Annotated in this window: 36 protein-coding genes and 1 riboswitch; of the genes, 14 read left to right on the plus strand and 22 right to left on the minus strand. The window is 57.2% G+C overall.

What is annotated here, in order from left to right; translation table 11 throughout:
* Nucleotides 1-142: 142 nt before the first annotated feature.
* Nucleotides 143-248, minus strand: a riboswitch (TPP riboswitch).
* 145 nt (nt 249-393) lie between these two features.
* From DC28_RS03810 to DC28_RS03820, 3 genes are all read left to right on the plus strand, one after another.
* Complete coding sequence (locus DC28_RS03810) at nt 394-669, plus strand: peptidylprolyl isomerase (RefSeq protein ID WP_037546111.1); 276 nt, start codon at nt 394-396, stop codon at nt 667-669.
* 85 nt (nt 670-754) lie between these two features.
* Nucleotides 755-1,108 carry a helix-turn-helix domain-containing protein gene (locus DC28_RS03815; protein WP_156104563.1) on the plus strand — a complete coding sequence of 118 codons (354 nt, stop codon included), beginning with the start codon at nt 755-757 and terminating at the stop codon, nt 1,106-1,108.
* Nucleotides 1,105-2,415, plus strand: a complete 1,311-nt coding sequence (locus DC28_RS03820) for a type II toxin-antitoxin system HipA family toxin (protein ID WP_037546115.1) — start codon at nt 1,105-1,107, stop codon at nt 2,413-2,415. Before DC28_RS03815 ends, DC28_RS03820 begins: the two co-directional genes overlap by 4 nt.
* A gap of 161 nt (nt 2,416-2,576) precedes the next feature.
* On the opposite strand, the gene DC28_RS03825 is transcribed toward DC28_RS03820, so the two are convergent.
* Entirely contained in the window at nt 2,577-4,043 is a 1,467-nt protein-coding gene (locus DC28_RS03825; protein WP_037546116.1) for a hypothetical protein, read from the minus strand.
* 1 nt (nt 4,044) lies between these two features.
* Complete coding sequence (locus DC28_RS03830) at nt 4,045-4,887, minus strand: RsmE family RNA methyltransferase (protein WP_037546118.1); 843 nt, start codon at nt 4,885-4,887, stop codon at nt 4,045-4,047.
* 14 nt (nt 4,888-4,901) lie between these two features.
* On the opposite strand from DC28_RS03830, the gene DC28_RS03835 reads away from it, so the two are divergent.
* Nucleotides 4,902-5,603, plus strand: coding sequence for a hypothetical protein (locus DC28_RS03835; RefSeq protein ID WP_037546119.1), 702 nt, complete (start codon nt 4,902-4,904; stop codon nt 5,601-5,603).
* A 136-nt stretch (nt 5,604-5,739) separates the two neighbouring features.
* On the opposite strand, the gene udk is transcribed toward DC28_RS03835, so the two are convergent.
* Nucleotides 5,740-6,348, minus strand: coding sequence for a uridine kinase (udk, locus tag DC28_RS03840; RefSeq protein WP_037546122.1), 609 nt, complete (start codon nt 6,346-6,348; stop codon nt 5,740-5,742).
* 29 nt (nt 6,349-6,377) lie between these two features.
* On the opposite strand from udk, the gene DC28_RS03845 reads away from it, so the two are divergent.
* Nucleotides 6,378-7,139, plus strand: coding sequence for an arginyltransferase (locus tag DC28_RS03845; protein WP_052078421.1), 762 nt, complete (start codon nt 6,378-6,380; stop codon nt 7,137-7,139).
* A 19-nt stretch (nt 7,140-7,158) separates the two neighbouring features.
* Here DC28_RS03845 and DC28_RS03850 read toward each other — a convergent pair whose 3' ends face one another.
* From DC28_RS03850 to DC28_RS03860, 3 genes are all read right to left on the minus strand, one after another.
* Complete coding sequence (locus DC28_RS03850; protein ID WP_238565759.1) at nt 7,159-8,478, minus strand: O-acetylhomoserine aminocarboxypropyltransferase/cysteine synthase family protein; 1,320 nt, start codon at nt 8,476-8,478, stop codon at nt 7,159-7,161.
* A gap of 50 nt (nt 8,479-8,528) precedes the next feature.
* Nucleotides 8,529-9,449, minus strand: a complete 921-nt coding sequence (cysK, locus tag DC28_RS03855; protein WP_037546124.1) for a cysteine synthase A — start codon at nt 9,447-9,449, stop codon at nt 8,529-8,531.
* Between the two features lie 67 nt (nt 9,450-9,516).
* Entirely contained in the window at nt 9,517-10,713 is a 1,197-nt protein-coding gene (locus DC28_RS03860) for an OmpA family protein (protein ID WP_037546126.1), read from the minus strand.
* A 646-nt stretch (nt 10,714-11,359) separates the two neighbouring features.
* Here DC28_RS03860 and DC28_RS03865 point away from each other — a divergent pair.
* Nucleotides 11,360-11,818 (plus strand): DbpA RNA binding domain-containing protein, encoded by a 459-nt coding sequence (locus tag DC28_RS03865; RefSeq protein WP_037546129.1) that lies wholly within the window; start codon nt 11,360-11,362, stop codon nt 11,816-11,818.
* A gap of 207 nt (nt 11,819-12,025) precedes the next feature.
* Here the strand turns inward: DC28_RS03865 and DC28_RS03870 are convergent, their stop codons facing one another.
* Nucleotides 12,026-13,246, minus strand: coding sequence for a hypothetical protein (locus DC28_RS03870; RefSeq protein WP_037546132.1), 1,221 nt, complete (start codon nt 13,244-13,246; stop codon nt 12,026-12,028).
* 70 nt (nt 13,247-13,316) lie between these two features.
* Here DC28_RS03870 and DC28_RS03875 point away from each other — a divergent pair, with 70 nt between their 5' ends.
* A complete protein-coding gene (locus tag DC28_RS03875) occupies nt 13,317-13,982 on the plus strand; it encodes an MBL fold metallo-hydrolase (protein ID WP_052078422.1) in 666 nt (221 codons plus the stop codon).
* A gap of 17 nt (nt 13,983-13,999) precedes the next feature.
* On the opposite strand, the gene DC28_RS15215 is transcribed toward DC28_RS03875, so the two are convergent.
* Together DC28_RS15215 and DC28_RS03885 are read right to left on the minus strand one after the other, a co-directional pair.
* Nucleotides 14,000-14,437 carry a hypothetical protein gene (locus tag DC28_RS15215; RefSeq protein ID WP_052078423.1) on the minus strand — a complete coding sequence of 146 codons (438 nt, stop codon included), beginning with the start codon at nt 14,435-14,437 and terminating at the stop codon, nt 14,000-14,002.
* A 187-nt stretch (nt 14,438-14,624) separates the two neighbouring features.
* Entirely contained in the window at nt 14,625-14,981 is a 357-nt protein-coding gene (locus tag DC28_RS03885; RefSeq protein ID WP_037546136.1) for a TraR/DksA family transcriptional regulator, read from the minus strand.
* Between the two features lie 157 nt (nt 14,982-15,138).
* On the opposite strand from DC28_RS03885, the gene infA reads away from it, so the two are divergent.
* Nucleotides 15,139-15,357, plus strand: coding sequence for a translation initiation factor IF-1 (infA, locus tag DC28_RS03890; protein ID WP_037546139.1), 219 nt, complete (start codon nt 15,139-15,141; stop codon nt 15,355-15,357).
* Nucleotides 15,358-15,436: 79 nt separating this feature from the next.
* Here infA and DC28_RS15220 read toward each other — a convergent pair whose 3' ends face one another.
* The 9 genes from DC28_RS15220 to DC28_RS03935 are packed head-to-tail and all read right to left on the minus strand — an operon-like array spanning nt 15,437 to nt 24,632.
* Complete coding sequence (locus DC28_RS15220; RefSeq protein ID WP_052078424.1) at nt 15,437-15,946, minus strand: Smr/MutS family protein; 510 nt, start codon at nt 15,944-15,946, stop codon at nt 15,437-15,439.
* Complete coding sequence (locus DC28_RS03900; RefSeq protein ID WP_081941907.1) at nt 15,947-17,989, minus strand: tetratricopeptide repeat protein; 2,043 nt, start codon at nt 17,987-17,989, stop codon at nt 15,947-15,949.
* The gene (locus DC28_RS15225) at nt 17,938-18,528 is read right to left on the minus strand and encodes a tetratricopeptide repeat protein (RefSeq protein ID WP_052078425.1); all 591 of its coding nucleotides are present in this window, start codon (nt 18,526-18,528) and stop codon (nt 17,938-17,940) included. The genes DC28_RS03900 and DC28_RS15225 overlap by 52 nt, the downstream gene beginning before the upstream one ends.
* Nucleotides 18,525-19,517, minus strand: a complete 993-nt coding sequence (locus DC28_RS03910) for a vWA domain-containing protein (RefSeq protein WP_037546143.1) — start codon at nt 19,515-19,517, stop codon at nt 18,525-18,527. Before DC28_RS03910 ends, DC28_RS15225 begins: the two co-directional genes overlap by 4 nt.
* Nucleotides 19,514-20,515, minus strand: a complete 1,002-nt coding sequence (locus DC28_RS03915; RefSeq protein ID WP_037546146.1) for a VWA domain-containing protein — start codon at nt 20,513-20,515, stop codon at nt 19,514-19,516. The genes DC28_RS03910 and DC28_RS03915 overlap by 4 nt, the downstream gene beginning before the upstream one ends.
* Nucleotides 20,512-21,468 (minus strand): hypothetical protein, encoded by a 957-nt coding sequence (locus tag DC28_RS03920; RefSeq protein WP_037546148.1) that lies wholly within the window; start codon nt 21,466-21,468, stop codon nt 20,512-20,514. Before DC28_RS03920 ends, DC28_RS03915 begins: the two co-directional genes overlap by 4 nt.
* A complete protein-coding gene (locus DC28_RS03925; RefSeq protein ID WP_037546149.1) occupies nt 21,465-22,340 on the minus strand; it encodes a DUF58 domain-containing protein in 876 nt (291 codons plus the stop codon). Before DC28_RS03925 ends, DC28_RS03920 begins: the two co-directional genes overlap by 4 nt.
* Entirely contained in the window at nt 22,341-23,336 is a 996-nt protein-coding gene (locus DC28_RS03930) for an AAA family ATPase (protein WP_037546151.1), read from the minus strand. It lies immediately after the preceding gene.
* A gap of 12 nt (nt 23,337-23,348) precedes the next feature.
* On the minus strand, nt 23,349-24,632 hold the full coding sequence (locus DC28_RS03935) for a bifunctional ornithine acetyltransferase/N-acetylglutamate synthase (protein ID WP_037546152.1): 1,284 nt from the start codon (nt 24,630-24,632) through the stop codon (nt 23,349-23,351).
* Nucleotides 24,633-24,726: 94 nt separating this feature from the next.
* On the opposite strand from DC28_RS03935, the gene DC28_RS03940 reads away from it, so the two are divergent.
* Complete coding sequence (locus tag DC28_RS03940; RefSeq protein WP_052078427.1) at nt 24,727-25,515, plus strand: uracil-DNA glycosylase family protein; 789 nt, start codon at nt 24,727-24,729, stop codon at nt 25,513-25,515.
* On the opposite strand, the gene DC28_RS03945 is transcribed toward DC28_RS03940, so the two are convergent.
* The 3 genes from DC28_RS03945 to DC28_RS15230 form a co-directional block, all read right to left on the minus strand.
* Nucleotides 25,479-26,501, minus strand: a complete 1,023-nt coding sequence (locus DC28_RS03945) for an endonuclease/exonuclease/phosphatase family protein (RefSeq protein ID WP_156104565.1) — start codon at nt 26,499-26,501, stop codon at nt 25,479-25,481. The two genes, DC28_RS03940 and DC28_RS03945, sit on opposite strands and share 37 nt — an antisense overlap.
* A gap of 354 nt (nt 26,502-26,855) precedes the next feature.
* Nucleotides 26,856-27,803, minus strand: a complete 948-nt coding sequence (locus tag DC28_RS03950) for a phosphoribosylaminoimidazolesuccinocarboxamide synthase (protein WP_037546156.1) — start codon at nt 27,801-27,803, stop codon at nt 26,856-26,858.
* A gap of 95 nt (nt 27,804-27,898) precedes the next feature.
* Complete coding sequence (locus DC28_RS15230) at nt 27,899-34,537, minus strand: Ig-like domain-containing protein (protein WP_052078428.1); 6,639 nt, start codon at nt 34,535-34,537, stop codon at nt 27,899-27,901.
* Between the two features lie 490 nt (nt 34,538-35,027).
* Between DC28_RS15230 and DC28_RS03960 the strand changes: the two genes are divergently transcribed.
* The 5 genes from DC28_RS03960 (at nt 35,028) to DC28_RS03980 (ending at nt 39,689) form a co-directional block, all read left to right on the plus strand.
* The gene (locus DC28_RS03960; RefSeq protein ID WP_037546157.1) at nt 35,028-36,431 is read left to right on the plus strand and encodes an extracellular solute-binding protein; all 1,404 of its coding nucleotides are present in this window, start codon (nt 35,028-35,030) and stop codon (nt 36,429-36,431) included.
* Nucleotides 36,424-37,719, plus strand: a complete 1,296-nt coding sequence (locus DC28_RS03965) for a hypothetical protein (RefSeq protein ID WP_037546159.1) — start codon at nt 36,424-36,426, stop codon at nt 37,717-37,719. Before DC28_RS03960 ends, DC28_RS03965 begins: the two co-directional genes overlap by 8 nt.
* 45 nt (nt 37,720-37,764) lie before the next feature.
* Nucleotides 37,765-38,655 carry a hypothetical protein gene (locus DC28_RS03970; protein WP_052078429.1) on the plus strand — a complete coding sequence of 297 codons (891 nt, stop codon included), beginning with the start codon at nt 37,765-37,767 and terminating at the stop codon, nt 38,653-38,655.
* Between the two features lie 390 nt (nt 38,656-39,045).
* A complete protein-coding gene (locus DC28_RS03975) occupies nt 39,046-39,282 on the plus strand; it encodes a type II toxin-antitoxin system Phd/YefM family antitoxin (protein WP_037546162.1) in 237 nt (78 codons plus the stop codon).
* Nucleotides 39,279-39,689, plus strand: a complete 411-nt coding sequence (locus tag DC28_RS03980; protein WP_037546165.1) for a type II toxin-antitoxin system VapC family toxin — start codon at nt 39,279-39,281, stop codon at nt 39,687-39,689. The genes DC28_RS03975 and DC28_RS03980 overlap by 4 nt, the downstream gene beginning before the upstream one ends.
* A 334-nt stretch (nt 39,690-40,023) precedes the next feature.
* Here the strand turns inward: DC28_RS03980 and DC28_RS03985 are convergent, their stop codons facing one another.
* Nucleotides 40,024-50,001, minus strand: coding sequence for a beta strand repeat-containing protein (locus DC28_RS03985; RefSeq protein WP_238565761.1), 9,978 nt, complete (start codon nt 49,999-50,001; stop codon nt 40,024-40,026).
* Nucleotides 50,002-50,094: the final 93 nt, after the last annotated feature.

Here is a 50,094-nt window from a genome sequence, read left to right on the forward strand (position 1 = left end):
TCTCGACTATTTAGGGTGATTTGAACGCGCGCCCCCGGAACAACTGGCTCCGGGGTTCAAAAAAACCCTATTCAGCCGATAACAGCTGCATAGGGTCCGGGATGTCTGCGGGATAGGGTTTGTTGTTTGAAAAACGGATCACGCCGCTTTTCAAAGCGCTTCCTACGCTGGCATTACCCAGATCAGGTCTAAGGGTCGAAGCACCACACTTCCTCTCAGCCGGCTTACCAGCTCCCCTATGCATTCTTTCCTGTACCCTATCCCCTGAACCCCCACATGTCAAGGGCAGAATGGGTGGAGGGCGTTCCTGGCACCTAGGCTGTTTATAAACACCCAGAATCACCACCCCAGCCGGACTTGATACGTAAAAAGCAAATCCGCTATAGTCAAATCATGGAATTTAGAGCAAGTCATATTCTCGTTAAGGACAAGGCCCTGGCGGAGCGCCTTTTAAAGCAGATCAAGGGCGGCGCCCGGCTGGAAGAACTGGCCAAGGATTTTTCCACCTGTCCGTCGAAGAGCAAGGGCGGCGATCTGGGATGGTTCGGTCCGGGAAAAATGGTCAAAGAGTTCGAGGCTGCCTGTGCCAAACTCAGTCCCGGACGGATAAGCCCGGTGGTACGGACCCAGTTCGGCTACCATATTATCAAGCTCACAGGCCGTAGATAACCCCGGGTTTAATGTAACGTTTTCATTATATTACATTGCAGATACACTCCTTTTGTAATACTATTGTTACATAAGGACCCTTTCTATGAAGTACAGCCTAATGAACGACCAGGATATCATGGAGGATCTGGCTCGGCGGATTGATTCCCTCAGGATCCAAAAACACCTAAAGGACAGTGATATCGAGTCACTAGGGGGCATTTCCCGCCAGCTTCTTTCAGATTTTCGCCGGGGAAAACGGGGCATCAGTCTGAAAAGCTTTATCCGGATTCTCCGGGGGTTGGGCGAGATAGATCGTCTGGACCGTATGCTGCCCCGGGAGCGGGAATTCCGCCCCCACCCGGACAGCCGGACCCTCCCAGTACGGGATGATCAGAGCAGACGGGTGCGGGATACTGGCCGCCCCCGGCGGGAGTTTACCTGGGGAGATGAAGAATGAGGGACTCGGTGCGGGTGAGCCTCTGGGGAACCACCATCGGCTACCTCGGCTACCCTCCCGGGGGAGGCCGGGTCGCAACCTTCGAGTACGACCCGGAGTTTATGAACTCCGGAATACAGGTTTCTCCCATCCACCTTCAGTATCCTCCGGGGCTGTTCCGGTTCCCGGACCTATCCGAACCTACCTTCAAGGGGGTTCCCGGGTTTATAGCCGATTCCCTGCCGGACCGCTACGGTACCCAGCTCATCGATATATACATGGCCGAAAAGGGGATTCCCCCGTCCCGGATTACCACCCTGGACCGGCTTCTGTATGTGGCAAACCGGGGCATGGGGGCCCTGGAATACCACCCCGGTGAAACCCTGCCCCTCCAGAGGACCAGCCTTACCCTTTCCATGCTGACGGAACTCGCAGATCTTGTTACCCGAAACTCCCGGGACCTCCAGCAACGCCTGCACTCTTCAGCCCATCGGGCAGCCGCCTTGTCCCTTATCCGGGTGGGATCCAGCGCCGGGGGAGCCCGGTCAAAGGCGCTGGTGGCAATTTCATCCCGGGGCACAATCTTGGACGGAACGGTAAACCACGGACCGGATTACAGCTACTGGCTGCTGAAATTCGACTCCCCGGAAAATCGGGACCGCGATTCCCCGGATCCCCAGGGACTACCCCGGGTGGAATACATCTACAGCCTGATTGCATCAGATGCAGGCATAGCCATGCCCCGAACACGGCTTATAGATGACGGGGAGATAAGCCACTTTCTCATAGAACGCTTCGATCGACGCCAGACCTCCCGGGGTTTGGATAAGGTTCATTATTGCTCCTGGGCGGGTATAGCCCATGCCGACCGGGACGGGGTGAACTCCTACGAACAGCTAGTCCTTCTATCCCGGCAGCTGCACCTGGGCCAGGAAGCAGAAACCCAGATCTTCCGCAGGGCGGTCTTTAATATCCTGGGCCGCAATCACGACGACCACACCAAGAACTTCGGCTTTCTTATGGATAGGGATGGAACCTGGTCCCTGTCTCCGGCCTTCGATCTAACCTACTCCTACGATCCCCGGGGACGCTGGACAAAACACCACCAAACCTGGCTCCAGGGAAAAAATGATCAATTCACCCAAGAGGATTTACTCGCCTTCGGGGGGTTTTGCAACCTCAGTTCCGCAAAGTCCCGGGAAATCATTACCCAAACCGCCGATGCATTCAGCCGGTTTTCCCTCCTGGCTAGTACCTACCGGGTGCCGCCAGCCCTGGCCCGGACAGTAGAATCAAATCTGCGGCTTTTTCTCAGCCCCCGGGGATAAGCGCTCAGATCCTTCAAAGCACCCACCCTGCCGCCCATCCCCTGCACCCTTCATCCCGCCCCGAATATCCTGGGGCCGCCTGGTTGCAGCCACCGGGAGCGCGCCAAGGGTGGGAACCCTCATATAGCGCGTAAACGGTTGTGCCTTTTCACCCCGACGCACTATCGGATCCTCAGCCAAAAGGCCCGGATTTTGCGACCTCCATGGTTGAATATCCCCGGCTCCCCCGCCAGCCAACCCCTGGGAATCCGGGACTCCAGGCGCTGGTAGGGTACCAGTAACAGCCCCGCCCAACCGGTGAAGCTTCGCCCCAAGTGGGAAATCATCCGGTCAAAGAGCCGTTCCTGATCCTCTTGCAGCCGGATATCGTAGGGAGGATTCAGCAAGATCCACCCGAGCACCGGTTCCGTGGTTAGACCGGGGACTGCTGCCGATCCGGGTTCGGGTGTGCCGGGGCTGGGATGAGGGGTTCCGCGGGTTTGGGTCTCGGGCCGGGGGCTCCAGGTGAAGAAGTCCTGTTCAACCAGGGTGATGTGCTCCCAGGGCCGCCCTGGGCCCCCGGTTCCACTGTCCGAATCCCGGGCATTCGAATCACCCAAGCCGGTAACCCCCTCCGCTCCCTCCATGACCCAACCGGCCCTGAGGGCTTCCAGGTTCGTACGCCAGGCCGCTGCCTGGGATTGGTCGAGTTCAATGCCCAGGAAGCGGATATTCCGGCTCATCCCGCCGCCGAGACCGGTCCGTCGGCTGTAGCGAAAACTCGCCTCCTGGAAATTCGGCCATCCCATACAGGCAAATGCCCGCCCCGCCCCGGGGCTCAGCCCTTCCAGCAGCAGCAAGGATTCCCACAGGAGGGTTCCTGAACCGCTCATGCCGTCCACCACCCAGCCTCCCTCCCGGGGCGGCCCAACCCGGTGCTGTAACTCGGCTACCAGCCAGGCAGCAAGATGTTCGGCAATAGGCGCTGCCCCGGGGGCAAGACGATATCCCCGGCGTCCGAGCTGATCCCCGGTGCTATCCAGGAGCAGCCTGCCCCGGGTGCCCCTATGCCGCAGGAGAATCCGCACCCGGGCTCCTGAGTCACCGGTCCCGGGTATGTACCCATCCCCCGCCGGAGTCTGGGATGCCTGGGATGCCTGGGATGCCTGGGATGCCTGGGGTGCCTGGGATGCCTGGGATGCCTGGGATGCCTGGGATGCCTGCCCTCCCCGGCCCTCCCGGGGCAGCTCAGACCAATACCGTCGCACAGCCTCTTCCAGGGTCGCCGCGGCCTTACCCTCGTGCTTCAGGGCGGAGGCCCGGAGCCTCGCCAGGTATTCTCCCTCCGGCCCGGGTATCCACAGTTCCCAGGGTACAGCCAAACACCGTTTGAATAACTCTTCCCGGGCGCCGGCCTTTATTTCACCGAGGGAAATCCACACCCTCCGGGCAAAGCGCAGGGAAAGATTCAGCTCATACACCTGCCGCAGTCCCGCGAGGATCCACAAGCCGTCCTGCTCGGCCTCCTCCACAGCGAACCCCATTTCCTCCAGTTGCCGGAGCAGCCCCGGCATCTGAAAACCGGCGCATTCAAGAAAAACCTGGAACTGCCGGGACAGAATCTGCCTCTTGATCCGTTTATCAAACACCTTAGGTACCCTCCCGGTACTGGACGGCTAATGCGGCGGCGTACAAACCCGCCATCTCGGTACGCCATATCCGCCGGCCCAAACCGGCAGCAGCGAACCCCTTTGCCGAAAAGGCCTGAATCTCCCGTTCCGTCCAGCCCCGCTCCGGCCCCACGGCAATCCGCAAAACCCCATCAGTCGGATCAGTCCCGGCCATACCCATGCTCAACACCCGATGGAGGGCCGGTATCCCCTCTCCCAGATGCAGTACAAACCGGGAGCCCGGGGCTGGGTTTGCCCCAGGAACCGGGCCGGTCTCTCGGCTATGCTGCCGGGCCTCCGTACCGTCCAACCAGGCGTCCCCGCCCCGGGGCATCCCGGGTTCCAAGGAGCCGAGGTAATCACCCACAGACCAAAACCGCCGAACCTCGGGCAGGTCGCAGCCCCCTCCTTGGCTCGCCCCGTCCAACAAATCCTCCCGCCAGAGCTCCTGGTTCCACACCTTAGAACTGAAGTACGACTTTTCCCCCAAATCGGTTCCGCAGACCGAAATCCTCCCCACCCCCAGGGTAGCCAGATCCCTGCACAACCGCCGCAGCACCGGCGGCCGAGGATGGCCCAGAATGAGCTCCACAGCCACCAACCCCGGCCCCGGCTCCAGCTCATCCTTCCCCGGAAAATCGAGTTCCAGGCTCTGTTTGCTGAGACGGAGCACCCGGGCCGTTCCCAGTCCCCCGCCCACAAGGCCCACCCGTATCTCCTGGCCGGCCTTGAGCCCGAGGATCTGCCGGCAGTGGATGTATCGCCGGTCTTCTGATTTAATAGGGAATCCCCACTCTTGGGGATGGAAAAGCAGTACATTCATGGTTGGAGGTATATATGAAAAATCACCCGTCATCTACCCGATCCGGCCTGGTCTTCCTCGCCTTTTTAGTCCTCCCAGTCCTTCCCCTCTGGGGCGAGGGTGATTCCAAGACCCCTGGCTCCGGCGCGTCCTCTGAAATCCCCCCGGAAGGCAGTAGGTTGATTTCAGCCCAGGAGCTGGACCTCCAGGTCCGTTCCATGGCCACCCTGACCCTGGCTGAAATTCAGGTAGGGGATATACTCACCTACTCCGAAACCCTGGCCCTCTACAATGCCCAGCAGCAGTTTTTGCGCAAAGTCCGGGGCCTCAGCTACATCCTGCCTGGATTAGGCCATTTCCCCCAGGGTTCGATCCTTGAGGGCAGTTTCTTTTTAGCCGGCGATCTGGCCATTACCGCAGGCATCCTCCTGGTAACCCATGCCCTGCTGCCTGCCTCGGTACAGTATCCCGCCCTGGATTATTTCCAGTCACCCTACTCCACCGTTAAAACAGCCTGGGAAAACCTAACCTTGGTAAGCATACTGCCGTCGGCAGGCTTCCTTGCCGCGGGATCCATCGCCCAGTGGTTTTACCGGAGTTGGGCAGCGAACCGGGCACAGAGCATCGCCCGGCAGCGGATCGCTGAGGGAGAACAAACCTTTACCGTCCGCCCCATGGTTGATCTATCCCGGGGCCTTTTCATGGGGCTTTCAGTGCATCATGAGAGCGGGAACTAGGACAGACATACCAAGGTTTTCCAAAACGGCTGGGTGATTTTGGGATGCGCGGTGGCGGGAACACCCGCCCGCTCCCCCGGGTCGCTTCCCAACCTCGGACAGCTGGCAGCCATCACTGCGGATACCCGCCGCCTCGCTAGACGAGGCCGGACATAAAACTTGCCAACACATCCAGGGCCGCCTTATTATTCCCTCCTTCAGGAATAATAAGATCAGCGAAGGCCTTGGTAGGCTCAGTAAACTCGTAGTGACCCGGACGTACCACATCCATGTACTGGGAAATAACCGATTCCATAGTACGGCCGCGTTCGATCATATCCCGTTGAAGTCGGCGGATAAACCGGATGTCATCCGGGGTATCCACGTAGATTTTTAGGTCCATGAGCTCCCGCACCGCCTTCTCAAAATAGATCATGATGCCTTCCACCACCACAATCGGTTTCGGTTCAACGGTCACCCGCTCTTCCCTGCGACGGTGGTGAACAAAATCATACATAGGCATCTGGATTGGCTTACCCTGTTTCAGAGTCTTGAGTTGCTCCACCAGAAGCTCGGTATCAAAGGCGGAGGGATGGTCAAAGTTGAAGGCAGTAATGTTTGTATTGCTGATATACTCAGCGGAGCGGTAGTAGTTATCCTGGGGAATACATACAAAATCAGGAAGCACCTCGCCGATTTTACGAACAATCGTCGTCTTTCCCGAACCCGAGCCGCCGCCGATTCCGATTATTTTTACCTGATCCATATGGGAAATCAGTATATACTAGGCCATCCATGAATGTACAGATTTTTACCCAACATGCTGGCACCTGCCCCTACCTTCCCCGCCGGCAGTGGCATATTCATCGATTTGAAGCCCCATCCATCCCCGAAGGCTACTATGAGCAGCTGATCTCCAGAGGTTGGCGCCGTAACAGCACCATACTGTACCAAAATTGCTGCCCTACCTGTGCCAGATGCATTCCCCTACGGGTGTCCTCCCCGGACTACAGGCCCTCCAAAAGCCAGCGCCGGGTCATCCGGCGCAACACCGACCTCTCGGTATCCATCCGGCGACCCGAATACCGGGATGAGCACTTTGATCTGTACTGGCGCTACCAGCAAAACCGCCATCCCGGGGATTACCAGACCAGCCTGCCCCTCTCGGAGGAAGAGCAGGCCTTTAAAGAATTCTTCTGCACCTCCAACATAGACACAATTTGGATGGAATATCGAAATCCCCAGGGCCGGCTTCTGGGCCTGGGCCTGGTAGACCTGCTGCCCCGGAGCCTTTCCAGTGTGTACTTCATCTTTGAACCCCAGGAAGGGCGCAGAAGCCTGGGAACCTTTTCAATTATTTCGGAGATCCTCACGGCCCGCAACCTTGAGAAACCCTGGCATCACCTTGGCTTCTGGGTTCCCGGAAGCCCGAAAATGGAATACAAGGCCGAGTTTCTACCCCATCAGGTCCTTGGTCCCGGAGGCTGGCAATGGCGGCATAAAAAAACGGACCCGGTACCTCTGCCCCGGATCCGCAATGAGGTTTCCCTCCAATAATCAATCTACGTCAAAGCATCTAAATCCCTGAAAGGGCCTGTTCGATATCAGCAATAATATCATCCACATGCTCAATACCGATGGATAGCCGCACAAGCTCCGGCCCGATACCGGCCTCAACCTGCTGCTCAGGGGACATTTGACTGTGGGTCGTACTGGCCGGATGGATCGCCAGGCTCTTGGCATCCCCCACATTGGCCACCAAACTGAAGAGCTTCAGTGAATTGATGAAGGTTTCGCCGCCTTCACGCCCTGAGGTAACCCCGAAAACCACCATCCCCCCGTACCCGGGTTTCAGGTATTTCTTCGCGTTCCCCGCGGTTTCGCTATCATCCAATCCGGGATAACTCACCCAGGACACCTTTTTATGTCCCTTCAGATACTTCGCCACCTTCAAGGCATTCTCGCTGTGGCGCTCCATGCGGAGATGCAGGGTCTCCAGCCCCTGGAGGAAAAGCCACGCGTTATCTGGGGTTATGGCCGCTCCCAGATTCCGCAGGGGAACAAGACGCATTCTCATAATGTAGGCTACGGGACCCAAATCACCCAGATCATGGGCATACCGCAGACCGTGGTAGCTGCCGTCGGGCTCGTTCATGGTTACGAACTTCGGGTCCTTCCAGTCAAAGGTGCCTGAATCCACCACAATCCCCCCAAGACCCGTACCATGGCCGCCGATCCACTTGGTAAGGCTGTGTACCACGATATCCGCCCCAAACTCGATGGGCCGGCAGAGATAGGGTGTGGCAAAGGTATTGTCCACAATCAGAGGCACCCCGGCCTCATGGGCAACCTTGCTGATTCCCTGCAAATCCGGCACCTTCAGGGTAGGATTATCGATGGTCTCAAAAAACACAGCGCGGGTCTTCGGATTGATAGCCGCCTTCAATTCATCCAGATTCAGGGGATCAACAAACCGCACGGTAATACCGTAGCTGGGCAGAATGTCGTTAAACATCGTATAGGTGCCCCCGTAGAGATTACGGGAAGAAACCACCTCGTCTCCCGCTACTGCAATATTAATAATGGAGTAAAAAATCGCGCTGGTTCCCGAAGCCAGGGCCAGAGCCGCCGCTCCGCCTTCCAGGGCCGCCACCCGCTTCTCCAGAATATCCTGGGTGGGATTCATAAGCCGGGTGTAGATAAACCCCAGCTCTTTCAGGTGAAAAAGATTCGAGGCATGCTCGGAATCCCGGAAATTAAAGGCTGTACTTCTGGAAATCGGAACCGCGCGGCTGGGATTTTCCTGCCCCGGTTCATAGCCCTCGTGAACTGCCTGTGTCTCAAAATGTGTGCTGCCCATGGCATCCTCCTTATTTATGTCCATGCTTGTGTCCATACATGCGCCCCTTCCCAAGCCGGCCGACCTCGAAGGGCTGGTTTCATTACCTACTCAAACAACCAGGTGCTCAGGTACCGCTCCCCGGTGTCGCAAATCAGGGTAACGATGGTCTTACCCGCGAATTCCTTCCGCTTGGCAAGCTCCAGCGCGGCCCAGACATTCGCTCCGGCGGAAATCCCCCCCAGAACCCCTTCAACCCGGGCCAAACTCCTGCTGGTCTCTCCGGCTTGAACCGCAGAAACCTGAATTACCTCATCGTACAGGGATGTATCCAATACCTGGGGTACAAACCCCGCACCGATACCCTGGATCTTGTGGGGACCGGGGCTGCCGCCGGACAATACCGGGGATGAATCCGGCTCCACCGCCACGATCCGAATCTCCGGGTTCAATTCCCTCAGTCGTCCCCCTGCTCCTGTGAGGGTTCCCCCGGTACCTACCCCCGAAACAAAGGCATCAACCTGTCCCTGGGTATCCCGCCAAATCTCTTCCGCCGTGGTTTTCCGATGCACCAAGGGATTGGCCTGGTTCTCAAACTGCCGCGCCATAAACGCCCCGGGGGTCGACTCCACAATCTCCCTGGCCCGCCTGACCGCACCGTTCATCCCCTCTCCACCGGGGGTCAGCTCCAGCTCGGCCCCGAAGGTCTTCAGCAAACGCCGGCGCTCTATGCTCATGGTCTCAGGCATTGTCAGGACTACCCGGTAGCCCTTCACCGCACCGATATACGCCAGGGCGATTCCCGTATTTCCGCTGGTGGCTTCCACAATGGTAGCACCCGGCCCGAGAACCCCTTCCTTCTCAGCCTGTTCAATAATACTCAGCCCGATCCGATCCTTCACACTAGAGAGTGGGTTGTAGGACTCCAGCTTCACCAACACCCGGGCATCCAGGCCTTGGGTCATCCCCCGGAGCTCCAGGAGGGGTGTATTTCCCACCAGATCTAAAATTGAAGTATATAATGCCATTTCCCTCTCCTTGTTCCTAAACTTAATATAGTCGCTTGAGTTTGTCCAGTTAAATGGGGCTCAAATGTTAGTTTTCTAATATGGTGATTTCAACGCGCCTGTTCATCCTACGCCCTTCCTCGGTACGGTTGTCCCCTAGGGGATCCGCCGCCCCCAATCCTTGATACATCATCTGATCCTGCTTCCGTGCCCCCAAATCCAAAAGGAACTGACCAACCGCCCGGGCCCTGGCCTGGGAAAGCTCAAGCCTGCCGGCCTCTGTTCCGGCGAGGGCCGTATGACCTGTTACCAAAATATCCCGGTCGGGAAAACTCTGAAGAATTCGGGCGATCTTCTCCAGCTTCAGTGCCTCGGTTTCGGCTAACCGGGCGCTATCCGCACTGAACTGAATATTCTCCATCACAATGGAAATACCGTCCTCCACATCCCGCACACCAACATCCTCCAGCCCAAGCTCCCGGGCCTGGTCCTCGATGCTCCGCCGTGCCTCAGCGCGGTCCAGGGGAGTGCTTTGAATCACCCGTGCCTGGGCATCCCCTCGGAAGGTCGCCCGGGATCCATCCGCCAGCACCAGGGTCAGCTCATAATCCTCCCGGTAAAAGACCGGCATACCCATCCGATTATCCCAATACAGTTCCTGGGAGCTGCTGCCGGTAACCAACTGGGGGTTGGTAGAGGGTATTCGGGGTAATCCGGTGGGATAGTAGATCCGGTAATCAATGAGAATCAAATCATACTCTACCCCGTCCAAGGCAGCCTTGCCCTGGTATCGATAACTCACGGGCATGGTAAATCGAAAGGGCCGGTCCAGATTGAATCCGCTTCGTAGATCATGAACCTCCCGCCCCGGCGCAGACCAGGTTTCTCCGGGCTGCACATCCCGCTGGGGAAACACCGGCACATCCTGAACGGTGGGCACGTAATACTCCTCCGGAACCTCCATGTATCCCAGGACATCACGGTAAAACTCCGCAGAGTAGGAGCGGTCGTACTCATACACTCCCTGGGCATGGTTGCTTTGAACCGAATTCTGGTATTCCAGGGAAAAGTTCGCTCCCCGGTCATCCAGGGCCTCTACCGCCACCTGTATCTTATTCAACTGAAAGGAGCTGTTCACCAGCTGGTCATCCAGTAACACCTCCTGATTTACCTCGGATAGCACCCGGTACTGCTGCCCTTCATAGGCGCGATACCTGAACACCTCCCCCGGTACCTGCCAGACCGTCACTGTAGTGAGTATCAGTATCAACCCTATCCGCTTCATGGGATTCCTCCTGGCCGAACAACGATTTCCGACGCTGCCGGTCCCCCTACGGGTAATGTATTGCGCAAAAGGTTGTAAACGACACCGGATATAGCGGGGTGACCTATGAATCCACCCATGGGTGGTGTCGCCGGGGTGCAAAGTTACAACCTTTTGCGTACTAGTAAGGGTAACCCATCCCAGGGGCCGGGGAAAGAGGATTTCTTGACAAAGCCTTAGTGCAAGGCTATGGTATTTTTTGAATCGCGCGAGGACAGTTGCGCCAATACTGCCGGTACCCCCGGTACTTGGGCCCCGTGGCCCATGGTAACCACCCGGTCCCGGCAACAATGAGGAGGTATCACCAAGGTTAGGATTATATGCAATAGGTTTTGATTTACTATCATTTCATTCGTTTTGAACTGTAGCCCGGTGCATCGTTGCACTAGCCCGATGGATCCTGGGCGCCGGAACCCTGACAACCGCATCCCCTCCCGGAGGCAGCTGCCCAAGAGGACGATGCCATTTTTCGAGCCATCAGCTCTTACAGGGACTTATTCCGCATTTGAACAGCCGGAATGCTGTGCAGTACAGTTTATAGAATCACATTCAGCCGGTTCAGACCAATACAACCCTGAGCACCAGGCTTATTCACAGGAGATTTTACATGAGCAAGAACGCATCCATTAACGAAGATGCCTTACAGGCCCAGTTAGAGGGCATAATCCGGGATATCCAAGAAAACGAAGATCCCGAAGAAATGAACGCCTATCGGGCAGCATTTCGAAAAAACGTTTCTTTTTTTAACCGCAGCTATGTGGCTGCATACCTACTGAAGTATGCCAAGGGTCAACGCCCCTCACCCCGCAAGAGTACCCGGACAGACCTGGTCACCCTTTTTGTGGGCATCGGGAAGAGCCGGCGGGTATTCCCCCGGGATCTGGTAGGACTCATCCTTGAACACTGCGGAGGCAACAAGGATGACATCGGGAATATCAAAATCCTTGATAACTACTCCTTCGTAGATATAGCGCCCCAGTACGCTGAAGAGATCATTGCCGCGTTGAACGGAACGTCCTACCGAGGGCGCAACCTCAATGTTAATTACGCTAAGAAGAAAGACTAGGAACCCCACGAGAATCTGCCCCGAGAAGCACACCACCACAATGGGGTGACTGCCCTGGGGGCGCCCGGACAGCCGGTCAATCCCAGGTTGGGTCCAACCCTAGGATTGCCGGGTGCTCCGGTAATCCTAGGCCGGACTATTCAGGCGGAACCCGCCGCGCTGCCCGGCCCTATTCGCCATACCGGGCAAGGGTGAAGCGCTCCCGGATTATCCGAGAACCTTCAGGGTCTGCCACAGAATCCACACCACCAGAGCCTCATTCAGCGCCAAGCCAATCAAAAAATACAGGATACCCAGGGTCTCCTTCCGTTCCGCAGCAACCTGACAGCCCTGCAGCAGGGCTAACGGCTTGCCGGGGATACATACCCGTTCAACCATGGGATCACTATGCCGATGACCCCGGAGATCCTCATCCCTTGGTTCAAAGACCAGCCCCCAATAATCCTCGCCCCCGGATTCCGGGACCACAATACTGCTCTGGCGGACTTGGTAGCCCTGTTCGACCAGACCCGGCAATTCCTCCTGGGTTATCCGCCGGACCCGGTACATCCGGCCCTGGCCTGTCAGCTGCCTAAAAAAATCATCGTCCCCGGCCGACTCCAGCATCCCCCTCAGGCCCCTGGACCCGGTCTGAAAATCCGGGTAGAAGGTAACCACCGGAAGTGCGATAACATCACGTTCGGCCCGCAGTAGGCGCCCCTGATTCCAGTATCGCCGGTAAAGGAAGTAGAAAATAAGTCCCGGGGGAAAAAGCGGGAGGATAGGAACCAAGGATCCGGAAAGACTCACCGCCAGCCAAAACCGCTGAATTTGCAGCCCGCTCAAGGACAAACTCAGCAAAAGGTAGAGGAGCGCCCCGACCAGAAGGGACGCAGGGGTCATCTTATTCCAGAATTCGTTTCGCTGCCTGGCACTCCATACGGACCAGTAGAGGAAATTCTGGGGCTCCTCCTCAAAAAGCACCACCGTCATGGGATTATCCGGGGTGTTTTTGAAACACAGCCGGCCGTTTTTCTGAATCGAAAGGGTACCGAAAACGAAAAACAGCGATCCCTCTGCCAGGCTGCTGATGGACGACCAGCTCATACTCTTCGGAGCCGACCCCTCCTCCGGGGAACCGTCCGCCAGGGGGTGGCCGGAGAGAACCGCGATGTCCGTATCCTCAATGACCACGGGAATGCGCATCTGTCCGCCCTCAAGCCAGATGATACCCTCTCCCTCTATCGCCTCAAGGCGTCCGAAAAACCTGCACCGGCTTCCAGGCTCCACAGTATCCAGATGTTCCAAGGAGAGCAGGGGAAAAGACCGGGAGGAGAGTATAGCCTGCCTAAAGAGCCGCCACCGCCTGCGGACCCTCAGGGCTCCGTAACCGGGGATGAGCACATAAAATACTATAGTAATAGAAAATAAGGCTAACAGTACAATCATTGTTTTTCTTGTATAAGCATAGATTTATCCGTATGCTATAGCCATGGTTGAACGACTTATCATAGGCCCAATGTATACTAACACATACATCGTTTCCATTGCTAAAAAAGAATGCATCGTCATTGATCCCGGCGCCGATCCGGGGTTTATTAAAGCGAGTTTAGACAAGATCAACATGACCCCTAAAGCAATCATCTTTACCCATGGCCACATTGATCACACCTCCGGAGCAAAGGCCCTGCAGCGGGCGTACAAGGAAAAAGAACCCAACCTCCTGGTATGGATGCATGAGGCTGATTTTCCCTTCCTTGATCCCGACAATAGTCAGCGCGATCAATTAAACCGCCTCTTTCTCCCGGGAGATAACCCCGAGGCTGACAGGGTCTTCGAGGATCTGTACCAGGATCTCCCCCATATAGACAGCTTTCTTTCCCATGGCGATATAATCCCCGAAACCGATCTCCAAGTGATTCATACCCCGGGACACACTCCGGGGAGTATCTGTCTGTATTCAGAAGAACGCAGCGCTCTATTTACCGGAGACACCCTATTCTTCGATGCCATCGGCAGGTCGGATTTTCCCGGGGCCGATGAACAGGTCCTGATGGAGAGTATTCAGACCAAGCTCCTGGTGTTACCCCATGAAACCCGCATATTCCCCGGTCATGGACCGTTTTCGACCATCGAGCGTGAGTTGCGTGATAATCAGATGAAGACAGATCATGGAATGTTGTAGACCGGCCGGGCAGCCCGTTACGCTACCAGGTTGATCATTCCCGTAGAGAATCCGGTTCCCGATTGGGCAAAGGCGGTACCGAACTGTTGTTGGAGTTTTGGCAGCCCCGACTGAAGGGTGTTTTGCAGCTGCTGGGCATAGTCTGCGATCATGGCGTCCAGGGCCTCGTCCGAAAGCCCGCTGGACCGCTCTACCCCAAGATCATCGGCCTGATTGTTGCGTTGTTTGATCTGAGCCAGACGGTCGATGAGAGTATCCAACATCCGTGCTTTTGATATGGAATACCCCGGGGAGCCGGCCGGGGCAGGAACAGCTTCAATGTGCTTAAATTGGGCGTATACCGAGTAGTTCTGAACCGGTAGGGCGATTTTTCCCCCGGAGAATCGGGGACGCATCATCTGGGCTACCGAAAGACTTGAGGCATGGAGCTGTTTGAGTTCCTGTAATCCTTCCATACCATACTAATCGGTATAATGTTCCAGGAAAATTAGGATAGCAATGCGGATTTTGGCTTATTTATTGGGCCTTTTGCACACTTCACAAACAACATCGGCCAGATCGGCGCATCTGTTATAAAAACAACCGCCCCCTGAACAACTGGGTTGACAGGGGGCGATCATACTAGGGCCTGTACCGAGGTACCTACCGGTTTCTCCGGTCCAGCTCAGCCTGATACTCCATGGTATACAGGGCGTAGGGAATAGCCTCTAGGCGTTCCTTAGGAATAGGTTTGCCCGTCCCCAAGCAGAATCCGTATTTTCCGTTCTCAATGCGGGACAACGCCGCATCAATCAGTCGAAGCCGCTTCATATCCTGGGCGCTCAAAGCATTGAGAAGTTTCTTGTCGATATCCGAACTGGCTACATCTACCAGATCCTTGAGGTCATTGGAGGCGGCAATCTCCCGGAAGTCCTCGTCCTCGTGTATGAGATTCTCAATTATCTCCTGCTTCATCTCCAAAAGCTTCGTTTTCATCTGTTGTACAAAATCCTGATCCATTTGCACTCCTTTCGGGGTTCTGCCTCAAAAAAGCGGACAAACAGTGCAATAAAAGAACTAAAAAGTCAACATGTTGACAAAGCAATTTACATATCCTACTATGTGGCGGAAACTTACAGCACAAACATCTGTACAGTTAACACGCTAAGGAGGCCAAGTGGCTAAAGAAGAAGCAATTGAGGTAGACGGCATAGTTAAGGAATCTTTGCCGAACACAATGTTCCGTGTAGAGTTAAAGAACGGTCATGTTATCCTGACCCATCTCTCCGGAAAAATGAGAAAGCACTATATCAGAATTGTACCGGGAGACCGTGTTAAGGTTGCCCTCTCGCCCTACGACCTAACCAGGGGACGTATCATTTACCGCGAGCGCTAAGAGCCCCGCGGATTTTACTCACCAGACAACAAACCAAGGATCCCAACCCTATCACGTAGTAAAACAGGGTTCGGGCCCCTCATCTCCTCTGACGTTTCAGTATCACCCAGGTTGCGCCGCTGCCGCCCTCGCGCCGGGTGGCGTACCCCCTGGCTCCCGCAGCCTTCCAGGTCTCTAAAAATTGATGGAGCCATATGCGCAACACCCCGCCGTGGGTGGAGTGATTTCCCTTCCCGTGAATTATGAGAACCTTCCCCATACCCTGACTCTGACAGCGCCGTAGAAAGGCGCTCACCAGGCCTTCAGCCTCCTCCACCGTGAAACCGTGAAGATCCAGGGTATCCTCCACAGGCATGTCATCGGGGCGCAATGCTCTGCCTTCCCCGAGACGGTAATCGGCGTCCTTCGGGGTATCGGGCAGGTAGGAATCAAGGGCATCCTCAAACCTGGGGGCCTTCTTAGGAGGGTGTTTAGGGTGATTTGACTGTCCGCCCCCCATTCCACCCCCGGAGGCCTCGGAACGGAGCGGTTTCCGACGGCGCATGTGTTCCCAGGTTTCTAAAATCTCATCAAAATTACTGCTGGACATCTACTTCTCCAAGCCAATCAGCTGCTGGGTTTGCATCCATCCCGAAAGCCCGTAGGAGGTCTCCAGGAGGACGTAGGTACCCGAGGTCGTTTTATACCGCACCGAGGTTCCCCCGGGCAGGGCCAGCCAATCGGCAGCCCCCTCTTCGGGAATCTTTTTCAGAATCCCCTGGGGCCCCCGTACAATTGCCATGTCTTCGGTAATTCCCCGGTCGTACAATACAATCCCCGTAATAGACCCGGCCAAGACGACAAGTAATAGGGAGGTAACAACGGTCTTGATGGGATTTCCCCGAGCGAACCACAGGGGAATAAAGAGCAGAAGCAGCGACCCGCTAACCAACACCAGAATGAATAGACTGTCTCCCCGGGGAACCAGGGGAATGCTGTGTTGACGATCGAGCCCCGAGGTAGCCTGTAGAACCCGTAGCGACTCAATCAGTTCCTCATCTCGGGGAGACCGGCGCAGGGCCTGTCCTAGGTAGTACACCCCAAGATCCCGGGAGCCTAGGGCGGCCTGAATAACCCCCACATTATGGAGCACCCCGGGATTCTCAGGATACTGGGATTCCAGGAACTGGTAGAACTCCAGAGAGGCGGTATAATCACCCTCAAGAAAGGCCTGATGGGACTGTTCTAACCCGGCCTGATGCTCCAGGGCAATACCAGGCGCCATGGCCGCACCGCTTAGCAGGGCGATAAATACTGCCATGCCCGCTAGTACCTTCCCCGGTTTCGGTCGGACCCGGGGCTTTCGCCGCCGTGTCCGGAAACGTATCCCCACCCCTAGGAAGAGAAAGGGAATAAACACTAGGTAGGCCTCAGCACGCCGGTAGAGAAACAGGAGGTTGTATTCCATCACCCGTTCCGGCGGTAGCAATCGTAGCCCCTGCCGGTCCGTGCTCTCTGGTGAAACGACAACCGGGGTGATGTCCGCGGTTAACACCCGGGCAGGCAGCCCCTCAATCCGGGCCGACTGGGGATTGTACCAACCCATGGACGGAATCCGGACCTGCAGCCTCCCGGACTGGCCGGCCTGAATTTGGTACGTAATCTCCCGGTAGCCTCGATATCCAGCCTCATGGGGTGTCAACCGGAAGGTTTCATTGGAGCTTATAGCCTGAGACCCCTCAATTTGGGGCTCGGGAAGCTGAAGAAAGTTGAGATTGCCTGTTCCATCAAGCCGCAACCGAAGCACCGCCGTATCCCCTGGATTAAGACTTGGGGGACTTAGTTCGCTGGTCAGACTGAAACTTCCCACAGCACCCCCGGCTACCCCGTCCTCCGGAAGGCTCTCCGCCGTCAGGGTTACCCCGGGAGCCGCCACCCGGTTTCCGTCCACCAGGACCTGAGCTCCGGGAATGGTAATGCCGCCGCTCCGGGAGGGCGTAAGGATAAACCCCGCCATGGGAAACCGATGGAGGGTAATTCCCCCCAGGGTATTGCTCACAGCGGTTCCTAAACCGCTTACTTCTTCAAAGAGAGCCCCCTGGGGCTGAGAGAACTGAAGGCCCTCGGGCAGCCGGTATTCGGGCATCTTCCCCAGCATAAGGACTACACCGATGCTCTGCCCCTCTACCAGGGTCTGGGTGGGGACAACCCACTCCAACACTGGTGGAATGAATCCCTCACGATCCTGGGCTATACCGATCCGTTGACCCGAGAGGGAGTATTCCCGTCCCCCCCAGGTAATCTGCACTCCGGGAATATCCCACCAGCCTGGCCGGTCTGCCCTGAGGTACCAGGTTATCCCGGGTGAGGTTCCCCCGGTTACCTCAGGGCCGAAAATAAGACTTATCCCAGGGGGAAGCACCAGGGGGCCTACCACCGGTGCGTCTTGAACCGGAAGATTCTGGTCCGGCAATGGAACCTCCAGGGTAAAGCGCAGCCCGGTGCGCAGGGATTGGGGATTAATCTGGGAACTCAAGAGAATTCCAGAACCTTCCTGGGCATGGAGCAAACCTCCGATGCTGAGAAGGAGAATAAGGGTTACTACCAATCCAGAACCGAGGGATCGGACTCCACCTGTTGGGTGTTGAACCATACCTGTTCCTCCCTTCTCCGCAGATAATCAAAAATTCGCAAGGTGTTTCCCGAGGGTTCCTGTCCCTCCGGAAGGGCTCCCTGGTCCGCCTGTACCCCGCCGGACTGGCCGCCTGGCAGAGCCCTGAGCTTAATCGAGGTGAGTTCAAGATTTCGTTTTGCCGGAACGCTCTGGGGCTGAATTTTCAGGGCCTGGATGAACATATCCCGGGCCTCCCGGTACTGCCCCTGGGTGTAGTAATACACGCCCTTGTTAAAAAGGATCTTGAAAAGAAGCTCCGGGTCGGGGGTTACGGAAGCGGTCTGCCATAGATCCAAAGCCGGACCGAACTCCCCGAGGGCGTAATAGACATTCGCCAAATTATAGGCTACCGCCTCACCATCCTCGGGAATATCCAGGTTCTCCAGGTAGAGTACCGTTGCCACCTGGTAATCCCCTTGATCAAAGGCGTAGTTAGCCCGGAGGATATCCACCTGGGGCTGGGAGGCACTGCAACCGGTCAGAATAATTCCAAGGATCACCACCGTCAGGCCTCTCATAGGATCCTCCTGAACCGAAGGCTCACCGTCAGGATATACCCTAACAAAAAGATGAGGGAAACACCCATCATCAGGCTATGTCTGCTGATACGCTGAAGGCGGAAGCCCTCCATATTACGGGTTTGCTCAATACCCCGGATGTACTCGCTCATGCCTGCATATCCGGTGGTACCGTCAATGTGAATAAATCCGCTGTCACTCACCCCAGCCAGCTGTTTAAGAGCCTCGGTGTTCACCCTGGTTACCACCGGCTCCCCGGTCTGGGGGTGGAGCAGCGGCCCTGAATCTCCCAGGGGGATTGTACCGCCCTGGACGCTGCCCAGGGCAACGGCAAGCACCGGAATCCCCGAACGCTCCAACCGAGGCACCACCGCCTCCAGAGAACCGGTGAGGGATTCCCCATCGGTAAGCAGGATGATCACTCGGTGGCGGTTACTGCCCTGGGGAAAGGCGCCGACGGCTGCCTCCAGGGCGGTTTGAATGTTCGTGCCCGGACTGGAAAGCAGCCCCGGCCCCAGGTAGGAGAGAACATGCTCCATAGCATAGCCGTCCTCGGTCATAGGTATCATGGATAGGGGAGAACCGCTGAAGGCTAACAGGGCATACCGGGCGGATTGGAATTCCTGCACCAATCCCCGGACGATATCTCGGGCGACCTGCATTCTGCTGGGAGGCAGATCCTGGCTGAGCATACTCCTCGAAACATCCACGGCGAACACAAGGTCCAATTGACTACGGTCCTCCTCCACCGGCGCATCGCCCCAGCTGAGTCCCGATAGGCTCAGAATCCCCCCGGATACAAACAACAGCAAAAACACCGTGGAAATGAGCCACTTCACGAAGAATACATGGTTTGCCTCGGGGGCCGACCAAGCCCCCCCTATGCGCTCCAGATTTCGCCTGCTGCGTTGAAGGTGGACGATCTGAAGAATCCCCAGGGGAATAAGGATCAGAAACCACCACAGTGTCGAGGGATACAGGACACTCATACTAGGGCCCCCAAGATAAACCGGGGAAGGAGAATGCCTGCCATGACCAAGATCATACCAACCAGCATGATAGGCCGGTGGAGGGGTTCCTTACGCACCTGAATCCGGACCCGGGCATCCGAGCGCTCAAGACTGTCAATGGACTGAAACGCAGCCTCCAGAGCCCCCGAACTGGCTGCCTCAAAATATCGACCTCCGGTACTGCCGGCAAGCTCAGCCAGTAGACCGGGGTCAAAACTATCCTGGGCAATACCCCGGAAAATCCTTCCCGTCTGAGGGTCGGTGAACTCCAAGGGCACCTCCCTGGTGCTTCCGATCCCCACGGTGTACAGCCGGATCCCCTGCTCCTGACTGATCCCGGCAGCTGCCTCGGGGGTGATTTCACCGCTGTTATTCTCACCATCCGTCAGGAGGATAATAACCTTATCCTGGGCGGAAGATGGGTTCAGATGGAGATTAGCCAGGGCAAGACCCATTCCGATAGCCGTTCCATCACCCATCTCCCGTATATGGGTATCCTCCAGGGCCTGGTGAAACACCTGATAATCCGTGGTAGGAGGCACCTTGAGTCCTGCCTGGGTGCCGAAAACGGCTAACCCCACGGGGTCGTTCTGCCGACGCCGTACAAAATCCCGAATGGTCTGTTTGGCCGTTTGCAGCCGGGTGATACCGGGCTGATCCTGGGCTGCCATGCTGGGACTCACATCAAGAACAAACATAATATCCACCCCGCGGCTGAGAAATACCCGTTCCCGCTGAACCCGGACCGGGCCGGCCATGGCGATGATGAGCAGTACCGTACCAATCCAAAACAGGATGGTCATAAACCCGGAAAAAAACCGCTGGATGGTCATGGGGTTTGAAAACCCTCCCCCCCTCCAATTGGTGAAGGCAAAGGTTACCGTACCGCCCCGGCCCTTCCAAAGATGGCGGATATAGATTAGGGGGATTATAACCAGGATGAGCCCCAACCACCCCGGTGAATCTAGGGAAATCATATACCCTCACCCTCCCGGTGCTGTTGCTGGTCCTCCCGGCGACGCCGGCGTTCAAGAGTTTCCATACGCATAATAATCTGTTCTGCCTGATCAAGATGACTCATTCTTCCGGTAATAGTACTGGGAAGGTTGGCGAATTTCACCATGTCTCCATGGAGAAACATCCTGGTCAGGGCCTTCCTATCATCGGTGTTATGAACCAAGGAGTCGAAAACCTGCTCAAGCTCCCGGGTGGTAAGGGAAAATGCACTGATGGCAAAGCGAGAACCCAGATAGGCTCTGATCTCATCCAGCAGGCGAATGTAGAATTCACGGCCGTGCATACTATCCGCACTGCTGCGAAGCCCCCGGATATGACGGATGGCACGCCGAAAAGGCCTGCCCTCCCTATACACGGCGATAATCCGCTTCAATCCGAGGCGGCCCCACCGGAAAATGGTTAACCAGATTAGGGGGATTAATAGCACTGCCCCGGCTGCCATCACCAGGAAGGCCTGGGTACCGGGCAAAAGAACCTGATCCCTCGGCCCCTCGAGCTCCGCCCCCTCGGATTCCAGGCTGGAACTTACCGAGATACTCAACTCTTCCAGCACCAGGGGACCAAGGTTCAGCGCCGGCAAAGTCAGGGTACCGGTTTGATAGGCCACAAACCGTATCCGCAGCTCCCGGGCGTTACCCTGGTCGAGAAGCCTCATACTGAGAATCTCCCCCCAGGTGGCTCGGGGCAGCTCCTGGGGAACGGCGACCTCCTGAATCTGGGGCGACCGGATGGTGACCCGCAGTTCTACCTCATCTCCTACATAGTAGATGGGGGGAAGAAACAGCATATTGGAAAGGTTGTAATCCTGGGCCGTCAGGCCAGGGGCTGCACCCAAAAGAGCTGCAAGCAGGAATCCCCAAACAAGAAGCCGGGCTGCGGGGCTTCTCCTGCTCCGGGCCATCTCTCCGGTCATGCCCGCCCCCTGCGCCGCTGGAAGAATTGAAAGAGCTTAATAACCGGATCATCCCCGGCGGAAACCTCCAGGGGGCTAACGCCCTGACGGCGGCATTCCCTGAACCAGGCTTGGCGTTGATTTTGCCAATGCTCATGGTATGCCCGGCGGAAATGATGGTTTTTCCCCGAGGCGGTGATGGTCTTACCGGTTTCAGCATCCTGGAGGGTCACCAGACCGACCCGGGGGAACTCCTGTTCATCCGGACTGGCCAGGCGTATGGCGATAACATCGTGTCTGCGGGCGAGCAGACTCAGATCCTTCTGGTATCCGCTGGTTTTAAAGTCGGAAATGACGATGCAGATGCCCCGGCGTTTCAGGGCCTCGCTGGTGGTCCGCAAGGCCTGGGAGAGGTTCGAGCCCCTGCCCCGGGGCGTAAAGTCGATCATATCCTGGATGAGCCGGAAGGCATGGCGTTTCCCCTTCATGGGAGGAACCCAATGCTCTATCCGGTCGGAGAAGAACACACCGCCGACCTGGTCGTTGTTGTTCACCGCCGCAAAGGTGAAGATGGCAAAGAGGACCTCCATGATCTCTCGGAGGTTATGTGCCCCGGAAGCCTTGAGGACGCTGGGCGATACATCGGCAATTAAAAAAAGGACGAGTTCCCGCTCCTCCCGGAAGGTTTTTGTATACACCCCGTTCATCCGGCTGCTCACATTCCAATCTATCAATCGGGGATCATCCCCCTCGGAATACTCCCTCACCTCCGAGAATTCGATGCCCGGCCCCTTGAATACCGAGCGGTAATTCCCCGAGAGCAGGGTTTCCACCAACCGGTTGGAGACAAGTTCGAGATGTTTTATCCGGGCAAGGAGACGGGCAGCGTTCATTTACGGAACGGGAACGGCAGACAACAGGGCTTGAATAACATCATCGGATGTTAACTCATCGGACTCAGCCTCGTAGGACAGATTAATCCGGTGGCGCAAAACCGCCGGGGCCACGTACTTTACATCCTCGGGCACCACATAGGCACGCCCTTCCAGGAGGGCCTTCACCTTGCTGCACCTGAACAGGGCCAGGGTGGCCCGGGGGCTAGCCCCGTATTCGATATACCGGGAATACGCATTGATGGTCTGGCGGCTCTCCCGGCTGGCCGCCACAATAGCCACGATGTATTGCTCAATCCGCTCATCCACCGTCACCATGGCAGCAGTCTCCCGCAGCCGCCGGATATCAGCCTTGAGCAGCTGCCGGTTGAGGGTTACCTCCTGGGGATCCCCGACCCTGCGGAGAATCTCCAATTCTTCCTCCTGGGTTGGATACCGCACCCCGAGTTTCAGGATGAAGCGGTCAAGCTGGGCCTCGGGTAAGGGATAGGTACCCTCCTGCTCGATGGGGTTTTGGGTTGCCAGGACAAAGAAGGGTTCAGCCAGGGGGTAGGTATTGTCCCCGATGGTAACCTGGTGCTCTTCCATAGCCTCTAGCAGTGCCGACTGAACCTTCGCGGGAGCCCGGTTGATCTCATCAGCCAGGATGATATTGGAGAATACCGGTCCCTTTCGGGGAATAAACTCCCCGGTCTGGGGACGGTAGATCATGGTGCCCGTCAGATCTGCGGGCAGCAGATCCGGAGTAAATTGAATGCGTTTAAAACTTGCATCAATGACCTCTGCCATAGACCTGATAGCCAGGGTCTTCGCCAGACCCGGAACACCCTCCAGCAGCACATGCCCACCTGCCAGCAGGCCCATAAACATACCCTCAATCATCTTGGACTGGCCGATAATAACCCTGCCCATCTCATCCAGGGACCGGCGCACCTGATCCCTGGCCCTCTGCACCTGGGCCTCTACCTCTGCGCGGGTAACTTCCTTTGTTTCCATTTCCTGTCCTTTTTAACTGCGGTAATCAGCGTTCTCGTGTACGTACTCGTTACTCAGGTCCGATCCCAGCACCAGGGCCTTCGCATCTCCCTGGTGAAAATCCAGGGTGATTTCAACGGAACGATCATGCTCCGGATAGCCCTTCAGGCGCGGATTCATGGCCGCATCGGTATAGTAGTCCGCCAGGAGGGCTTCTTTTTTCTTGTCCAAGGTAAAGGAACCCCGGTCGAACACCGTCTGCCCCCCGATGGTAATAGTCAATTTACCGGCATCCACGGGCAAATCGTTGTTTCCCAGGTAATCCCCTGCGGCTCCAAGAATCCGGCCCACATTGGGATCGTTTCCGTAGATGGCTGTTTTCACCAAGGGGGAATTAATCACAGCCTTACCGATTCCCCTGGCTTCATCGAAACTCTTCCGGCCAAGCACCGTCAGCTTTATAACATGGCTGGTCCCCTCACCGTTACGCACAATATCCTCCGCCAGGGAAGAACAAAGCTCGCCCAGGGCCTTTTCCAGCTCATTTCTGCCGACCCGCCCCTTACAACCCGATCCCAGGAGCAGGCACATATCACTGGTACTTTGATCCCCGTCAACGGAAATACAATTAAACGTACGGTCGACTACCTGCTGGAGGACCTGCTGGCCTTCCTGGCGGTCAAACGCCACATCGGTTAGAAGGAAGATGAGCATGGTGCCCATATTCGGCTCAATCATGCCGGCACCCTTCGCCAATCCCACCAGGCTGCCATCACCCAGGGGAACCCGGCGTAGCTTCGGATAGCGATCGGTGGTCATCATTGCCTGGGCGACCGGGAGAAGCTGCTCCCCCTGCAGGCTGGCGGTAAGCTGGGGTAAGGCCTCTTCCATATCGGGGACCGGCAGAGACCATCCGATTATCCCCGTGGAAACGGGAAACACCGAGTGCTCCGGAAGCCCCGCCGCCGTGCACAGCCGATTACTGAGGTGCCGGGCATCCTCCACACCGGTCTTGGTACTGACATTGGCTATCTTATTATTAACCAACAAACCCGAGACCGGGCCGGCATCGGCGATACGCTGTCTCCCGATGATAACCGGCGCCCCCGGAAAGGCGTTGCGGGTGAACACCCCGGCTACGCTGTGGGTAGGCTGATCCAGGAGCACACAACCCATATTCATCCGGTAGGGCTCCTGGGTAGGTCGCTCGCTGGGGATAAAAGAAAGGGAGGCAGTCCCGGCCTTAAAACCTTCGGGCATGACTCCCCTTGTTTTCAATGCTTCCAGATAATCCTGCTCATGGTAGTTTGTCGACATGGTACCGTTATACCCCGAAAAATGGGCTTATTCAAGGATGGCTCTCTGTCATCCCGTCTTCCAGGTTTGGAGTGATTTTGATACTGTTACCCCTATGACCCTATCCGACCAACTCATCACCCTGGCTCATCAGCTCTCCCAAACGCTTTCAAACCTTAGCCCAAATCCTCCGGTAAGCCATATCTATAATCCCCTGGACTATGCCCGGGAGGCCTACAATACCTATCTCCGGCGCTTTGCCCGCCAGGAGGGTGTGATTCTGTTTATGGGCATGAACCCCGGCCCCGACGGCATGGCGCAAACAGGCATACCCTTCGGGGCTGTTAACCAGGTTACCCAATACCTCGGTATCACCGAAGGGGTTACCCCCCCCCGAGGGGAGCTGCTGCATCCTAAAAAGCCGGTGACCGCCTTCAAGACTACCAAGATAGAGCCCAGCGGGAACCGCCTCTGGGGATTGTTCCGGGAGCTATTTCCCGACCCCGCTGACTTTTTCAGAGAACACCTGGTCCTGAACTTCTGCCCCCTGTTGTTTCTGAATCAGCGGGGCGCCAATGTTCCGCCCGACAAGCTCCCGGCCCAGGACCGGGGCATAATAACCCCCTGCGATCAGACCATGGCCGAAACCATACGAATCCTGCGCCCCCGGGCCCTGGTGGGCATTGGCAACTGGGCATACCAACGCTTTGTGTCCATCAAGGAAAATTACAACCTGCCAACCCCCGGGGTACACAAGATCCTTCACCCCAGTCCGGCCAGTCCGGCGGCAAACCGGGGTTGGTACAGCCAAGCAGCCAAGGCCCTCTACGGGGACGGCCTCTGGCCCCGGGATTACTATATTCAGGCTCAATCCCTGGAAAACCGCATAAAAACCGGCAAATGATCTGAAAATCCCGTACCTAACCGCTGAATAAAGCCCTTGGGCCGACCCTCCCGGGTCAATAAAAACTCCGGTGCAAAGACCCCATACTCCTCGACCCGCAACCCCGGAGCCTCCCAGGCAGCCCGATTAACCAGAATATGATCAATCCCTTCCCAGGTTCCCTGGTAGAAGTAACTCCCCCCGGGCACCCCGGCCCAAAAGCTATACAACCCTAGGTGCCCGGCTTCGAGCCAAGCCTCGGGGCTCGGGTGCTCGGCCAGGAGCCGAAGCCCGGGAGAACCCCCGGGATAAACCAACCCCAGGGCAGTGGGATAGTCTGCTGTCAGTCCCTCGTTATAGACCTCGTTTAAATCCCCTGCCACCACCATAGCCACCCCAGGGTCTTCGGCCCATACCTCGGCCATACGCCCTGCCAGGGCCCGGGCAGCCGCCAACCGTCCCGGCTCGGTCTGCCGGGCACCGCCGCTCTTGCTCTTCCAATGACAGGCGAAAAGAACCATGGGCTCGTCCCGGAAGCGTAAACCGACCTCGAGGATGGAGCGGTAGCGGGTTCCATCCTGGGTTACCCCCAGGCTACGGTGATAGGAAACCGGCAGGCGGGTTACAACGGCGGTCTGAAGGGCTGACCAGGGATCCTGGGTGGTTAGATACCCGGTGTAACCCAAATCGTGAAGGTACAGCTCGTGGAGATCCTCCAGTACGTCGGGTCCCTCAATTTCATTGAGCACAACAACATCACCGGGCCTCCCCTCTTCGCCGTGGCCCGCCTGACCGGCCTCCCGGATGACCCGGGCCAGCCGGGACAATCTGGTTAGGTACGCCTTGCTATCCCAATGGGCTGAGGCGTAGAAATCGTCAAATTCATGTCCGTGGAATTCGTCATCAAAGAAGGTCTGGGTATTGTAGCTCACCAAAACCATATGATCCCCGGCCTGGCCTGCAACCCCCGGGGGAACACAGGAACTGAGAACGCTCCCTAACGCCATACCGGCAGCCAGACAAAGAACCCGGAAACCCCGACTGAGGAATCCCCCCGGGACGGAGGCGCTCCCCGCCCTTCCCGACCCGGTCCCTCGGAACCCATTACCGATTTCACCCTGCATGCACACACCGCCTTTCCAGACCGGCATCCAAGTCCGCCACGGTGGTTTGAACCATTTGAAGCACCATCCCACCGTGCTGTACGGTGGCGATCGGGCCCGGGACGCTCCGGAGCCTAGGTAAGGCTCGGGGCCGGGCCGTCGTATCAATGGGGCATTTCTCTTCGCCCAGCTCTGACATGGTACCGGGCTGAGCCGTGGCGCCTAACCGTGCCCAGGACGCTCCGGAGCCTAGGGATACTAGGAGTGCTGGTCTGTACCTATACAATCCATGATGATTCGGCGATCTGCTTCAAGGTCGGTAGAAACCGGCTGAAATTCCTGTCCTGTTATGAGTTGAAAGGTCTGGATGTAGCGCTGGGCGAGCTCCAGGATAACCTCCCGGGGAATAACCGGGGCCTCTCCGTCACCGGTAAACCCTTGCTCCATGAGCCATCGCCGGAGGAACTCCTTATCCAGAGACCGCCCGGGCTCCTGGGCGTACCAGTACCGGCTGGAATCCGGGGTATGAATCTCATCAACCAGGATCACCCGTCCCTGGGGGGTAATGCCGAACTCGTACTTGGTGTCCACCAAAATCAATCCCCGGTCGGCAGCGGTGTTCTGCCCGAAGGCGAATAGCGTCAGGGCGTACTCCTCCACGGTCTGCCAAACCTCGGGATCCACCAGTCCACGGTCAAGAATCTCCTGACGGGAAATGGGCTGGTCATGGTCGCCCTGGTCGGCCTTGGTTGAGGGGGTGATAAGGGGTGATTCGAATGCCTGGTTCTCTTCCAACCCCCGGGGGAGCCGGATTCCGGAAATTGCCCTGCCCGCCTGGTAGTCCCGCCACGCGCTGCCAGTCAGGTACCCCCGGACGATTACCTCCACGGGCAGCACCCGGGCCTTGGTTACCAGGGCAGCCCGGCCGCCTACAGGGCGAATCAAGTGATTGGGCACCAGCTGGGCCGTCTCCTGGAGCCAGTACAGGGCGAGGCGGTTTAGGACCTCCCCCTTCAGGGGCACCGAACCCAGTACCCGGTCAAAGGCTGATATCCGATCGCTGGTTATCAGCAAGAGCTGATCCCCCAGGTCTACCACATCTCGCACCTTGCCCCGGTACACCTTCCGGCCTTCCAGGGCAATCCCTGCATCCTCCAGGGAGGTGAACTCCTGCCCCTGGTACTGTTGTAACTCTTCCGGCCTCATCCGGCCACCTCCCGCGCTTGGTCTGGCTCTACCATAGCACAGGGCCCGGGGGCGCATCTATTCTATCAGCCCCCCGGAATCAGACTTCAGGGCCGTTAAAAGAGCCCGACCCGCACACCGAAGGTAATCTTCGGTACGATCTTGGGATCCACATCCGAGGGTACGAACCAGACCTCGGGCTCGGTGTAGAAGCTGTAGGTGTTGAAGGCTGCCAGATCCTCGATATTGATCCGGGGGAACTCGATCTGGGCAACGATGGCGCTGAGCACCACGCCGTCAATGGTCTTAACATCCACCCCGGTGTCGAATTCGATGGGATTGTAGAGACTGATGTAGCTGAAATCCGCTCCCACCGCGATGTTCATACTCAGCCAGGTCCAGTCGGGTCCGAAGATGGCACTAAAGGGTATGCTGGCAATGTTTGCCAGAAGTTTACCCCCGATGAAGTATCCGGACATCCGGGCAGGCTCGCCCCCCACCTGTTCAGGGCCGACACCGAAATGGGCTTGAAGCTTCACATTATCATCGAAGAAGGTCAGGCCCAGGCCGATTTTCCAGTAGGTCAGCCCCATAAAATCAGCATCGATATACATACCCTGAATAAACTCCGGTACCGAATACCCGGCCTTGTCTCCGGGCCGCAGATTGATCTGGAGATCGTCTATACCGAAATCATCGTAGGCCGTACCTTGGAATACCACCGAGTCATTGATCCGGGCCCCCTCCAAGGGACTGAGCAGGGCAATTTCCGGGGCTTCCTTATCGATGGTGTACAGGCTTCGGATTACCGCCGCCTCGCCGTTTCGGTACTCCGCCCGGAGAATGACCGCCAGAGGCCCGTTGGTCAGCTCGCCGGTTTCCACCCGGTACTTCCACTCATCCCGGGCCGGAAGACTGGTGAAGGTTTTTCCGTTATCTAGACTGATGCTCAGCCTGGAAAGCCGGGTCTGGTCGATGGCCTGGCGGTTTTCCCGGTTTTCGGGATCCAACCCATGGATGTACCCGGCGGTGCCCGATATAAAGGGCCGGTTGGAGAGCACATCGCCGCTCTGGTGACTGTCGATGGTAATGTACGGCCCCTGTTCCTGATAGAACAACCGGCGTTCGGGACTGGAAATCCGTTCCTCCGGGGTAGGCTCCACCACCGCCCGCAGACTCACCGGCCCGTTGGAGACCGTACCGCTTTCCATTTTGTAGGTAAAATACCCCCGGGGATCCACCTCCAGGGTGTCGGTAAAGCGGTCGTTCACGTAGAGCTGGGCACGGTTTACCGGAACGTTTCCGGTCACTCGGCCTTCCACAATCACCGGCCCATGCTGCACCTCCCCCTCCAGGGGATAGAGGATGTCCACCCGACTGGAGGTAACCTGGTCGGCCACCTGGAGATTTAAATCCACCAGAGACTCGTTCCCGGCCCCGTCCAGGGCGGTAAGCCGCAGATTGTACCAGCCCGGGGGGACATCCCCCAGGGGAATCTCATGCTGAAGGATTGGCTGGGTAGGCAGCTCGATAATCCGGGACTCGGCCTGGCCGTTGATGGGTTCCAGCAGAGCCGTAAGGGATTGAATTTCGATGTTATCGGTTACCCGGCCGCTCAGGGGGATGGCTCCGGCCAGCCTGGCTCCCTCAGCAGGTTGATCGATCTGCAGTACCGGCGGGGTGTTGTCCAGGGTTACCAGGGTAAAGTACTGGGCCGTTATACCGAAACGGTCGGTAGCGCTGACCTGGAGGCTGTAGGTGCCGTCAACAAAGATGCGGGTATCCAGCTGGTAGAGCCAATCCTGATCGATGGACGCCGGCTGGGTCGCCTGGGCTGCCTCTTCATCGGGGGAATCCGCGGATTGCGGGTCAACAGCAGGTTCCTCCCCGGACTGTTCGGATGGCGGGGCATGAGAATCACTGAGAAAATCATAGGGTGAAAGGGTCGTACGGTAAAAGGATGTACCGTTGTCCATGGAGACCTGGAGTTCCTCGACACCGTTTTGATCCCAGGTGCGGCCCACCAGATCCACCACACCCCGGCTGATATCGTCCACCCCTGGAGAATCCAGACTGATGCCCGGCTCCTGAAGGCTCACCGAGAAGGGCAGGTCAACGGTCTCCCCCTCCAGCCCGAAGCGGTCCACAGCGTAGACCTGGATCAGGTGCTCGTTATCCGAGAGGGTGCTCAGGGGAATCTCAATGCTGAAATTATTCTTTGTGGCCAGGGGACGGAACTCCCCGTCATCCAGGCGCCAGAAGATCTGATCCACACCGTCGTCATCGAATACCATTCCCGATATCTGCAGATCCTCAGTTATAACCGCATCAGCTTGGGGAATCTGAATCTGCACGCTGGGAAAGTCGGCCTCCAGATCCACCCGGGGTTTGGGGGTGTACACCGCGGAGTTCCCCGCCTGGTCGGTCACCCGGATGTGTAGGGTCTGATCGTTCTGGGTAAGCTGGGAGAAGTCTACTTCCACATCAACCGTGGGGCCCGGGGGCAGACTGGTATAGGTCTCGCCGTCCAGGCTGTATTCGACCTTCGTGATTCTACTCTGCTTGGAATCCGTGAGGATCCGGCCTGACACGGTGGTGCGGCCGTTGACCGCGGTGGTGGCCGGGGGGGTCAGCAGGCTGAACTGCGGGGCCGTCAGATCGATGAATACCGGGAGGTTCCGGACGCTTTCCCTGCCGTGCTCGTCCCTGCTGCGGACCGATAGAATCCGCCCCCCGGGCTCCAGGGTATTTACCGCCAGCTGGGAATTGTGGCTGGATTCCGGAAAATCCGCCATGGCCTGATCCACTGCGATCCCCGGCAAACTGCGCCAGGCACCGGGTGATTCGGCTTCCTGAGGTTTTTCCTTGGGCTGAATCAGGGGTTCCAACTCCAAGAACCGGTACTCCACAGCCTGGAGGGTGTGGGTGTCCCCGGAGGTCAATACCAGGGGAATGGGCTTATTGTGAATACTGGTCGGGCCCGGATTATCCAGGGTCAGGGATGGGCTGGCAAAATCCACGGTGACGGAGAAGGGCCCGATGGTCCGGGTTACGCCGTCCCGGGTGGTGATAATCAGCTCATGGCCCTCTTCGGTGCCCTCTGCCAGGGGTCGAAAATCCAGGGTATTGTTCCGGGTGCCGACCCGGAAGATTGCCGATTCCCGGGAAAGCTCGGCTGAGGCCAGGGGCCGGCCGGGTACGAAGGCACTGAATCCCTGGGGATCGGTGATCGTCAGCCGGGAGGCGCCGGTGATGGGCTGCCACTCCAGGTTCAAGCCGGGTACCGCCGGCACCCGGTCTTCCGGGCGGCTGAGGCCGGTGTAGGAGACCAGGGGGCCGGCCTGGGGAGCCAGAACCCGGGGTTCCCGGGAATCCGGGCCGAAGGCCGGGGATGAATCCCCGGTATCCAAGACCAGCAGGGTGGTTGAGCGGCGGCTTACCCAGCCGTCTTTTGTGACAACATGAATCGTAAGTTCATGAAGCCCGTAGGGCAGGTCCCTGGAGGAAATCCGGGCGGTAAGAGGAATCCTGCCCGATTCATCAGTCGATCCCTTGGAGAGACCCGTATACTCAGCTCCGTTGAGGGAATATTCGGCACTGGCGATCTCGGAGGCCGGCAGCCCCTGAAGGAAGGAACCAACCTCGGCAGTACTGCCCAGGCTCACCACAGGAAACTGGGTCAGGGACAAAACCGGGGCTCCCGAAAAGCCCGGCTGCGGATAGGGAACCGGGAGGGTTATCCGGGTTTCCCGCCCTGGCTCATTCTGCCGGTCTACAGCCCGGAGTCTGAGGGTCTGGGAGCCGGGCTCGAGACGGCCGAAGGTCAGCTGGTCTGGATACATGATGAAATCTTGGTAGTGGTTACGCTGGTCAAAACGCACCAGGGTCTGGAACTCACCATCCCCCATTGCCCCTTCCAGACGGGAGATTCCATCGAGATCCTTCACGATTCCAGCCAGGGCGTACCGCAGGTTGGATTGCTGTACTAGCTGATCCTCAGCAGCCTGGCCGTCGAAGACAGCCGAGGCCTGGGCCAGAACCTGAATTACAGCTTGGTCGTTCCTCCGGGTTTCGCCTTCGGCAAGAACCGGCAGGGGTTCGGGGGTAAGGGTGGTGATCCCCCGGACGAGCCGGGTGGTTCTGCCTGCGGAATCCATCGCTTCTACGATGAGACCGTAGTACTCCTTGGGGCGTTCCCCCAAATCGACGGAGGTCCGGAAGGACCAGAGTCCCGAGCCCCGGGGGCTCGCGGGAATATCGGTGAAGGTCTTTCCGTCATCCAGGGAGTAGCGGACCCTCTCGATCCGGAAGGAATCCCGGGCCTCACCGGCAATTGCCAGGGAGTTCCCGCTAATGAACTGGCCCGATGGAAGGGAGAGTTCCAGCCGGGGATTGGTCAAATCAACCTCCACACTGAAGGGAGGGGATTCAATGATTACCCCGTCCCGAAGCTCCGCCCGGATCCGTACCCCGCTTAGGGTTCCTTCAGCCTGGGGAGTAATCTGGAAAAGGGCTTGCTGGTTGCTTCGGCTTCCCACGGGCAGATTACGCGCCCCCTGGGTCAACCGGATGATGGAGGACTCATCAGCCCCGGGATTTTCAGTGTCAGCTCCGGTGGCGTCGTCCTGCCCTTCCTGACCGGGCAGAACCAAGGATACGGAAGCCTGGTCGGGCCCCTGGGGAAGTCCATCCATGCCGAACACCGTCCCGGTCAGGGGCCGCTGGGTTGAAAAACTCATGGTCGTACCGGAGAACCGTTCGTCGCTTATCACAATCCGGGGTTCGGATTCGTTCCGCCGGAGATCCTGAATGGTTAATAGGCCCTGGGCAGCCCCCGCGAGGGAAAACTCGTCCTGAACAAGGAGCTGGAAGGCGACCGAACCGTAGCCAAGCCCTTGGGGCAGCTCGGCCTCTACCTTGTACTGCTGTCCCTGGGGGCCCCGTTGTTCCGGGGGTATCTCGGTGATCCGGGCCTTGACCTCCACAGGCTGCCGGGCGAAATCCCCGGGATCGGCTCCCCTCTGGAGGGCCGCCTGGCCGGGTTGCAGAATCAGAAGCCCTTCCCGCAGGCGGGTCTCAGAGTGAACCAGGGCGGTAAGGGATGCCTTCCGCTGGGGATCGTAGGAGAGACCGGGCCGGTAGCTCGCCGGTTGCTGTTCCTGAGCATCCTGGTAGGTGAGGGTTTCGATGCTGACCTTGGGGGCCGGAGGCAACACGGTGAGCTCAAGCCGGCGGGGCAGACTCTGGTAGCCGAACTCATCGGTGCCCGTTAGGGTAACGGTCTTGTCTCCCGGAGGTACATCCGATAGGTCGATGGTGAACACCGGCCCGGCCGGAAGACTGCGGGATTCCTCCCAAAGCCCCTCGACCCTAACCGTGCTTCCGGGATGAACCCCGTCTAAGCGTCCGGAAATACTGGTATCCCGGCTTACCCGGAGGGATTCCTCCCCGGCGAAGCGGTAGGTGCCCTGCTGGGACGGTTCAGGCTGTACCGCCCTGCCGAGATCCCGGGTAGCGGCAGAGCCCGTCGAAAGAGACGGATCCGGACTTGGCATTACCGGTATCTCGAAGAGGCGAACCACGGGTCGGGCGCCTTCCCGGTCGTTGGTTACCCGGATTTCCGCACGGCTCTGATTACCGCTGGTATCCAGGGCATAAAATGGGACCGCAATGGTTTTAGAGGTCAGTTCCCGGGTATCCAGGGTGATGTTCCAGAAGGGGTTGCCGCTGGTAAGGGGAATTTCGATCTCCTGATCCTGCCACTCGTACCAGAAACGCTGGATTCCCATGGTGTCCCGGATAACCCCGTTGATAAAGAGGGTTCCGAAGGTTGCTTCATCCTGGCCGGGATTGAGAATGGTGATGTCCGGCGCCTTGTTATCCACAAAAAAGAGGAAGGGGTACCGGCCCTCGGCCCCGGTGGTATCCACCCCGCGGATCCAGTACACATGGGGACCGTCTTCCAACCGCCGGGTATCCACATCGAAACTGAAACTGTACTCACCGGTTTCACGGTCCCTCCGGAACCGCAGCCGCTCCATGTCAAACTCCTGGCGGTCCTCCTCCAGAGAGGCAGGAAGGGTGTCCGGGCTTTGGCCGTCTGATACCCGGGGTATTTCCAGCCAAATCTCCGAAAGTCCGTTGGCATCCACGGCGATTCCCTCAAATCGCACCCGGCCGGTCACCTGGGCGCCGTTCTCGTGACTGGAGACCCGCACCTCGGGATTCTGGGTGTCCAGGGTAAAGGTTCCGGTGATTTCATTGCCCGGAACACCGTAGATATCGGTGCTGCGGACCCGGATGGTATGTACGCCGTTTTCCAATTCTTCGGCGGGTATGGCAAAGCGCCAGTAATCGGTTCCCTGGGCGGTTTGGAATTCACCGTCATTCAGGGCCACCTCCACCCGACCGACCGCATCATCATCCACGGCAATTCCGATGATATTCACATCATCCCGCACCACCGATTCTTCCTCGGGATAGATGATCCGGGAAACGGGTAAATCCGAATCGGGGTCTATCTGCAGGTTGTAAGGACCTTCCACGAACTCGTTACCGGCATAGTCCCGGCCCCGGATAATGACGTTATAGGTTCCCGGTTTCTGTTCGGAAATGTCCAGCTCCCGGCGCCAGTTTTCTTGACCCTCCACGGGTACCCAACCCTCTTCGTTGGTTCCCCGGGCGGACAGAGGAATTCCTAATGCAGCAAGCATTATGAGTATCAAAGGTATGGTTCGCAGGATGCGTTGATGCATGAAAAATCTCCTCGATTCAATAAACTTGTTGGGTCATGGACCCCCGGGTGCCGGTCCGGAACCGGGCATGGTGAAACGGTCAAACGTCCTACCCGGGCAACTTCATCGGTCTGCCCGGGTTGATCCAGGGAACGGGACGATTTGAACATGTACCGCACTGCTTCCCCCCTCCCGGGGCTACAATAAGAAACAATGCTGTTTTTTACATGGGAGCTGTTTGCACTTCCCCGGATCCGACCATGCAAATGGCTCCTGGGATTTTTAGATGTAGGCATTCTTGCAAAAACCGTGCCAGAAGCAGAATACGCAATGGGTGAAAACGCATCTTGTTCTATCGTATGGCGTTAGAATCACCCTGCAAAAACCTGCCATGCATGAAGGGACTATGCAGGATGCATAAGGTCCCCGGGGAGCATAACCGGTTATGCATTTTGCATGTTTGCTTCCTAAGGAGTTGCCCGGGGCCGGTGGGCCGACATATAGTAGAGGGATGAATACCCGTGGCGGCCTGGCGGCTTTTGCATGGATTTTGGGGCTTATTTCACTCCTGACAGGATGTTCCCCCTCGGTACGCCCCCTGGAACATGAGGGGACTGTCGTTATTGAGGATGCACCTCTGCTTTCCGAATTCCGCAGCTTCCTTGAAGAGCACGGTTTTACCGCCGCCGAATCTGCCCCGGGTGCCGGGGCTGCCGACCTCGTGTTATGGACCGGGGCGATCCGGGATTACTCCCTTCTCCATGGGGACGCCCCGCCCGGTTCAGGTTCAGCCGGTTCGGATTCGACTATCACCGCCTCAGGCAACCCAGGCCTGACCGATCTCGGAGGCTTGAAGCAACGCTACATCCTGGGAAATCTCCGGGAAGAATACCCCGCCCCGACGGGCTCCGGGGACCAGACCCCGGATATCCCCGCCCTGACAGCCCGGCGGAACCGCCTCTATTCCCTGGACCATCCCGGAGCAGCCGATAACTTCCTCATTCCCTTGGGAGCCTACTCCTGGGGAGTTATGTACAATAGAGCGGCGTTCTCCGCTCTGAACCTTGAGGTGCCCCGCAGCCTGGAGGAGTTTGAATCTCTGCTGCTGGATCTCGCCCGGCGTCGGCCCATGGCCGGCTCCGGGAACAGTGATTTGTCGGCCCTGGAATACCCCGTGGCTCTGGGCTCCCAATTCGGCTGGCCGGCCATGGCATGGTTCAGCTACCTGGATATGCGCCTGAACGGCCCGGAGGCCCATGAGAAGCTGATCTTCGGACAGCGCAGATTGACCGAGGCGGGGGCAGTTCGAGCCTGGGAGACCCTGTTGGATTGGAGCCGGGCTGGGGTATTCGATCCCCGGGCCCAAGAGAAAACCTGGTCTCAGGCCTTGGCAGACCTTGAGGCAGGCCGGGGGCTGGTTATGCTGGCCGGGGGGTTCGCCTGGGATAGAGCCCGGCGGGATCTCCTCGGCTGGTTCCCCCTTCCCTACCCGGCAGAGGTCCAGAATGCCGCCCCTGAGCCCCGGGCCGAGCTTGGCCAAATCCTTTCCCTGGCAATTCCAGTCGGGGCGACCAACCCGGAAGCAGCCTTTTTAGCAGCATCCGCCTACGCCGAAGCCGGCAGCCCGGGCCTTGCAGGCTCCACCTATCGGGCATCCCCGACAGCCCCTGGAGATACAAACCCCGCTGCCGCCCTGAGCGCCGCCACCCTAACCCCTGGCACATTGGTATTGCCCTCCCCGGACCGATGGGTCGGTAATGCCTTCATCCAGCAGGGTTTCCCGGTCATTCGCAGGGCCATGGAACAGCCCCAGGACATATCCGCCGAAGCCCTCGCCGCGGAACTGGACCGACTCCTACCCCCAGCCCCGGCGGAAACCCAGCCCGAACAAGGAGCCGTTCAAAGCCATGAGTAAAAAACGCACCCGTTCCCGCACTTCCACCCGACCCGCCAAGCGGAAAGCCGCCCGAAAACACCGGCTTTCCCCGGAGCTCCGGCGAATTCTTGTAACCGGGGTCATCATCCTGTGCGGAGCCCTGGCAGTCACCGGGGGAACCCTGGGCATCCTCCGTGCCGTACGCCTGTCCCGGATCTACATTCAGCTGCCCCAGGGAGTGTCCCTGCCGAACACCCATGCAGAGCCGAAAAGCCAGGCAGATGCGGCCCCGGATGGAGCCAATCAAACCGGAATTCAACCTCCGGACAGCCCGGATCCCGTACAGAACCTGACCGAAACGCTCCTCACTCTGGTACCGGAAATCCGGGACTCCTACCGTACCACAGCCCCGGGCAGGGAGGATACGGACATCATCCTTCAGCAACACACCCCACGAACCCCCCGGGAAGCCCTGGCAGCCTTCGATCCATATCTGCTTTACACCGACAGCCGTCATCTGGGCAGCCCCTACCCCATCCCCCAAAACGCCACCCTGCAATCCTTCATGGAAACCCTCGCCGGCCGCTTCCCACCAAGCGATTCTGCCGGTGAAACCGCCCCCGTCCAGCCCCTGGTTGTCGCGGGGAACGTAGATCAAGACCTCTTAACCCTGGTTCTCTACATCAGTCAGGCCCTTCTTTCCCAGGGTGATTTCAATGCCCTGCTCTCCAGCCTCTCCCCGAGCCTCGAAGCCCAGCCCGGACGTACCTCCCCCGCCGTCCCTCCCCAGGAAACCGCCTCATCAGCCGCTGATTCCCCGGTGATCCTGCCGGAGCTCCTGCAACCGGCTCTTTCGTACCTCCGCGAGCTGATGTCCCGGGGCCTTCTTGCCTACAACTGGACCAACTGGGATCGCCTAGCCCTGGGCGCCGCTCTGGACCAGGGAACCGGCGCCGTCTTCTTTCTACCCCGCAGTCTGATGAAAGAAATACCGCCGGAGAACCGATTCTCCCTAACCCCCCAGCTGCCCCCCCCGGGCCAGGGCAAACTAAACTTCTCCCTCTTCGGCCGGGGCTTATCCATCCTGCCCGGACCCGGCCCCCGCAGCCAGGAAGCCGCCACCCTCCTAACAGCCGCCCGAGATCCGGCCTTCCAGGAACAACTAGAGCGCACCACCCCCTGGAGCCCGGTTCTTCGTGGTGAATCGGTGCTGAACCGCAGCCACCGAGATGTCGTCTCGTGGATATCCCGCGCCTCCGCCCTATACGTCCCGGAGGCCCGAAACCTAAGCCCGCTCATAGCGGAAATCCGTCGCCAACTGCGGTAAAATCCCCCTGTAGAAATCTTACACCCAGACACCCAAGGAGTTTCTATGCCAAGCAATCTCCTCCGTCCCCCGCCCTCGGTACTCCCCAAAAGCCGCATACGCGCACGGCTCATACCTACCCTAACCGGGCTCCTGTGTTCCGCCTGGATCATGTCCTGTGTCGTACCATCCATTCGGACCCCGGACTACACCGGTCCCCTGCGGGAATTCGAGTCGGGATTTGAATCCCAGGATGATTTCGAGGGTTTTTACATCGTTCCCCCCGGAGACTACCAAAGCTCCCATGAACTAAGCACCCAGGAAGTCTTTCAGGGCAGGTACAGCCACAAGGCTTGGATAACCGCTCCCAGAGCAGCCCACAACGATGGGCCGGCCTACCTGCCCCACCGAGCCTATCCAACCATTCAGCTGCACAAAACCTCTGAAGGCAGCTTCCGAACCCCCTGCCTTATAACCCTCTGGGTGTTTACCGATGTCGAACTCCAGCCCCGGGATGGCATCGATGACTGGCTCAGCCTGGTGACCCTAAGCCCAGATTCCAGCGACCTGTGGAGCCGCACCATCCTGGTAAACCTCACCACCGACGGCTACCTGCGCCTGGTTCATGTGCCCGCCCAAGGCCAACAACAACACCTATTCCAGGCCGGCCCCTCAACCCCGCCCCCTGGTGACCGCGACCTCCGCTTTCCCCAGGGACAGTGGGTCCGCCTGGATGTGTATCTCGACCTGGACCCCCAGGAGGGCTACGCCAAGGTATGGCAAGACGGGGCCTTGGTAAGCCACGCCCAGGTTTACGGGGGAAAAGGCGGCCTAGCCCAAGCCCACTTCGGACTCTACGCCGGGGCAGCCCTGTCGGCCGGTACGGTCTACAACGACGACCTAAGCATTCGGGAGGTCAGGGATGAGGTCCATGCCGGAGAGATTATGAAGTTTTAGCAAGGCGGCGGGTATTCATAGTTCCGAGGAACACTAAAGGCCTGTACTGGGTATTTTGAACACCCACAAGTTCTGGGAGTCACAGAACCAAGGTAGACATCCGGCAGTTATTCCTGCCGCATCGTTTTTGTAGTGCACAAAGAGTTGTAACCAACACCAGATATAGCGAGACAACCTATAAGTCCATCCTTGGGTGGTGTCGCCGGGGTACAATGTTACAACTTTTTGCGCACTATACATCGCTTTCGAAGGATTACTCTGGCATTCTAGGAGCCTGTGGAATATACAACCAAGAATATCTCGATCACCGGATGTTGTACGGACATAAAATTTACGCTCTGAATCAAACCATAACTTGACAACTTGACAAATAAGTAACACAATTTAATTATGAAAACATTGCCAGTCGGAGAATTTAAGACCCATTTCTCAGATATCCTGAAGGAAGTTCAATCCGGAGAAGAGGTCATAATTACGTATGGCCGGAATAAAAAAGGTGTTGCTGCATTAATTCCAATATCAGAATACAAGCAGCAAAATACAATAAAAATAGGACTATTGAAAGACCAACAATATTCAATCTCAGAAGACTTTGAAATGACAGAAGAAGAATTTATTGGTATATGAATTATTTACTCGATACGCATATTATTCTTTGGACATTGTTTGATCCAGGAAAATTATCTGAATCCATAAAAGAAATATTAGTAGATTCAGAAAAACAGAAATTTGTATCTGGAATAAATTTATGGGAAATTTCAATTAAATATTCGCTTGGAAAGCTGGATTTGGGGAATAAAAATCCAGATGAATTATTAATTACGATAAAGGATTCCGGATTTAGAATAACTGAAATCCCACATCAAATACTATCGGCGTATTATAAATTACCCAAAAAGGAGAACCATAAAGATCCCTTTGATCGAATGTTAATCTGGCAATCGATAGAATCTGGTTTTACACTTCTTTCGCATGATTCAAAATTGGAACAATATATTCCAAATGGCCTCACGCTCGTCACAAATAGAATTTAATAAAAATATATAATACTAAAAAATACTGATATACTGCCGTACAACAATCGCTTTGAGTGCTACTCACCTATTGTCATGAAAAATGCATTCCGCTTCGCGGGCATTTTTCACGCCAATTACGGCCCGCGCCTCAAGCGGATGTTATGACTCCGTATTGGAATCTATCCGTGGTGTAATGCAGCAATAACAGATAGTGTACCCCTATCGTACCACCCCAACAGGTAAGCAGGTTCTATCAGCCTTCCAGTGCAGGGGGGAACACATAAAACCCCGTGCCCGGAATCTTCGGACACGGGGATGAAGGTTTTTACATGACCGTTACAAGTGCCGCCTGTCAATCAAGCATCTTGGCGTACTCAATCCTATCGGCCAACCAGGCTACTACCGGCAGGTTGGTTGTTCCATCGTTGTACTGATCAATCATGGTCCGGTGGAATTGCTCGATCCCCGGTCGGGGGGTCTTAATTGTTGGTACCGATACAACCTCCCAATTACCGAGGAACTGGTCGTATTCATCGGCACCGGCCTGGAAGATATTCTGCTCAGCAGTCCGGGAATTCGCTGCCACCGGATAGGCCAACCTCATGGAGTTCGGAGTTCCCACATAGGAATCGGAGCTGTAGGAGATGTGGGGAAGTCCGTCGAGAATATGCAGGTTGGTCCGGGTTCCAACGGAGAAGTGAGAGTCAATCACCTGGGTCGTTACCGCTTTAGTTGTCCAGTTCACCGTTGCCAACTTCAAGGAGGTGTTCGCCGCGTCCTGGTATGCAATGTACAGATAGGTTGTTCCTCCCACCGTGCCCACACTGGTAGAGACGTGAGACCCGGTTAGGGGACTGGCGTCGATGGTCTGTTGCGTCCAGGTTCCGCCGCCGCTGAGATTATTTGCATCCCAAGCGTTACTTGAATACTGCATCTCCAGGGTACCGGCTCCTTCATCGAAGTACACCACTGCCATGTCACTGGCTCCGATCTTCACCATATCAAAGTGCTCGCTGCTGGCATTAGCGGTACCGGGGATGGTCTGAACCTGAGTTGCCCGGCCGGCATCGCTGGTAGGCTCCGCCAGATTCGAATTTGTTGCGCTTGATGCTCGAAACGACACAAATGATAAGGACTTTGCTGAAGGATGAGTATCATAGTATGACAGGTAAACGTTTGTATTATCATCCGGACCATCTACGATCAGTTTCGGATACTTAATTCTGTTGAGCTGGGTGCTCAGATAGTCAAGTCCCTGAATCTCAAAATGGTTCGTATTTGTACTACCATCCCCACCAAGAAGAGCGTTTCTAGCCCGGTCGCGGTTAATATAGAGGTATCCGATATCCCCGCCGCCAGCAAAGGCATCCTGAACCGAAGCAATCCAGTACACACCTCCCGGAGTACGGGCCAAGGCGGTATGCCGCTCAAACCATGCACCAGACCGAATAGCGGATGTATCATCCCCGGTGGTCCGATAGGTATATCCGGCGTTGTCGTTGGCATAGCTGAATATGGGCTGGTTGCCGTTCATAACCATGGAGGGATAGTAGAAGGTTTGGTCGTTGGTGCCTGACATGACCTCGGTGAGGTCCCATACCACAATCTCCCGGTCATCGGTCCACTGAAGAGACCGCGGATTTGTTGCCACAGCCTCGCTGTTATACTCCGCATTGAGATCGTTGAGATTATTCAAGCTCGGTATCCCGTTGACAAATACCGTAAGGAATCCTGATCCGGGCAGGTTCTTCTCCACATCTATGGAGGAGGTGCTGCCAGCCGAAGTTGTTAGTGCTCCAGCACCCGGTTGGGTATCAATGGCCGTATCTGAAACGTAGACCGAAGCGCCGGAAAGATTGAATCCCTCAATTCTGAAATCATCCCCCGCACTGTTTTCCAAGGAGTATGCACCCCTGGCTGTACGGATTACGGTCTCACTGAGGCCGCCCTGGCCGCTTGGGTTGTAGATTCGCGTGATGTACGGTACAGCATCCACATCGAGATAGCTGTTTGTTCCTACCGCACCGTCATTATCGGTATTGGTATCATATATCCGGAAGGTAACACGAACATCCTCATCTGCTTCGGTGGTTATGGCTGCGGTATTCCAACCGAATTGCCAATTAAGCACATGGCCGTCGGCCTGGGTTAGGAATTCGCTTCCAGGAACCACTTCAAAGCCCCAGATTATAGACTCATCGGTATCGGTTCCGAGCTCTTCAATTGAATTGCCCGCAGATTCAAGACCTGTTCCATTCCAAACCGCGATATTAAACTCAGCACCACCATTGAAATCGGGGATCTGGGCAGTAATCCGGCTGATCCGTTGATTGTCGTAGGCCCGCCCCAATAGAATCACCTTACCGCTGACATCAGCCTCCGCATCGGCACTGGCTGCGGAATACTGCACATAGCCGTGTTCTACCAAAGACACACCGCTTCCAGTGGTAACAACATTTTCCGACCACTCGTCCACATCTTCCTGGACCTTGGTATCATGCTCGGAGGCGTTGTCCCATCGCCGGCCCACAGGAGCCACTTCGATTTCTGCCGGTGTTTCATCCACATTATCCACATCCAGGTTCACCGTAATGGTATCCGAAAGCTCGTCGGTGCTGTCCAGGTCCTGGCTGGAGGTTGCATCAAACACCCGGATAGCCACGCTGGTGGAGTTGCTTAAAGGTTCGGACTCGGCCCAAGCAGAGGTATTGATTTCCAGAGATGCCGAGCCGGCCCCGATGGCGGTGTCGGTGTAATCCACCCGGTACACCGTACCGGTTCCGGTGCCTGCACCGGTTGCTGTGAATACCGTCCCGGGATTATTGCTGGCTGCACCGATTCCGGTAAAGTCGCTGGTACCCTGGCTGATAATCTCGTACATCTCGCCGTTCACCGTTGCGGTAGCATCCAGGGCTGCGCCGGGATGGCGGACCACGTAGTACAGCCGATTGTTGCCCCCGGTAACGTTGATCTGAACAAAGAGCAGATCGTTCCGGGCGGTGAAATTCGTCGAACCGTAGCCGGCGGTAATCACGGAGGTTTTCTCGCCCGCATCATCGGCGTCACCGTTGCCGTTCAGGTCTGTTCCCAGAACAACCCCGGTAATGGAGGGTTTATTATTGGCAATAAATGCGCCGGTGGTATCCTCGGCGGAGTTGCCCGAGAAGTCCTCGGCCCGGTAATGGAGGGTCACTGCCCCGTCCGCCACATCCTCGGAATTGAAGCTGGCACTCCAGTTGTAGGTTCCCCCGGAGATAGTCAGGTATTCAGGGAACCCGTCCTGGTCGCCTACCCCCACTGCACCGTCGTTACCCAACTCATTGCGGTTATCAATGATAATCCGGTAGTTCTCGAAGGTGGGATCATCCTCATCGTAGATCTCCGCCGGGGTAAAGGTAGCCACCGCACCGGTTCCGTTCTTCAACTGAATCAGATGGCCGTCAGCATTGGTCATGTAGACCACAATCCGGTCGATACCGCTGATAGTCCCGGTGTCCCGGACGGTTCCCTGCACCTCTGCCTGGGTTCCGATGATCTCCGTGGACCCGGTGTAACTCAGATCGCTGGGAGCAATATTATCCACATTAAAGGAAATGAGGTTTTGGTTGGTAAAGGGACTGGGAGATGTCACATCCTCGGCGCTGAGTTTCACGCTCATAGATCCCGCGCCGCCGTTGTACAGTCCCGCTGCTTGGGTGTTTATGGGGATTGTAACGCGGTAGCTGCCGGGATAGGCGGCCTGGTAGTCCGGATCGCCGGTTCCCAGGAGGTCTACGGTAATATCCGTACCGCCGTAGGGGTTGGCTGTGCTTGCAACCGTGGTGGTTCCAGCACCCGGAGGCAGTAAACCGCCGGGATTCTGGAAGATGGTTGTGTTCCCCAAGAGCGGTCCCTCATTGCTGAAGACGATCCTGTCGATGTCGGTTTCATCCCGGATGATGGCAGTGAGGGTTTCAATGCCGCCCACAGTGGATCCGCTTTCGATGCTCACATCCTCGATCTTCGGGAAATCCTTATTAAAGGTAACCTGGTATTCCACCTCGGCACCGTAGATACCGTCCCCGGGATTCTCTTTATAATCCTTGGCACGGACCTTAAAGGTGATGGTCCGGGTCGTATCTCCTCCGGTGGGATCGAACTCCCCGGCCTCGTTCAGCCGGACGTTCCAGCTGGTGGTGCCGTTTGCCAGGTACCACGCTACCCCGTCGCCGTCGGTTTCGTCCAGGGTGCCTTCCGACCAGGTATCGTTGGTGTAATCGCCGTCGTTATTAGCATCAATGGCGATCTGCACCTTCTCTACAAACTGGCTGTCAAAAGCCGATCCGAAAACCCGCACATAGCCGCCCACAGTGGATCCGTCTTCAGGAGAAAGGATGGATATCTCGGGCCGGTCCCGTTTGGGGTCGATGGTCAGGGTGTAACTGGTCAGGTAGGAGGTATTCCCCGGCTGGCCGTCCCCCGCCTTGTCGGTTGCCCGGACATAGAAGGTAAAGTCCCAAAGGTCGGTCCAGGTTTCACCGACATCTTCAATACCGTCTTCATTGGTATCGCCGGTGTTTACAGCATAGGTTGTATTGGCGTAGTCGTTGATATTCAGGAAGCTGAAACTCCAACTGGTGGTGCCCGGTACGGACGTCCAGGTGCTGTTCTCCAGATCCAAGGGATCAATCTGGTTTCCAAGGCCGACCGCCACAGCATCAACCCCGGCTCCCCCGGCATTATCCGCGGTGGTTCCGCCGATGGTCAGGGGCCCGAAGACTGCCGAACCATTGGCCGGAGAGGTAACAGAAATGGTAGGCGCGGTTTTGTCCACACTTATCTGCCGGCTGGCGATCCGGGTATTACCCACGGAGTCGGTGGCCTGAACATAGATAGTGTGGGGACCATTATTCAAATCACCCTGATTAAAGGTGTAAGTCCAGGTAGCCCAGTCGTCGGCATTACTATCGGGAATAACGGTAGTTCCGCCGGAGAAATCGTTATCGTTGACCTTCAGAAGCAGACCCGTCACGCCGGTCTCATCGCCGCTGGTTCCCTGGATGGTAAAGGTATTATTAGAAGACCAGGTAATGTTGGCACTCGGAGCCGTAAAGGCTACATCGGGATTCTGGGTGTCCAGCTGGAACTCAATCTTTCCGGAGTCGGTCCGGCTGTAATCCGATGCCGAGTAGTCCGATCCGTTATTATCGTCGCTGTCCACTGCGCGAACCCTGAGAGCCCGCAGGCCATTGCCGTTATCGGCAAGAATCACCCGCCAACCCAGACTGGTTCCGCCGTAACTCCCGCTGGTCAGGGTAACGGTCTCGCTTCGGTCGGGAGTCGCAGTCAGGTTACCCACATCCCAGGTGTCAACCACGATGCTTTGGATACCGTCATCATCGGTCACTGAACCGTTGATGGTCGTAGTGGTAATCGTTGAACTGCCGTCCAGAGCGATGGAATCCAGGGTTATAACCGGCTTATCGGTGCTCTGATCAATGGTAAAGCTCAAATCGTTGGTTGCTGTTCGATTCGCCAGGTCTGTTGCCCGGGCACGCAGGGTAAGGGTATACACCCCGCCGCCTTCATCGGCTGCGTAGCTGAGCAAGGTTGCATTCCGGGTATCAAGGTCGCTCACCGTCCATGTGCTGGTCCCCGAAAGGGTTCCTGTGGGCAGTGCTTTTTCGGTATTTCCGTCGTTTACATCCACCACAACCACATCCAAGGATTGCACACCGTAGTTATCGTCGCTGGTTCCGCTGACAGATATGATGTTGTTCTGGGTGGAACCCGAGCCGGGAGCGGTAAAGGCTGCCGATGGATCGGCGGTATCTACGAAGACACTGACAGTCGTAGTTCTGGTAGCGCTGGAATCATCCACTGCTTCCAGGGTGATTTTATAGGTTCCGCCTCCGAAGGATGTATCTATCGTCGTGCTGAATGGAACGCTGTCCACCCCGGTTCCGGGAAGGGCAGTCCATCCGGTTACCTGGGAACCGTTACGGTCTACCTTGTAGCGCAGGGTGTCGACGGTACCGGTATCGTCCACGGCGGTACCCGAGAGGGTAAAATCGCCGCTGTGATAGCTGTCCGGTGCCGGAGACAGGCCGGTAAACTCCGGTTCGTTGGTATCGAAGGTCAGGTTCAGGGTTACCGGATCCGAAAGGGTTCCATGCTCATCGTAGGCTTGGATCTGTACGAGCTTCGCTCCGTCGGTGGAGGCGGTGATGTTAAAACTGAAGCTCCGGACGGTGGCGCTTCCCCCGAGGGCCACATGCTGCCAGGGCCCGTAGCCCCCGACGGTTCCGTCTTCACTGAACCGGTACTGAACCTGGTCCGGGTCGGCGGTAATGCCGTCGTCATCCGTGGCTTCGCCCACGATGGTAACCGAAGGTGTGGTAACCGTGGTGCTGTCTGCCGGACTGGTGATACTTACCGCCGGTTTATCCGTGGCTTGGTTTACATTGAAGGTGAAGCGCTGGGTTTCCTCATTGCCGTTGCGGTCGACGGCGGTTACATCCACATACAGGGGCTGGCCGTCGGTGTAGGAGGTTGTATCAATCCCGCTGATCGTGAAGGATGATCCCACAGCTAGGGCTGAGGATGCTCCCTCGTTCAGCTGGTAACTGATGCTTGCAAGGTTTACCACATTCTGATCTTCCGTTACCGTCCCGCTCAGACTCATGGTGCCGTTGGCGGAGGCTGAACCTGCCCCGGCGTTAAATGATATAGAGGGAGCGGCAGAGGTAAAGGCGATGACCGGCGCAGTCTTATCCAGGTTGACCTCTTTGGTTACCTGGCGCAGATTTCCTGCCAGATCGGTCATATTGAAGCGGTAGTAATAGGTTCCCTCGGCCTGGGCTCCGATGGTCCGGGTCCAGCTCCAGGTTCCCGCGCCGCCGTCGAAGCTTGCGCTGCTCGGGCTGGCTGCGACGTAGTTCGCATCATCGGTACTGGATTCTACGCTGATATGGGAAAGTCCGCTGGTATCGGTGAAGGTGCCGCTGACGGTGAAATCACCATTACCATACAAGATGCCTGATCCGCCGTCAAAGCTGACCACCGGCGCGCCGGTATCCAACCCGAAGGCATGGGTGGTAATAGCGCCGTCGTTTCCGGCCTCATCCACGGCATATACGTGGAGATCCCGTTCACCCTGGGCAGCCACCGTCAGGGTCCGGCTCCACTGGGTTCCGCCGGATTCTAATGAGGCTTCCTGCCAGGCTGGATCGCCCTTAGCTGGGGCACCGGCGCCCCGGGCTGTTTCGGTTACATAGATGGTATCAATGCCGCTGCCGGTTCCGTCCGAGGCGGTTCCCTGGAATTCATAGGTTGCCCCGCTGATCCAGGATGCCGCGGTGGGCGAGGTAACAACCGGAGCTTCGGGATCGGTAGTATCAATGATTACCGTCCGTTCGAGCACGGTTTGCTTATCCGACGCATCGGTCAGGGTAAGGGTGTAGAGGTATTCTCCGTCGGACGCACCGCCGTTGGGCATATTACTAATGGAGAAACTGCTGTTGGTTCCTGTTTCATCCTGGTCTAGAACCGTGACGGCCCCACCGCCATCCTTGCTCTGGGTAACCGTCAGATTAGTCAGGGCATTGGTATCGGAAATGGTTCCCGAAATTGAGAAGGCAGCTGAGCGGAATACGTCTCCCCCCAGGGCAGTTTCGGTAATAACCGGGAAGTTCCGGTCAACCATTACATAGACCGGTCCCACTGTGGTGGTTGCCGTGGGCAATCCGGACTTTGCGTTCCCGGCGTCGCTGTCGCTGACCCGGAGATAGAACAGGGTTGTACCCTCGGCCAGCATCGCCGGCGAATACAGGTCATGGTTCAGGGTTACGGTTCTGCTGCTTGCAGGAGCAGTTCCGCCGTTGTAGTTAATTTCCTGCCATGATGCATTATCACCAATCGAAATCTCAGCACTACCGGCATTTACCAGATCGTCATCGGAAACGGTGATCCGTACCAGTCCGTTGGATTCAATCAGGTTCAGGTAGGATTCTTCCGGGGTATCGGCTGAGGAATCGATGGTTGTAAAGGTGATAACCGGGGCATCCGAGGCCTGATCCACCTCTAAATTCTGGGAAATAACAACCTCGTTGCCGGCTCGGTCTCGAGCCCTAAGGTAGAGCACAGAGATCGCCTCATCCGTCAAGGTCCGGTCAAAGGGTGCGGATCCGTTCACCGTTACATTGCCCGTAGTCTGGGTTGTATCGATGACAAACTCCGGAGAGGTCTTGCTTCCGGAGACCGTCAGGTATGCAGGTTCAGGGTCTCCCAGTTCGGGTACCAAGGCCCATTCCAGGGTATCCAGGGCGATGGCGTCGGCCACCGCAGCCCGGATGGTTATGATGCCGTTCACGGTGTTTGCACCGGTCACAGGCGTCAGAGAGGTGATCTCTGCTGTGGGATCTAGGGTGTCGATTCGAACGCTTCTGGTTTCGACATCAGTCTTGCCCACGGCATCCGTGGCAGTAATCGTGAAGATGTACTCACCATCCCCCAAGAAGGCATCGTCGCCGTTCCCCAAAACATTATCCGGGCCTGCATTCAATTGCAGGGTTACGCCGCTGTTCCACTGGGCTGCAGTGCCGTCCAAGATGGTTACCGCTGCTCCGCCGTCTTTGCTGTACCGTACTGTTACACCCGGGGCGCCGTTGCCGTCGGTGGCTGTACCGCTGAGAACGATATCGCTGTTCCGGTACACCAGACTTGCAGCAGTATTCCCCCCGGTTACTGCCAATACCGGATCAGCCAGGTCAACGATGAATTCCCGCTGTACGGCCGCACTGGTATTGCCCGCGTTGTCCGTAGACCGGATAGCGAAGGTCTGTGTCAGGGTATCGGTGAGTCCCGAGAGGGCTACCGACCAGCTGGTGGTTCCCGTAGCCGCCTGCCAGGTGCCGTCCAGGCCGTCGGTGGTGTCCAGGCTGTATTCCACACTGGCTATCCCCGAGCCTGACTCGGTTACCGTCCCGCTGACGGTGTAGGTCGCGCCGTTCACCTGGGTCGAGCCGTCTCCGTTCAGGTTATTCACTGCTACCACCGGATCGGCGGTGTCCACCACCACCGTCCGGGTGACGGTATGGGTCCTCCCCACATTATCGCTTCCGGTTATCGCGATGCTGTAGCTGCCGTCCCCGTCATCGATGGGCACAGCCTGGCTCCAACTGCCGTCTCCACTCGTGTAATTAAAGGCTCCCAGGGCGATATCATCGGTGTTCGGCCCGTCCACGGTTATGGCAATGGGACTTCCCGCCAACTGCAGGCTGTCGGTCACCGTTCCGTTTACGGTAAACCCGGCGTTCTTATACACCGTACCGTCATACTCTGCATCTACCGTTACTACCGGATCAGCCCGGTCCACGGTAAAGCTCCGGCTTCCCACCGGACTTACATTCCCCGCCCGGTCAATAGCCCGGACGTACAGGGTCCGGTTCCCCTGGCCAAGGCGGTGGTTCACGTTCGCTGCGCTCATACTGATGTCCACGGTCCTGAACCAACTGCTGGTTCCGCTCGCTGGACTCCAGTTGCTCTGATCAAAGCTGTATTCAACGGTCTGCAGACCGCTGCCGCCGTCAGCTGCCGTACCGCTGGATACCAGCTCGTTCACCTGGTAGGCACCGGCAAAGGCGTCAATCACCGGGGTATCAGGATCGGTTTCGTCGATCAGGAAGGTCCGGGTTTCGCTTTTTGTACGCCCGGCCACATCGGTAGCCGTAATGGTGTACACCCAGGTCCCGTCATCGCTGCCGTCATCCGGCAGGACTACCGTATAGCTGTAGCTGCCGCCGTCCGCGGCTATCTGGGCTGCACTCCGGCTGTATACCTGGGATGACGCACCGCCGTCCTTGGAGGCGGTTATAACCAGGGCTCCGGTGTCCTTCAGGGCGTTGGAATCGCTCACATCTCCGGTAAAGGTAAAGTCCCCGTTGGTTATTTCTTGGGCCGCACTGTAATTGTCCTCGCTTAGGGAGGGATCGGCGGTATCGTAATAGAAGTCGACCTGCTGGCTGGATTCGGGGTTAAGTCCGTCGGTGGCCCGGACGTACAGGGTCCGGTTCCCTTCTCCGCCGGTACTGAAGTCCACACCGGTTACGCTCCAGTTGAACCCTGACAGGGGTATGGTGGTCCAGGTGGCATTGTCGGTGGAGTATTCCAGACTGGTTACACCCTTGCCGCCGTTGTCGGTTACCTGACCGCGGATGGTGTAGCTTCCCGAGTCGATGAATTCCCCATCCACCGGGGCTGTTAGGGTCAAATCGGGTGATTCGGTGTCAATGACGATGTTCCGGGTGATGCTGGATGTTTTTCCTACCTCATCGGTGGCCAGAATGGTCACCTCGTAGGCTCCATCTCCGGCGGATACCGGCAGGGTTGTACTCCAGGTTCCGTCATCAGTGGTGTCGTTCAGCAGTTCTACTGAAGCTCCGCC

Origin of the sequence: Spirochaeta lutea (genome assembly GCF_000758165.1) — a bacterium.
GTDB lineage: Bacteria > Spirochaetota > Spirochaetia > DSM-27196 > Salinispiraceae > Spirochaeta_D > Spirochaeta_D lutea.

Excerpts from the sequence above, each read along its gene's own strand:
- DC28_RS03810 (WP_037546111.1), top strand. The coding sequence starts at position 394 with ATGGAATTTAGAGCAAGTCATATTCTCGTTAAGGACAAGGCCCTGGCG.
- DC28_RS03815 (WP_156104563.1), top strand. The coding sequence starts at position 755 with ATGAAGTACAGCCTAATGAACGACCAGGATATCATGGAGGATCTGGCT.
- DC28_RS03820 (WP_037546115.1), top strand. The coding sequence starts at position 1,105 with ATGAGGGACTCGGTGCGGGTGAGCCTCTGGGGAACCACCATCGGCTAC.
- DC28_RS03830 (WP_037546118.1), bottom strand. The coding sequence starts at position 4,887 with ATGAATGTACTGCTTTTCCATCCCCAAGAGTGGGGATTCCCTATTAAA.
- DC28_RS03835 (WP_037546119.1), top strand. The coding sequence starts at position 4,902 with ATGAAAAATCACCCGTCATCTACCCGATCCGGCCTGGTCTTCCTCGCC.
- udk (WP_037546122.1), bottom strand. The coding sequence starts at position 6,348 with ATGGATCAGGTAAAAATAATCGGAATCGGCGGCGGCTCGGGTTCGGGA.
- DC28_RS03845 (WP_052078421.1), top strand. The coding sequence starts at position 6,378 with ATGAATGTACAGATTTTTACCCAACATGCTGGCACCTGCCCCTACCTT.
- DC28_RS03850 (WP_238565759.1), bottom strand. The coding sequence starts at position 8,478 with ATGGACACAAGCATGGACATAAATAAGGAGGATGCCATGGGCAGCACA.
- cysK (WP_037546124.1), bottom strand. The coding sequence starts at position 9,449 with ATGGCATTATATACTTCAATTTTAGATCTGGTGGGAAATACACCCCTC.
- DC28_RS03860 (WP_037546126.1), bottom strand. The coding sequence starts at position 10,713 with ATGAAGCGGATAGGGTTGATACTGATACTCACTACAGTGACGGTCTGG.
- DC28_RS03865 (WP_037546129.1), top strand. The coding sequence starts at position 11,360 with ATGAGCAAGAACGCATCCATTAACGAAGATGCCTTACAGGCCCAGTTA.
- DC28_RS03870 (WP_037546132.1), bottom strand. The coding sequence starts at position 13,246 with ATGATTGTACTGTTAGCCTTATTTTCTATTACTATAGTATTTTATGTG.
- DC28_RS03875 (WP_052078422.1), top strand. The coding sequence starts at position 13,317 with ATGTATACTAACACATACATCGTTTCCATTGCTAAAAAAGAATGCATC.
- DC28_RS15215 (WP_052078423.1), bottom strand. The coding sequence starts at position 14,437 with ATGGAAGGATTACAGGAACTCAAACAGCTCCATGCCTCAAGTCTTTCG.
- DC28_RS03885 (WP_037546136.1), bottom strand. The coding sequence starts at position 14,981 with ATGGATCAGGATTTTGTACAACAGATGAAAACGAAGCTTTTGGAGATG.
- DC28_RS15220 (WP_052078424.1), bottom strand. The coding sequence starts at position 15,946 with ATGTCCAGCAGTAATTTTGATGAGATTTTAGAAACCTGGGAACACATG.
- DC28_RS03900 (WP_081941907.1), bottom strand. The coding sequence starts at position 17,989 with ATGGTTCAACACCCAACAGGTGGAGTCCGATCCCTCGGTTCTGGATTG.
- DC28_RS15225 (WP_052078425.1), bottom strand. The coding sequence starts at position 18,528 with ATGAGAGGCCTGACGGTGGTGATCCTTGGAATTATTCTGACCGGTTGC.
- DC28_RS03910 (WP_037546143.1), bottom strand. The coding sequence starts at position 19,517 with ATGAGTGTCCTGTATCCCTCGACACTGTGGTGGTTTCTGATCCTTATT.
- DC28_RS03915 (WP_037546146.1), bottom strand. The coding sequence starts at position 20,515 with ATGATTTCCCTAGATTCACCGGGGTGGTTGGGGCTCATCCTGGTTATA.
- DC28_RS03920 (WP_037546148.1), bottom strand. The coding sequence starts at position 21,468 with ATGACCGGAGAGATGGCCCGGAGCAGGAGAAGCCCCGCAGCCCGGCTT.
- DC28_RS03925 (WP_037546149.1), bottom strand. The coding sequence starts at position 22,340 with ATGAACGCTGCCCGTCTCCTTGCCCGGATAAAACATCTCGAACTTGTC.
- DC28_RS03930 (WP_037546151.1), bottom strand. The coding sequence starts at position 23,336 with ATGGAAACAAAGGAAGTTACCCGCGCAGAGGTAGAGGCCCAGGTGCAG.
- DC28_RS03935 (WP_037546152.1), bottom strand. The coding sequence starts at position 24,632 with ATGTCGACAAACTACCATGAGCAGGATTATCTGGAAGCATTGAAAACA.
- DC28_RS03940 (WP_052078427.1), top strand. The coding sequence starts at position 24,727 with ATGACCCTATCCGACCAACTCATCACCCTGGCTCATCAGCTCTCCCAA.
- DC28_RS03945 (WP_156104565.1), bottom strand. The coding sequence starts at position 26,501 with ATGGCGTTAGGGAGCGTTCTCAGTTCCTGTGTTCCCCCGGGGGTTGCA.
- DC28_RS03950 (WP_037546156.1), bottom strand. The coding sequence starts at position 27,803 with ATGAGGCCGGAAGAGTTACAACAGTACCAGGGGCAGGAGTTCACCTCC.
- DC28_RS15230 (WP_052078428.1), bottom strand. The coding sequence starts at position 34,537 with ATGCATCAACGCATCCTGCGAACCATACCTTTGATACTCATAATGCTT.
- DC28_RS03960 (WP_037546157.1), top strand. The coding sequence starts at position 35,028 with ATGAATACCCGTGGCGGCCTGGCGGCTTTTGCATGGATTTTGGGGCTT.
- DC28_RS03965 (WP_037546159.1), top strand. The coding sequence starts at position 36,424 with ATGAGTAAAAAACGCACCCGTTCCCGCACTTCCACCCGACCCGCCAAG.
- DC28_RS03970 (WP_052078429.1), top strand. The coding sequence starts at position 37,765 with ATGCCAAGCAATCTCCTCCGTCCCCCGCCCTCGGTACTCCCCAAAAGC.
- DC28_RS03975 (WP_037546162.1), top strand. The coding sequence starts at position 39,046 with ATGAAAACATTGCCAGTCGGAGAATTTAAGACCCATTTCTCAGATATC.
- DC28_RS03980 (WP_037546165.1), top strand. The coding sequence starts at position 39,279 with ATGAATTATTTACTCGATACGCATATTATTCTTTGGACATTGTTTGAT.